Annotated in this window: 53 protein-coding genes, 1 tRNA gene and 3 pseudogenes (1 of these 57 running past the window's edge); 33 read left to right on the top strand and 24 right to left on the bottom strand. The window is 68.5% G+C overall.

Annotated elements, in window-relative coordinates; translation table 11 throughout:
• Both AWC02_RS15360 and AWC02_RS15355 read left to right on the top strand, forming a co-directional pair.
• Positions 1–2,160, top strand: the 3' portion of a protein-coding gene (locus AWC02_RS15360; RefSeq protein ID WP_085129623.1) for an MMPL/RND family transporter. Its footprint begins 873 nt before the window's first position; the window shows 2,160 of its 3,033 coding nt (coding positions 874–3,033); its start codon lies beyond the left edge, outside the window; it ends in the stop codon at positions 2,158–2,160.
• A gap of 340 nt (positions 2,161–2,500) precedes the next feature.
• Positions 2,501–2,794, top strand: a complete 294-nt coding sequence (locus AWC02_RS15355) for an Rv3488 family transcriptional regulator (RefSeq protein WP_085129622.1) — start codon at positions 2,501–2,503, stop codon at positions 2,792–2,794.
• A 13-nt stretch (positions 2,795–2,807) separates the two neighbouring features.
• Here AWC02_RS15355 and AWC02_RS15350 read toward each other — a convergent pair whose 3' ends face one another.
• The 12 genes and pseudogenes from AWC02_RS15350 to AWC02_RS15295 form a co-directional block, all read right to left on the bottom strand.
• The gene (locus tag AWC02_RS15350; protein WP_237160489.1) at positions 2,808–3,389 is read right to left on the bottom strand and encodes a DoxX family protein; all 582 of its coding nucleotides are present in this window, start codon (positions 3,387–3,389) and stop codon (positions 2,808–2,810) included.
• A complete protein-coding gene (locus tag AWC02_RS15345) occupies positions 3,355–4,659 on the bottom strand; it encodes an APC family permease (RefSeq protein WP_085129621.1) in 1,305 nt (434 codons plus the stop codon). The genes AWC02_RS15350 and AWC02_RS15345 overlap by 35 nt, the downstream gene beginning before the upstream one ends.
• Entirely contained in the window at positions 4,656–4,964 is a 309-nt protein-coding gene (locus tag AWC02_RS15340; RefSeq protein ID WP_085129602.1) for an Rv3488 family transcriptional regulator, read from the bottom strand. The genes AWC02_RS15345 and AWC02_RS15340 overlap by 4 nt, the downstream gene beginning before the upstream one ends.
• Positions 4,961–5,290 (bottom strand): iron transporter, encoded by a 330-nt coding sequence (locus AWC02_RS15335; protein WP_165757919.1) that lies wholly within the window; start codon positions 5,288–5,290, stop codon positions 4,961–4,963. Before AWC02_RS15335 ends, AWC02_RS15340 begins: the two co-directional genes overlap by 4 nt.
• Positions 5,291–5,415: 125 nt before the next feature.
• Entirely contained in the window at positions 5,416–6,165 is a 750-nt protein-coding gene (locus tag AWC02_RS15330; RefSeq protein ID WP_085129600.1) for a hemerythrin domain-containing protein, read from the bottom strand.
• Positions 6,152–6,292, bottom strand: a complete 141-nt coding sequence (locus AWC02_RS22005; RefSeq protein ID WP_165757918.1) for a hypothetical protein — start codon at positions 6,290–6,292, stop codon at positions 6,152–6,154. The genes AWC02_RS15330 and AWC02_RS22005 overlap by 14 nt, the downstream gene beginning before the upstream one ends.
• A 707-nt stretch (positions 6,293–6,999) precedes the next feature.
• Positions 7,000–9,227: pseudogene (locus AWC02_RS15320) on the bottom strand (tyrosine-type recombinase/integrase).
• Positions 9,211–9,987 (bottom strand): annotated as a pseudogene (locus AWC02_RS15315) (tyrosine-type recombinase/integrase); the annotation flags it as partial. The pseudogenes AWC02_RS15320 and AWC02_RS15315, both read right to left, overlap by 17 nt.
• A gap of 341 nt (positions 9,988–10,328) precedes the next feature.
• Complete coding sequence (locus tag AWC02_RS15310; protein ID WP_085129599.1) at positions 10,329–10,658, bottom strand: hypothetical protein; 330 nt, start codon at positions 10,656–10,658, stop codon at positions 10,329–10,331.
• A gap of 106 nt (positions 10,659–10,764) precedes the next feature.
• On the bottom strand, positions 10,765–11,031 hold the full coding sequence (locus tag AWC02_RS15305; RefSeq protein WP_085129598.1) for a hypothetical protein: 267 nt from the start codon (positions 11,029–11,031) through the stop codon (positions 10,765–10,767).
• 73 nt (positions 11,032–11,104) lie between these two features.
• Positions 11,105–12,610 carry an ATP-binding protein gene (locus tag AWC02_RS15300; protein ID WP_207568063.1) on the bottom strand — a complete coding sequence of 502 codons (1,506 nt, stop codon included), beginning with the start codon at positions 12,608–12,610 and terminating at the stop codon, positions 11,105–11,107.
• A 130-nt stretch (positions 12,611–12,740) separates the two neighbouring features.
• A complete protein-coding gene (locus AWC02_RS15295; RefSeq protein WP_085129619.1) occupies positions 12,741–12,938 on the bottom strand; it encodes a helix-turn-helix transcriptional regulator in 198 nt (65 codons plus the stop codon).
• A gap of 137 nt (positions 12,939–13,075) precedes the next feature.
• Between AWC02_RS15295 and AWC02_RS15290 the strand changes: the two genes are divergently transcribed.
• The 4 genes from AWC02_RS15290 to AWC02_RS15275 all read left to right on the top strand — a co-directional run bounded on the left by AWC02_RS15290 (position 13,076) and on the right by AWC02_RS15275 (position 15,613).
• A complete protein-coding gene (locus AWC02_RS15290; RefSeq protein ID WP_165757917.1) occupies positions 13,076–13,699 on the top strand; it encodes a helix-turn-helix domain-containing protein in 624 nt (207 codons plus the stop codon).
• Positions 13,700–13,784: 85 nt separating this feature from the next.
• Positions 13,785–14,999 (top strand): tyrosine-type recombinase/integrase, encoded by a 1,215-nt coding sequence (locus AWC02_RS15285; protein ID WP_085129596.1) that lies wholly within the window; start codon positions 13,785–13,787, stop codon positions 14,997–14,999.
• 16 nt (positions 15,000–15,015) lie between these two features.
• Positions 15,016–15,089: transfer RNA gene (locus AWC02_RS15280), tRNA-Leu, on the top strand.
• A gap of 128 nt (positions 15,090–15,217) precedes the next feature.
• On the top strand, positions 15,218–15,613 hold the full coding sequence (locus AWC02_RS15275; protein ID WP_085129595.1) for a nitroreductase family deazaflavin-dependent oxidoreductase: 396 nt from the start codon (positions 15,218–15,220) through the stop codon (positions 15,611–15,613).
• A 99-nt stretch (positions 15,614–15,712) separates the two neighbouring features.
• Here the strand turns inward: AWC02_RS15275 and AWC02_RS15270 are convergent, their stop codons facing one another.
• Positions 15,713–16,081 carry a hypothetical protein gene (locus AWC02_RS15270; RefSeq protein ID WP_085129594.1) on the bottom strand — a complete coding sequence of 123 codons (369 nt, stop codon included), beginning with the start codon at positions 16,079–16,081 and terminating at the stop codon, positions 15,713–15,715.
• Between the two features lie 135 nt (positions 16,082–16,216).
• Positions 16,217–16,933 (bottom strand): TetR/AcrR family transcriptional regulator, encoded by a 717-nt coding sequence (locus AWC02_RS15265; RefSeq protein WP_085129593.1) that lies wholly within the window; start codon positions 16,931–16,933, stop codon positions 16,217–16,219.
• A 92-nt stretch (positions 16,934–17,025) separates the two neighbouring features.
• Between AWC02_RS15265 and AWC02_RS15260 the strand changes: the two genes are divergently transcribed.
• The 6 genes from AWC02_RS15260 (at position 17,026) to AWC02_RS15235 (ending at position 24,375) form a co-directional block, all read left to right on the top strand.
• Positions 17,026–18,414 (top strand): NAD(P)/FAD-dependent oxidoreductase, encoded by a 1,389-nt coding sequence (locus AWC02_RS15260; protein ID WP_085129592.1) that lies wholly within the window; start codon positions 17,026–17,028, stop codon positions 18,412–18,414.
• 434 nt (positions 18,415–18,848) lie between these two features.
• Positions 18,849–19,934 carry a YncE family protein gene (locus tag AWC02_RS15255; protein WP_237160488.1) on the top strand — a complete coding sequence of 362 codons (1,086 nt, stop codon included), beginning with the start codon at positions 18,849–18,851 and terminating at the stop codon, positions 19,932–19,934.
• 41 nt (positions 19,935–19,975) lie between these two features.
• A complete protein-coding gene (locus AWC02_RS15250) occupies positions 19,976–21,607 on the top strand; it encodes a long-chain fatty acid--CoA ligase (RefSeq protein WP_085129590.1) in 1,632 nt (543 codons plus the stop codon).
• Entirely contained in the window at positions 21,607–22,665 is a 1,059-nt protein-coding gene (locus tag AWC02_RS15245) for an NAD(P)H-dependent amine dehydrogenase family protein (protein WP_085129589.1), read from the top strand. The genes AWC02_RS15250 and AWC02_RS15245 overlap by 1 nt, the downstream gene beginning before the upstream one ends.
• Positions 22,666–22,672: 7 nt before the next feature.
• Entirely contained in the window at positions 22,673–23,548 is an 876-nt protein-coding gene (locus AWC02_RS15240; protein ID WP_085129588.1) for a class II glutamine amidotransferase, read from the top strand.
• Entirely contained in the window at positions 23,545–24,375 is an 831-nt protein-coding gene (locus tag AWC02_RS15235; RefSeq protein WP_085129587.1) for a patatin-like phospholipase family protein, read from the top strand. Before AWC02_RS15240 ends, AWC02_RS15235 begins: the two co-directional genes overlap by 4 nt.
• Here the strand turns inward: AWC02_RS15235 and AWC02_RS15230 are convergent.
• The gene (locus AWC02_RS15230) at positions 24,372–25,328 is read right to left on the bottom strand and encodes a patatin-like phospholipase family protein (protein ID WP_085129586.1); all 957 of its coding nucleotides are present in this window, start codon (positions 25,326–25,328) and stop codon (positions 24,372–24,374) included. The genes AWC02_RS15235 and AWC02_RS15230 overlap by 4 nt on opposite strands.
• Before the next feature lie 316 nt (positions 25,329–25,644).
• On the opposite strand from AWC02_RS15230, the gene AWC02_RS15225 reads away from it, so the two are divergent.
• Together AWC02_RS15225 and AWC02_RS15220 are read left to right on the top strand one after the other, a co-directional pair.
• Positions 25,645–26,193: a cupin domain-containing protein gene (locus AWC02_RS15225; RefSeq protein ID WP_085129585.1), complete on the top strand. Its 549-nt coding sequence runs from the start codon at positions 25,645–25,647 to the stop codon at positions 26,191–26,193.
• On the top strand, positions 26,190–26,660 hold the full coding sequence (locus tag AWC02_RS15220; protein ID WP_085129584.1) for a rhodanese-like domain-containing protein: 471 nt from the start codon (positions 26,190–26,192) through the stop codon (positions 26,658–26,660). The genes AWC02_RS15225 and AWC02_RS15220 overlap by 4 nt, the downstream gene beginning before the upstream one ends.
• Here the strand turns inward: AWC02_RS15220 and AWC02_RS15215 are convergent.
• From AWC02_RS15215 to AWC02_RS15205, 3 genes are read right to left on the bottom strand one after another with little or no spacing between them, the layout of a single operon-like run.
• Positions 26,592–28,268, bottom strand: a complete 1,677-nt coding sequence (locus AWC02_RS15215) for an alpha/beta hydrolase (RefSeq protein WP_237160487.1) — start codon at positions 28,266–28,268, stop codon at positions 26,592–26,594. The two genes, AWC02_RS15220 and AWC02_RS15215, sit on opposite strands and share 69 nt — an antisense overlap.
• A 10-nt stretch (positions 28,269–28,278) precedes the next feature.
• A complete protein-coding gene (locus AWC02_RS15210; RefSeq protein WP_085129582.1) occupies positions 28,279–29,061 on the bottom strand; it encodes an enoyl-CoA hydratase in 783 nt (260 codons plus the stop codon).
• A gap of 22 nt (positions 29,062–29,083) precedes the next feature.
• On the bottom strand, positions 29,084–30,121 hold the full coding sequence (locus tag AWC02_RS15205; RefSeq protein WP_085129581.1) for an enoyl-CoA hydratase/isomerase family protein: 1,038 nt from the start codon (positions 30,119–30,121) through the stop codon (positions 29,084–29,086).
• 159 nt (positions 30,122–30,280) lie between these two features.
• Here AWC02_RS15205 and AWC02_RS15200 point away from each other — a divergent pair, with 159 nt between their 5' ends.
• Complete coding sequence (locus AWC02_RS15200; RefSeq protein WP_085129580.1) at positions 30,281–31,132, top strand: Bax inhibitor-1/YccA family protein; 852 nt, start codon at positions 30,281–30,283, stop codon at positions 31,130–31,132.
• A gap of 120 nt (positions 31,133–31,252) precedes the next feature.
• The gene (locus tag AWC02_RS15195) at positions 31,253–32,098 is read left to right on the top strand and encodes a hypothetical protein (protein WP_085129579.1); all 846 of its coding nucleotides are present in this window, start codon (positions 31,253–31,255) and stop codon (positions 32,096–32,098) included.
• A 67-nt stretch (positions 32,099–32,165) separates the two neighbouring features.
• On the opposite strand, the gene AWC02_RS15190 is transcribed toward AWC02_RS15195, so the two are convergent.
• Positions 32,166–33,383: an acetyl-CoA C-acetyltransferase gene (locus AWC02_RS15190; RefSeq protein ID WP_085129578.1), complete on the bottom strand. Its 1,218-nt coding sequence runs from the start codon at positions 33,381–33,383 to the stop codon at positions 32,166–32,168.
• Between the two features lie 36 nt (positions 33,384–33,419).
• A complete protein-coding gene (locus AWC02_RS15185; protein WP_085129577.1) occupies positions 33,420–34,268 on the bottom strand; it encodes an SGNH/GDSL hydrolase family protein in 849 nt (282 codons plus the stop codon).
• Positions 34,269–34,450: 182 nt separating this feature from the next.
• Here AWC02_RS15185 and AWC02_RS15180 point away from each other — a divergent pair, with 182 nt between their 5' ends.
• The 4 genes from AWC02_RS15180 (at position 34,451) to AWC02_RS15165 (ending at position 38,784) form a co-directional block, all read left to right on the top strand.
• Positions 34,451–35,503, top strand: a complete 1,053-nt coding sequence (locus AWC02_RS15180) for an alpha/beta hydrolase (protein WP_085129576.1) — start codon at positions 34,451–34,453, stop codon at positions 35,501–35,503.
• Positions 35,504–35,538: 35 nt separating this feature from the next.
• The gene (locus AWC02_RS15175; RefSeq protein ID WP_085129575.1) at positions 35,539–36,933 is read left to right on the top strand and encodes a cystathionine beta-synthase; all 1,395 of its coding nucleotides are present in this window, start codon (positions 35,539–35,541) and stop codon (positions 36,931–36,933) included.
• Between the two features lie 67 nt (positions 36,934–37,000).
• A complete protein-coding gene (locus AWC02_RS15170) occupies positions 37,001–37,627 on the top strand; it encodes an RDD family protein (RefSeq protein WP_085129574.1) in 627 nt (208 codons plus the stop codon).
• Positions 37,624–38,784, top strand: coding sequence for a cystathionine gamma-synthase (locus tag AWC02_RS15165; RefSeq protein WP_085129573.1), 1,161 nt, complete (start codon positions 37,624–37,626; stop codon positions 38,782–38,784). The genes AWC02_RS15170 and AWC02_RS15165 overlap by 4 nt, the downstream gene beginning before the upstream one ends.
• A gap of 18 nt (positions 38,785–38,802) precedes the next feature.
• On the opposite strand, the gene greA is transcribed toward AWC02_RS15165, so the two are convergent.
• The gene (gene greA, locus AWC02_RS15160) at positions 38,803–39,297 is read right to left on the bottom strand and encodes a transcription elongation factor GreA (protein ID WP_046320629.1); all 495 of its coding nucleotides are present in this window, start codon (positions 39,295–39,297) and stop codon (positions 38,803–38,805) included.
• Positions 39,298–39,425: 128 nt separating this feature from the next.
• Positions 39,426–39,848: a DUF4307 domain-containing protein gene (locus tag AWC02_RS15155; RefSeq protein WP_085129572.1), complete on the bottom strand. Its 423-nt coding sequence runs from the start codon at positions 39,846–39,848 to the stop codon at positions 39,426–39,428.
• A gap of 152 nt (positions 39,849–40,000) precedes the next feature.
• On the opposite strand from AWC02_RS15155, the gene mca reads away from it, so the two are divergent.
• Genes mca through AWC02_RS15135 form a run of 4 tightly spaced genes read left to right on the top strand, consistent with a single transcriptional unit; the run spans position 40,001 to position 43,580 of the window.
• Positions 40,001–40,873, top strand: a complete 873-nt coding sequence (mca, locus tag AWC02_RS15150; RefSeq protein ID WP_085129571.1) for a mycothiol conjugate amidase Mca — start codon at positions 40,001–40,003, stop codon at positions 40,871–40,873.
• Positions 40,870–41,127 (top strand): hypothetical protein, encoded by a 258-nt coding sequence (locus AWC02_RS15145; protein ID WP_085129570.1) that lies wholly within the window; start codon positions 40,870–40,872, stop codon positions 41,125–41,127. Before mca ends, AWC02_RS15145 begins: the two co-directional genes overlap by 4 nt.
• Positions 41,128–41,179: 52 nt before the next feature.
• Positions 41,180–43,183, top strand: a complete 2,004-nt coding sequence (locus AWC02_RS15140) for a thioredoxin domain-containing protein (protein ID WP_085129569.1) — start codon at positions 41,180–41,182, stop codon at positions 43,181–43,183.
• Positions 43,184–43,193: 10 nt separating this feature from the next.
• Complete coding sequence (locus AWC02_RS15135) at positions 43,194–43,580, top strand: nuclear transport factor 2 family protein (RefSeq protein WP_085129618.1); 387 nt, start codon at positions 43,194–43,196, stop codon at positions 43,578–43,580.
• A 21-nt stretch (positions 43,581–43,601) separates the two neighbouring features.
• Here AWC02_RS15135 and trhA read toward each other — a convergent pair whose 3' ends face one another.
• The gene (gene trhA, locus AWC02_RS15130) at positions 43,602–44,303 is read right to left on the bottom strand and encodes a PAQR family membrane homeostasis protein TrhA (RefSeq protein WP_085129568.1); all 702 of its coding nucleotides are present in this window, start codon (positions 44,301–44,303) and stop codon (positions 43,602–43,604) included.
• Positions 44,304–44,378: 75 nt separating this feature from the next.
• On the opposite strand from trhA, the gene AWC02_RS15125 reads away from it, so the two are divergent.
• On the top strand, positions 44,379–45,188 hold the full coding sequence (locus AWC02_RS15125; protein ID WP_085129567.1) for a (2Z,6E)-farnesyl diphosphate synthase: 810 nt from the start codon (positions 44,379–44,381) through the stop codon (positions 45,186–45,188).
• Positions 45,189–45,229: 41 nt separating this feature from the next.
• Complete coding sequence (locus AWC02_RS22915) at positions 45,230–45,790, top strand: DUF732 domain-containing protein (RefSeq protein ID WP_085129566.1); 561 nt, start codon at positions 45,230–45,232, stop codon at positions 45,788–45,790.
• Between the two features lie 2 nt (positions 45,791–45,792).
• Here AWC02_RS22915 and coaA read toward each other — a convergent pair whose 3' ends face one another.
• On the bottom strand, positions 45,793–46,731 hold the full coding sequence (coaA, locus tag AWC02_RS15115; RefSeq protein ID WP_085129617.1) for a type I pantothenate kinase: 939 nt from the start codon (positions 46,729–46,731) through the stop codon (positions 45,793–45,795).
• 45 nt (positions 46,732–46,776) lie between these two features.
• Here coaA and AWC02_RS15110 point away from each other — a divergent pair, with 45 nt between their 5' ends.
• From AWC02_RS15110 to AWC02_RS22195, 7 genes and pseudogenes are all read left to right on the top strand, one after another.
• The gene (locus AWC02_RS15110) at positions 46,777–48,006 is read left to right on the top strand and encodes a DUF885 domain-containing protein (protein WP_085129565.1); all 1,230 of its coding nucleotides are present in this window, start codon (positions 46,777–46,779) and stop codon (positions 48,004–48,006) included.
• Positions 48,007–48,083: 77 nt separating this feature from the next.
• On the top strand, positions 48,084–49,358 hold the full coding sequence (gene glyA / locus AWC02_RS15105) for a serine hydroxymethyltransferase (RefSeq protein WP_085129564.1): 1,275 nt from the start codon (positions 48,084–48,086) through the stop codon (positions 49,356–49,358).
• Between the two features lie 64 nt (positions 49,359–49,422).
• Positions 49,423–50,250: an acyl-ACP desaturase gene (locus AWC02_RS15100; protein WP_085129563.1), complete on the top strand. Its 828-nt coding sequence runs from the start codon at positions 49,423–49,425 to the stop codon at positions 50,248–50,250.
• A gap of 189 nt (positions 50,251–50,439) precedes the next feature.
• The gene (locus AWC02_RS15095; protein ID WP_085129562.1) at positions 50,440–51,747 is read left to right on the top strand and encodes a PhoH family protein; all 1,308 of its coding nucleotides are present in this window, start codon (positions 50,440–50,442) and stop codon (positions 51,745–51,747) included.
• Between the two features lie 217 nt (positions 51,748–51,964).
• Positions 51,965–55,882: a PGRS repeat-containing protein gene (locus AWC02_RS22910; protein WP_165757916.1), complete on the top strand. Its 3,918-nt coding sequence runs from the start codon at positions 51,965–51,967 to the stop codon at positions 55,880–55,882.
• A gap of 30 nt (positions 55,883–55,912) precedes the next feature.
• Positions 55,913–56,761, top strand: a complete 849-nt coding sequence (locus AWC02_RS15080; RefSeq protein WP_085129561.1) for a polysaccharide deacetylase family protein — start codon at positions 55,913–55,915, stop codon at positions 56,759–56,761.
• Positions 56,762–56,811: 50 nt separating this feature from the next.
• Positions 56,812–57,002, top strand: a pseudogene (locus tag AWC02_RS22195) (hypothetical protein); the annotation flags it as partial.

The raw sequence follows: 57,002 nt of genomic DNA, 5'->3' as shown, positions 1-57,002 counted from the left end.
CACGTCCCCGCCGATCAGGCCGTCATTCATGCCACCGCCAGCATCGGCCGCGTGATCCTGGCTTCGGCGGCCACCGTTGCGCTGGCCTTTTTTGCCATGGTTTTCGCTCGCCTCAGTGTCTTCGCTGGGCTCGGCCCGGCCTGCGCGGTCGCCGTGCTGGTCGGATTCCTGGCCACCGTCACCTTGTTGCCGCCGGTGCTGGCGCTGGCAGCCCGCCGTGGAATCGGCGAGCCGAAATCCGATCGAACCCGCCGCTACTGGAACAGTGTCGCTGTCGCGGTGGTCCGCCGGCCGGTGCCGCTGCTGGCCATGAGCCTGGTGATCCTGCTGGCCCTCTCTGCGGTCGCGACCACGATGAAGATCAGCTACGACGACCGCAAAGGCCAGCCTGCCACCACCGCCAGCAACCAGGGTTACCAACTGCTGGATCGCCACTTCCCCAAAGACGTCGTCATCACCGAATTTCTCGTCGTGGAAAACCCCGACGACATGCGCACCAGCAAAGGTCTGGCCGACCTCGACGAGATGGCCTCCCGGGTCGCCCAAGTACCCGGGGTCACCAAAGTCGTCGGCATAACCCGCCCCACCGGCACCCGCCTCGAACAAGCCCAACTGTCCTGGCAGAACAGGCAGATCGGCGACAAGATGGCCGACGCCGTCGCCGACGGCGACGCACGAAAAGGCGACCTCGCCCAACTCACCGACGGCGCCGATCAACTCGCCGGCGGCCTGGCCCAGCTCGATGCCGCCCTGCACGCGATCTTGACCCCGCTGTCGGGCGTACTGGCCCGAGCCCAATCCGGTGACACCCTGCTGTGGTCATCTCGACCGTTGCTGCAAGAACTTTCGGCCACCGCACCCACCGTCGACCAAGCCATCCAATCCGGCCCCGGACTGCGGTCTCGGGCGAATCAAGCCGAAACCGCCCTCGCTGTGCTGGCCCCCCTCATCGATGGCCTGAACACTTCCGAGTGGTGTGCCACCACGCCGCAATGCGCCCAGATCCGTGACCAGGTCCAGATCCTGGTGAGTTTGCGCGATAACGGATTCTTCACCGAAGTCGCCACCCTCGGCGATCGCTACAACCCTGACACCGACGCCACCATTGCCGGCACCCTTGCCGACATACAAGTCGCTGCCGCAGCACTCGACAAGGCCTTCGGAACCCAGGGTGATCCCGCGGACCCGGCCGGCAACATCGGCCGGCTCCAAGAGGGCATCGGCCAACTCGCTTCCGGGGCGCAAGCGCTGGCCGCCGGTGTGCACGCCCTGGCCGACAGCAACATCGAAATGCTGGCTCGGATGGGCCAGGTCGCGGCCCAACTGCAGAACTCGGCCCGCGCCAGCGCCGGCTCTGACGCAGCGAGCGGTTTCTACCTGCCCGCCAGTGCCTTCGATAACCGTCAATTCACCGACGTCGCCGAACAATTCCTCTCACCCGATGGCAAAACCGCCCGCTTTGTCGTCGAATCCAGCTACGACCCCTACAGCGCGCAGGCGATCACCCTCGCCCAGCAGATCGTCGAGACCGCCGACACCGCCCGCCCCAACACCACCTTGGCCAACGCCACCATCGCCGTTGCCGGGTTTCCCGCCGTCAACTCCGACATCCAGCGGCTGCTGTCGGCTGACTTCACTCAACTGGCCATCAGCACCCTGGTCATCGTCGGACTCATCCTCGTCCTGCTCTTGCGCGCTCTGCTCGCCCCGCTGTACCTGCTGGGGACGGTCGTGCTGAACTACCTGGCCTCACTGGGCATCGGAGTGCTGGTCTTCCAATGGGGACTCGGCTACGAAATCGCCTGGCCCGTCCCGTTGCTGGCTTTCATCATCCTGGTAGCCGTCGGCGCCGACTACAACATGCTGCTCGTCTCACGGCTGCGGGAGGAATCCAAACACAACATTCGCGTAGGGGTACTGCGCACCGTCGCCCGCACCGGCTCGGTCATCACCTCGGCCGGAATCATCTTCGCCGCCAGCATGTTCGGACTGATGTTCGGGTCCATCGCGATCATGATCCAAGTCGGCCTCATCATCGGCTGCGGACTCCTACTCGACACATTCCTCGTTCGCACCCTCACCGTCCCCGCCATCGCCACACTCCTGCGCGAAGCCAGCTGGTGGCCCAACACACCGCGTTTCACCCCACCTCCACCGTGAGGATCCCTGAATCGCCTGTAAGTATTTGTGGGGCTGGTGTGGTGCGGCTGACAGGATCGGTGTTGCCGTCCTGATTGGGTGTGACTCTTGAATCGCCTGGCCCCATGCAGGGTGTTCTTCGCGGGATCTGTCCACCTGGCCATGGGCGGCGGCCCGGCCGGGTCTTGCTTCGGTGGCTTGATGAGAGGCCTTCCCGACTCGTTGCCGCGAGTCTTGGCCGGATACGGGGTGTGCAACCCCTGGGAAAGTAAGGGCAGGTGGCGGCAGAGCCCATGGTGATCACCGATAAGATCGGATACCGATATCGGCTTTGTCACTGTGCTGGAAGGAGTTGCGGGTGATGCGTGAGTTTCAGCGCGGCGCGGTCAAGTTGCACATCCTGCATCATGCCGCTGAGCACGAGATCCACGGGGCGTGGATCACCCAAGAGCTGGCTCGCCACGGCTACGAGATCAGCCCCGGCACGTTGTATCCGACACTGCACCGCTTGGAGTCGGAGGGGCTGCTGACTTCTGAGCAGCAGCTGCTCGATGGCCGGATCCGGCGGGTGTACCGCGCTACGCCTGCGGGCAAGCGGGCCCTGCGCCAAGACCGCAAGGCATTGGAAGAGCTAGCCCGTGAGCTGCTCGGGTAGCACGGGTTGGGGCTTAGCGGCGTGGACGTCGCCGGGCGGCGAAGAGCAGGCGGGTATCGAGGGAGATGGCGCCGGCGCCGACGATGAGCAGAAAGGCGCTGCCGCACAGCTGGGCCAGATCGACGCGGGATTCGTGAATGAAGTCCCACCAGCCGCGCTGCGTGCAGAACAGCGTGGCCTGACCCCACAGGATCGGCACCTTGGTGATCAGTAGCGCCCCGAGCATGTCGATGACCATCGGGATGGCAGCCAGCCGCGTAAGCAACCCGGCCAGAATCAGTACACCGCAGGCGATTTCGAAGACGCCATCGAAAGAGGCAAAGAAGCCGGGCGCGGGGATACCGGCCCTGTCGAAGCGCCGGTTCCCAAGGCGTCCGGCCGCAGAAACTTCAGGATTCCCTCGCAGGCGAACACCAGCCCAACGTAGAGCCGGACGAGCAGCACCGCCGCGATCCCGCGGGTCGCGGTTAACCGGGTGAGCCAGGAACTCTGTCGGTCCATGAGCGTTTGCCTTTCGTCTCGTACACGGTCTCTGCGACCGCTGGCAACATCGCCCCGGCTTAATCTCCGCCTGCCAGCGGTGAAGGGCTGTCACCGGATTCGGCGCGACGTCGGTGGTCCGTGCCCCAAGCACGGCGCAGTCCGTAGGCCAGGATGCCGACACCAAGGACCGCAGCCCCGGCGATGACCGAGGTGCGCGGCAGCGCGGACGCCAGGACGACACACCCCATGACTCCGATCACCGGAATCAGACGGGGTGGGCGGCGTTCGTTGGCGGCCAGCGTCAAAGCTGAGACGTTAGCGATGGCGTAATAGATCAACACCGCGAACGAGGAAAAGCCGATGGCGCTGCGCACATCGGCGGTCGCTGCCAACAGCGCCACCACGGTGCCGACCAGCAGCTCAGCACGATGCGGCACCAAGGTTTTCGGATGAACGGCGGCCAACGGATGCGGCAAGTGGTGGTCTCGCGCCATGGCCAACGTGGTGCGCGACACTCCTAATAACAGCGCCAGTAGCGACCCCAGCGCCGCCGCCGCGGCGCCGACCCGTACCACGGGTGCCATCCAACCCGCCCCCGCATCACGTACGACCTCCGCCAGCGGTGCCGCGGCCTCGGCGAGTCGCCCCGGTCCCAAGACCGCCAGCGCCGCCACCGCGACAGACGCGTACACGGCCAGAGCGATGCCCAGTGCCAGTGGGATCGCGCGGGGGATGGTGCGGGCCGGGTCGCGCACTTCCTCGCCAAGGGTGGCGATGCGCGCATATCCGGCGAACGCGAAGAACAGCAGCCCGCCCGCCTGCAGCACCCCAGCAGCAGAGGCTCCGGTGAGGTCGAATTGGGGCGCCGGCGGCGCACCGGAGACAACCAGCGCTGCGACCACCACGGCGGCCAATACTGCGAGCACGAACGCCACGAGGGCCCGGGTCAGCCACGCCGATTTTTGCACGCCGGCGTAGTTGATAGCCGTCAGTGCCGCCACGGCCGCCGCGGCGACCGCGTGGGCGTGCGTGGGCCACACATAGGAGCCAACGGTGAGGGCCATCGCAACGCACGACGCAGTCTTGCCCACCACGAAGCCCCACCCCGCCAGATACCCCCAGAAATCACCCAGTCGCATCTGCCCATACACATAGGTGCCGCCGGAGGCCGGATACAGCGCCGCCAGGCGCGCTGAGGAGACTGCGTTGCAGTAGGCGATCACGGCCGCCACCGCCAGCCCGACCAACATGCCTGAACCCGCAGCGCGGGCGGCCGGGCCCAACGCGGCGAAGATCCCGGCGCCGATCATCGACCCGAGCCCGAGCACCACCGCGTCGGTGGTGCCCAGGCGGCGCGCCAGCGCGGGGTGCCCGGTGCTTATCGTCTCGCCTCGGGGCCGATGACCTCGCGGGCCAGCGCAGCCAGCGCGGCGCACTCCTGCTCCAACACCGCCCGCCCGCGCCGGGTGAGCGCATATACCCGGCGCGCGCGGGCGTCCACCATCTGCAGTTCGGGGGTCAACAGGTCGTCGGCGTGCATCCGGTACAGCATCGACGGCAATGCGTCGGGGCCGAGCTTGTGGCCGTGCCGGGCCAGTTCGGCAGCCATCCAGGCGCTCTGGATCGGTGCCGTCTCCGCGTGGTGCAAGATATGCAGCCGCATCGCGGCACGCACGAACTCGCTCATCGGGATGCTTGTCCGTCCAGGTCGAGGCGGAATGCACAGCGTTGGTCACGATCGGTCCCGGTCAGCGGCGACGCGGCGATAATGGCCACAACCTGGTAGCTGCCGGATGCATCGAGCGCGATGTTGTTGCCGTAGTGCAGGCCCGCCGCCCCCTTGTGGGGCCGCGCGGCCGACACCATCTCCACACCGGCGTACACCGCGGCGCTGTTGTGGCTCACGTCCGAGCGCACATCGAGATAGGGCACCGGGTTGCCCAGAATCAGCGTCGTGGATGTGCACATCCACGTTGAACCGCCGCGACGGGGAATCCGCGGGATCCGGCTCACTGGACAGGTTCTCATCAATCGCATCCTCTCGTCCCGCGAACACCGCCCCACCGCCAGTGTTGTGCGGCTCGCGCCAATTGCGGCCGCAAACATCCGGGCAGCCCAACCCGCCGACACCGATACTGTCAACCGGCCCACCCGCTGTTCGCCTGGGAACGCCCGCATCCACACCACCCCTTAATATCGAGTTGCGATATCGAGAAACGATACTCCTGGGCCGGGGTGGCGAACGAGGCATCCATATCGATATCCGATATCGCGTTACGATACTCTGAGCGCGGCGACGCGCCAGACGTTGCACGAATATCGATGGTCGCTTGTTTGAGAGGTACGGTGTCCTCGCGTGCCTCGTGCGGTTCGTACATCTGCGTGAACTGTCGCAGCAGGGTGCGGAGCTCGCCTGCGGATTCGGGCGCCCGCAATGTTTGTGGGGTGGCCAGATACCGAATCCGATCCGTCAGCCGCCGTCCCGCTTGGTGCTGAGAGCGGAGGACCTTTGTAAGATCGGTGAGCTGGCCGGCCTTCTCGAATCGAGGGAACAGGTAGTCCTCTTCCAGCTTCTCGTGATAGTCCTCGATAAACGTGCGGATGATGTCTGCGCTGTCAGCAACAGCGTCTGGGGGAAGGTCTTTTCCTGCATCGATGCGGCGCCCCGCCTCGTCGTAGATGAGCAGAACCCGTTTGAGGACGCCGTGCTCGCGCATCAGATCCTCACCCGGGGAAACCTCTTGCTCATCGTGATCTGCGTGACCATTGGCATCCGTTTCGGCGTCGCCGGCACACGCCGACGTCCACACGCCGATACCGGCCGCGCCCAGGCCTGCAACGAACAGACGTCGGTCGATCAGGCGCTTCGGTGCGTCATTGCCGGGCATCGGTCCCATCGAAGTCTTCGCCGAGTGCGCTGTACTCCTCACTTGAGACGATCGCGCGCAGCGCGGGAAACAGCATAGACATGCCCGCGACAGCATATCCGCAGGTCATAGTCGCTTCAGTTTCCATCTCCTCAAGATAACCTGCGGTCGCTGATTCCCTGCAACGACGAATGGAGGCTTCCGGTAGTGGTCGCGGCCCGCCGCGCCCTCGGCCCGGCCGAAGCGGACCACCAGCCACATGGTGCCGAGTCACTACTGGCACCGCGTGACATACGAACGAACCGATCGCCGACACCGGCCCCAAGGCACCTCGTCGGGCTAAGAGCCTGGGCGCGGGTGTGTGGTTTCGGCGCCACAATGGCTGGCATCGTAAGCGAAGTGCAGGCGGTGCCCCACACCGTTGTTGCGATGGCACCCGTTAGCTATTAGCCGCCGCCCCCTGCGCCGTTTCCGGTGTCGAGTTGTCCGTAGAGCAGTGCGATTGTCGATTCTTGCTCGGCAAGCTTGGTTCTCAGTGCGCGGATCTCACCGTCTTTGGCAACCAGTTGAGCACGTAGGGCGGCTATGACGGTGGTTTCGCGGCCCGTGGCGGCGTCGAGCGAAGGCGGCTGGCGTCGGTAGGCGTCGATGATGACGACGAGGTCGCGGTGCTTGTAGACGGTCTTGCGTTCTACGCCGGCGCGGGCAGCGACGGTGGATATGTTGATGATGGCGTTGGTCTTGCGTAGGTGTTTGATGGCCCGTTCGATATCCCGGCGCTTGGTCTGGGAGATGTTCTTGCGGTAGTCGGCCAGGGCGCGGCGGGCGTTATCCGAAGGGGGAGGGGGCGTTGCCTCATCCGGGTGCGTTGGGGTCGGCTTTGCGCAGAACCGATTCGTGGCTGCCGCGGGTCTTGACCTTCAACAGCGGCAACCGGTTTGAGGCACCAGCACCGCCCACACTGGCTCCGTTCGCGAGGCCCTCGGTGTCGGTGTGCAGACGCTCGATGATGGCGTCCAGAGAGGCGATCTCCCGGCGCCGTTCGTGGATCCACACGTTGTCGTCGGTGAGTTCCCGCCCGCTGCGTCGCCGGTACTGTTCGCGGCGGACCTCGATCAAGGTGACGGTCTTGGCGCGCTGCGCGATCAATTCGTCGAGATGAGTGGCGTCGGTGGCGAAATGCCCGCACGACAGACAAGCATTTCCTTTGTCACAGCTCTTCAGCGGAGGAAGCAGGCACACGCCGTTGGGAAGTACCCGATCCGTGCGGGCCGCCAGTTGAGTCATGTCATAAATATCGGATGGACTGATTGCGATATCGGTGCCGTGTGCGCCGACCTTCTTGTGCCGCAGGAATTCCGACTCAGCTGTTGCAGCAAGCGTCGCAGCGTAGCGCAGGGTCATCTCAGGGGATGCGTGCCCAATGTATCGCTGTACCACGTGAATAGGAACGCCGTCGTTTAGCAACTCGGTGGCCCGGGTATGGCGCAGCCGATGGGTCTGGCTGAACCGCAGCGGACGCCCGGCCGAGTCGGCCAGGCCGTGAACCTTGTCGAGTTTGTTCAGTGCCACACCGTAGGACTGGTAGGTGCGGGCCCGGTGGCCCTGATGCTGGTGGCGCAGTCCGAGGAACAGGTACTTCGGGCTCAGCCCAGGGTAGCGGCGGCGAACCCACTGTTGCTGTTCGGTGATCACGTTGACCACCGCCTTCTCAACCAGGATCGACGGCAGTACCCCGTCGACCTTGGTCTGCTGGTAGCGCAACTTGGAGACGAATGCGTCGGGGTCATCGGAATCTGTGGGGCGTTCCTGGCCGGGAATAGCGGTCAGAGGGTCGAAATCGAGCATCAGGATCTCCGAGGCTCGGCGTCCGGTCAGCGCCTGCAGCAGCCAGACTCGCGCGGCTTGCGGGTCTCCGAGGCCGGCGACAACCGAGATCGTTGCATCGGGGTGAGTGATGGCCACCGGCATACCTCGATCGGCCGCCAGCACATCGAGGTAGCACAACATCTGCTGCAATTCCGAAGTGGAGAACCACGTCAGTTCCCGCTGCCGGTTGGCGCGGCGGGTTCGAAACGCCGCACCCCACAGACGCGTGTAGGTGTCGGTGATCTGAGCCCACCGGGGTCGCCGGTCGCCGCAGCGGCTTCCTCGGCGTGATCAACCATGAAGGCGTAGAACACCTGGGCCTGCGACTGGGTCGAGTCCACCGCGGATGCTGACAACGGCCGGTCTGGTTTGAACTGTGCGGATGGGGATTTCAGGTAGTTAGAAAACTCGGTGAACAACAACCGCAGGGCGGCGCGGTCATCGGCCAACAGTGGGGTGCTGATGTTGCGGGCGGCCAAGAACGGGCCGAGGTGCCTGGCCATGTTGCGAGCACGATCGGCTACCGATGACCAGCGCAGCAATTTCGCGGTTATGGAGGTGCGCAGCCAGAACCGCACGCCCTCACGCAGCCACGGCGGGTGGATCGCGGCAAGTTTGACGACTTTGTCATGGCTGGGTTCATGTTCGCGCTGTGGGATGCGGGGATCAGCCCGTAGATCCCAGATGTCATGGGCCCACCACGGGGCATCGGTGCAGCGCACCGATACATAAAGATGCAGGTGCTCGATCAAGCCAACGACCTGGCGCCGAGCCCCCGCGGAGGGCAGGCGGGCGTTGCGGCGCTCAAAGCGCACCACGGCGTGACGTACGACATCCTCGGCCGCGAGGTCTGCAATGCCGACTAGAGGCCGGTGATACCGCTGCTGGTGCTCGGCGGCGGCGTCGGTCAGGGCGACGGCCGTCCACTTCAGCAGGAACGGCTCGATCTTGCGGATTCCTTCGTGACCGCACAACCACACCCACCACGCCATTTCTTGGCGAAAGCGTTCTGGGACATCGGCGGGGGTGAAGTCGTGGCCGTCGGGGTTGTTCAGGTAGCGCCGGTTGCGCACGAATACGGCGTCGAACGGTGCAGCGTCGATGCGGTAGTGCAAAGTTCGCCACGATTCAGGGACCTGCTGCCATTGCCGATCCCACACGGTGGCCGCCGCCGATCCTGCAGAATCGACGTGACTGTTATGGGGTTGAGTCATGGCTCACCTTCCAGCCGGCGACGAAGCTGTTCCACTGCGCGACCGTGCGCATCTCGGCGTCGGCGGTCACCCACCCGTAGATCGACAGCGTGGTCTGCACATCGGCATGGCCGAGACGGCGCATGACCACGTGTTCAGGCACCCCAGACAACAGCAGAGCGGTGGCGTGGGTGTGCCGCAGCCAGTGAGGAGTCCAATCCTGCGGCAACACATCAGCATGGGCGGCCGTGAGGGCGTCCACCTTGTCGTAGACGGTTTCCGGGCGCAACGGTGCATAGCGCTGGCCGCGCGCCAGATTGACGAACACGAAGTGCGACGCCAGGTCGGCAACCGCGACGTCGGCGGCCCACCCGATCAGCTGCCACACGTACTCGCTGTAGAGGGCTACCAGATCATCGCCGATGTAGATCCGGCGTGCACCGGACTTGGCTCGTACCCCATGGGGGTGATCGTCGCGGCCGGCCACCAGAATCGACGGAGTCTCACCCCCGGTGATATGGAAATCATTGTGGCGCAATGATAACGCTTCACCTATCCGCATTCCCGTCTCGGCCAGGACGGCGAAGAACAACCGGTCACGCAAACCCGCCTCGCTGCCGGTCCACTCACCCGACGGCGACTGCACACTGCAGCCATCCAGGATGGTGTTGACTTGATCGGGCAACAACACCGGCGTCTCGCTGCGATTGGGTGCACGCCGGCGGTGCACAGGCACCTCCTGATCACGTCGCGGTCCGACACCAGCCAGGGTGGGTGCGAACTGTATTTGAAGGACGCGATTCCCGCATACTGCCGGAGCCGCATGCGAAGATGACGCGGTGGTGCTCGAATAGCTCTGACGGTTCAGCCGAGAGGGCCAACTTGTTCGTTTCCCTCGACGAATACGCCGACCGCGTCGGAGGTGTTCGGGGTCTTCTCGCTGTAGTACATCGTGACGGCTTCGCCCAAACCGCTTGCGTCATAGAAGTACTTGTCGCCGGCCGCATTTACCACGACACATTGCATTGTTCAGACCCCCGGATTTGGCTTCCTGGTGGCAGTGTAGACAACCGCGCCGGATTGGGCGTGCCGTCAGCTTTCGGCCGGAACACAGCCGCCAAATCACGCGAAGCTGATGGCACGCGCCGAAGCGACGGCATCGAGCACTTCATGCGACCGCCCCCGACGAATGAGATCCGCCGGCCGACGGTCACCCAGTTCTGGGTTCAGCCCAACCAGCCAACGCTGAGCGGCCTCGATCGGAAAAAGCCGCAACAGGCTCGCCATGACGGCCTCCAAGAGATCCACCCGCGATGCGTTCGCCTCGTCGATCCCGTCGCCACGTCGCCACCTGACGAGTTGGGCTGGATCGACATCAAGCAGATAAGCCAGGCGCTCCGGTCCTAAGTCATGGATCAGTGCGGTAACCTTCTGCTCCGTCGGCACGGGCACGATCCCAAGTTACCGCTCGCGCCGGAGGAGAGCGACCGACCCGACAGCTCCCCTGTCCAGGCGCTGGCCGATCGCACCGGTGGTTTCACTGCCCTAAGGCCGTGCCCTAAACAAAGGTGCCTCGGAGTTGAACCCAAAGGGTATGGGTGCCATCGGCCTCGGCGCTGACCTGTGTCGAGAATCCCGCCACCACGCTTCGCTGCTGCTCGAGATCGCCAACGACGTCGAGCCTTCCGATACGACTTGCGTACGCCGAGGCGGCTTTCAACGCGGACAACAGCCGAAAGTGATGGTAGGCGACCTGGCCGGCGAGGACCGCACGCTTCCGGGAGATTTCGACGACATCCGTGCGTTTTCGCGTGTCGGTGTCCAAGCACCGAGCGCCCTCCGTGCGCGCTGGCCAATCGACGGTTTCAGCTGCCCTGCAATCACTCGGTTCCATCAGTTCACCCACCCTCGACCGGCGAAAGCGCGGAATGCGAGGCTTGCGAGCCAACAACACACGGTTGATCGGGCGGCTCTGGCGGTGCGATCGTCCATAGGACGACATTGCGGTGATTGTGCCCGCCGTCGTCTTCTACTTCCCAACCAAGGGCACGAAGGGCTGGTGCGTGCCGACGCAGGACGGACGTGACGTCGCGGCCGGATCGCGGCCAGTCTTTGGGGCGTCGCCACTGTTCACCTGGTGGCGTGGTGTCGGACAAGATTTCAGCGCCGGACATTCCGTTCAGCCGAGATGAGCGACGACGCAGGTACTCGATGAAGGAGTTCGAGGAGACACTGTCCTCGGAGAGCTGGTCGGACCGCAGCAAGTATCGGCCCAGGCCCTGGGTGCCCAGCGTGGTATCGACCGCAGCAAGGACACGAGCGAAATCGGCCATCCGCGGATTCGATTCCAGCTCGATGGAACCCAGCTTCCAATGCACGGAGGCCGCCAGATCGAGTAGTCCACCCCAGATCGCTGGACGAGCTGTGTGCCACTCAGCGGCCAGCTGGGACTCGGGACGGCGCCGCCTCGGGTTGATCCGCTTCAGATCCACCACTGCCAGGCGTTCGGCCAAATCTGGCCGGATGGCCCCGACATCGATCCCGTTGAGAATCACGCAGCGCCTGAAACGAACTATCGCCAAACCGGCGTCGGTATAGAGAGCGCGCTTGACGTTGCCGTCCCCGGTAGCAGCTCGGCAGATCGAGTCGGAAAGCCAGTGTGGAATCGCCGACAAATTGTCCAGCGCCACAACCCATGACCCAGATGCTGCGGTCACCCATGAATCGGGGTCGCGCGGTGCTTGGCGCACAGGTACCGGTGACGGATCGATCAGATCGACGAGCAGCCGGCTGGTCGTACTTTTCGCGCTTCCCTGCTCCCCGAACAAGCCCAGAACAGGGTGAGGAACGTCGTACTGGACGAGCGCCGCAACCAGTGCCGCGAGCAGTACCGGCTGGTCCTCGTCGGTTACGTTGACGAACCGCCAGAGATCAGCGACGTTCCCGCCCCGGGGAGGGAGCGGCATTTCGTCGGTCAACCTCGTCCGTAGGAATCTCACCGGGGCTGTGTCCGTAACAGTCCAGTGGCCGTTCGCGATGTGGATGACCTTCCCGTCGGTGCGGCCCATGTCGAGATAGATGCTGCCTTGATGCTCGGCGACGCGTAGGTGTAGCCGTTCAGTCGGCAGCGTGGAAGCAACTCCCTCGAGGATTAAAGCTGCGTCTGTAAGTGCCTGTGCGCCAGCAACTTTGCGTGTATTCGCAAAGTACTCGGCGGCAAGGCTGGCTCGAAGGCCGTTCCGGCCTCCTCTGAGCAGCATCGCAATATGCGGCTGGGTCCGGGCTGCGCCAAACGGCTCGCCGTCATCGGTAGATCCCAGGATGTAGCGGTCTTGTGCCATGTCGACCAGTTGAGCGGCAATGGAACGCTTTTCAGTTGACTCACGATCATCAGGCGAGGCCATCAGATCGTTATTCCATTGTTGAGAGTGAACGCATGAGTTATCGTCATCGGTGGAACTCCATTCGTACGATTCGGTGGATTCTGATGAGTGGCCTCGGATGGACCCCGGGGTCACTCACTTTTTGAAGGGCTCACGCCGCATCGCCGCCGCCGCGGCGAGTTGCAGCCTCCTGCTCGCGAATCCAGCGCAGAACCTCATCGCGGCGGTAGACAACGCGCCTGCCGAGAGTGAAGCTGGCCGGCCCGATGTCCGCATGGCGCCAATATCGAAGTGTCCCCACCGGCACACCTGTCAACGCGGACACCTGACGAGTGTCTACAAGCTCCATTGACATACTCCTAACGAATCATGCTGATTCAACATGATCAATTTTGTCACGATCGAGTCGCGCCCGTCAAGGATCTTCGGGCTGTTCAAACATAAAATATCGATGTGATGCGATTTTCACATGATATGCTGTTTTCTATGCATGATGAGTTGTTTCCGGACTTGGTCCGTGACGAGGACTTCGCGGCCTCAATCGGAGGGCGGTTGCGGAGAGAGAGGGAGAGTAGGAAGCTGAGTCAGCGGAAGCTGGCCGAAGAGCTGGTGAGGTTTGGCGTCAAGCTCGACCCCTCGGCGATCGCGCGAATCGAAAGCGGCGTTCGGGAGGTCAAGTTCCGCGAGGTCGCTGCGATGGCCCGTGCCATGCACATGGTCGTCGACGATCTCGTGCCGTCGAATCGTGAGGGTGAGCCGTTTGAGAGGTTTGACCGTACGTGTGCCGCTGCGATTGAGCATGCGTTCAAAGCCAGGCAGCACCTTGCAGAGATGGCTCAATATTTCCGGAGGGCGGCCCAGTTTGTCGAGGTATTCCCGGACATCACGGCCGAAATCGCAGCGCAAACCGGCGAGGATCGCGGTAGCACCCCGGAGGGCTTCTTGGCGAGCTACACCAAAGACTTCCCGGAGATTGAGCCAGACGCCGTCTTGGATGTGGACGTCACCACGCGAGACCTGCTGAACAAGATCGCGCTCGCTGCCGTTCAAGGCATTGTCGAGCGCAAGGCGGAATACGACCCAGAGACGCAATCGATGCGCAGCTGTTGAGGGCAGTTGGGGGTGGGCGAGCCTCCCGTGCGCCGCGCGTCGCAAAGCGGATCATTACCACGGATTTCTGCGGTACTTTTGAGCCGTGATCACCCGGAACGAAAGAGCGGGGATTGATGACCGCTGGCACAAGCGCGTCAAGGAATCGGACGGCACCATGCGCACGGAGCGGTCCGCGGTATACGGCAAGGTTTCGCGATGGCGTGTCAGATGGGTCGACAGCTCGGGCACTGAACGCACCAAGAGTTTTCAGCGCAAGCCGGATGCGCAGGCATACCTCAACGGGCTGACCGCTGACCTTCAGCGTGGTGAGTATGTCGATCCGCGTAAGGGTGCGGAGACGTTCGGATCGGTGGCCGAGCAGTGGTTCGCCACCAAACAGCACCGTAAGCCGAAAACTGTTGCAGGGTACCGCTCGTTGCTCGACACCGTGGTGTTGCCGAAGTGGGAAAGTGTTCCGCTCAAACGGCTCGACTACGAGTCCTATTCAACGTGGCTGGGGACGCTGTCGGTCGACGGTGGGCAACGCGGAGCCGGACTGTCGGCAAGTCGGATTACGCAGGCGCATCAGCTAGTGGGTGCTGTCCTCAAATACGCCCAACGCACCGGCCGGGTCGCGAAGAATGTGGCACTCGAGATCAAGCGGGATGAAGATCTTCCCGAACAAGCCGAGCGTGAGCGGCGCTACCTGAGCCATGCCGAGCTGCTGATGCTGGCCAAGGCTGCGGGCCGATTCGAGACGCTAACGTTGGTGCTGGGCTACTGCGGCCTCCGGTTCGGAGAGGCGGTTGCACTGAGGCGCCGGCATGTGGGGGATCGGGTGCTGACGGTGCGTTCGTCCGCAACCGCGGTAACCGGTAAGGGCATCGTGGAGTCGACGACCAAGACGAAGCGCGATCGTCACGTGCCAGTGCCTGAACCTGTCTGGAAGAAACTCAAGGTCGAGTTGCCCGCCGAGCCGAACGCGTTGGTGTTTCCCAGCCGGAAGGGCGGGTTCCTACCGCTCGGTGAGTACCGCTGGGCATTCGACAACGCATGCGAAGACGTCGGTATAGACGGGCTGGTACCTCACGGCCTGAGACACACCACGGCGTCACTGGCGATCAGTGCAGGCGCTAACGTCAAAGTCGTGCAGAGACTCCTAGGGCATGCAACGGCGGCCATGACGCTCGACCGTTATGGGCACCTGCTCAACGACGATTTGAGCGGTGTGGCAGATGCGCTGGGCAAGGCCATCGACAGCACTGCGGTATCACTGCGGTATTCGAAGCGTCAGAGAGGTCCGAAAAGGCCTAAATAGTGCTCTGAGCTGCGAAGCCCCCATAGCCCAATTGGCAGAGGCAGCGGACTTAAAATCCGCACAGTGTCGGTTCGAGTCCGACTGGGGGCACTGTGTTTGTTCTGGTCAGCTCCATCGGAGTGAGCTTGCCGAGGGCACCCAGCCGGTTAGCAATTCCAGTCGCGACCGCATTGTTCAACTCTTACAAGCCCACGTTGCCCAATCCCTACACTCCGAGAATGCGCATGCCCCGAGCAATGGCGAACTTCAACAAGCGGGTCACCAATCCGACGGCTCGCTCGCTCACGCCCTGGCTTCCCTTTCTCGGGACCCTCGAGCATGTCGGGCGGAAATCGGGCAACCGATATTTCACGCCGCTGTTGGTATTCGAGACCGACGACGGCTACGCCATCCTCATCGGCTACGGCCCCCAGACGGACTGGGTCAAGAACGTGCTGGCCGGAGGGCCGACGGTGCTGCACAAGCGTGGACGGGCCATCGCCCTCAGCGACCCGCGGATAGTGGGCAAAGATGAGGCGGCGGGTCTGGTCATCCCGCGTTCTCGGCTGCTCTACCGAGCGTTTCCGTACAACGAGGCGACCCTGCTGCTGACGAAAGTCGGCTCTGCGGGCTGACCTTTGTGCCGCACCGGACGGAATAAGAGGAAGCGGCACCGGGGGCGCCACTCGACCTTGCCCCGGTGCGCGGACGGCTGCGGGGCACTGCGGCGCGCCTCAGCCTCCGTCGCCCGCCTGCGCGGCGAGCGCGTCCCGGACCGGGCCCAGTGCATGGTCGAAGCGCCGATCAGGGTCCAGGTGGCCGTACTCGGCGGCCCCGGCGGGACCGAACACAACGACGATCTTGATCTCCTCGTCGAGCTGGACCCCGACGGTCCCGCGGACCAGGATCAGGTCCCCGGTTGGGGATCCGGGGCGCAGGAACCGGGTCTGCGGTCCCGGCAGCGCCGACACATCAGCCACGAACCGGCGGGTCGGGGCGGCGAGGCCGGCGAGGGCGGCGGCGGCCGGCTCCTCGAACCACGGGGACGAGTTGCGCGAGAGCCAGCCCGGCACCTGCTCGTCGGGGAGCTCGTGGGCGGTCACCCGGCTTCCGGCCGTGCGATGTCGCGCAGGACTTCCTCGGTGGAGCCCAGGAGCCGGAACATGGTCCGAGGCTACTCGAGTCCGGACGTACCTGAGCGCGCTGCCGGCCGGGAGTCCGGCTGGGGGCGTGGGCAGCTACGTCACGTGCGGCATCGGGACCCGGTCGCCCACTTCGCCGTTGGCGTCGCGAAGCGCGGGCGCAGCCAGCCCTTCGCGCAGCAGCCAGCGGGCGAGCTCGAGTGTCTGGGCGATCTCGTCGTCGGTGATGCGCAGGCCGTCGGGCTGCTGCCGCAGCGCGATCACGCCGTTCCAGGCCCCCCACAGATAGTGCGTCAGCCGCAGCGAGTCGACCGGTCGGGCCTCACCGGCGGCAATGGCGTTGTCGATCTGCGCGGCGTAGTTGTGCAGCAGGGCGCCGACCCGGTCGCGGATGCGGGCCTCGGTCTCGTCGTCGCCGGACAGCGGTTCTGCGCCCGGGCTGCGGTAGGCCAGGAACTGGAAGGCGCCGGGATGCTCGAGGTGAAAACGCAGGTAGGCGTCGCCGCCGGCCAGCACCCGCTGCAGCGGGGTCAGCGACGGGTCTTCGCTGCGGGCCATGTAGTCGGTGAACAGCTCCAGCGCGCGGTCGACCAGTTGCAGGTACAGCCCCCGCTTGCCGTTGAAGTGGCCGTAGATGGATCCGACCGAGACGTCGGCGAGCACCGCGATCTCCTCGATGCGGGCGGCGCCGTACCCCGATCGGCTGAACACCAGCTCGGCGGCGTCCAGGATGGCGCCCCGGGTGCGGGCCCGGCGCCGGTCTGCCCGCGCCGCGGCCGGCGGGGCAGAAGACGGAAGGGGGTCCTCAGGCATCGGCCCAGGATAGGCCACCGCCCCAAAATTTAAATGAAATTCAAAAACTGAAAACACTTACAAAATCGGCTGCGAGCTGGCATTCTCCTGCTATGCCTGAGCACACAGACGTGGTTATCGTCGGCAGTCGCTGCGCCGGTTCGGCCGCCGCCGTCGCGCTCGCCCGCCGGGGCCGTGCGGTGATCGCACTCGACAGTGCGGCCTTTCCCTCCGACACGCTGTCCACCCACCTGCTGTTCACCCACCACTGGGCCGAGGTGGAGCGCATCGGCGCCACGGAGCGGGTGCTCGAACTGGGCGCCCCGCTGCACACCCGCGCCGGACTCGGGGCGCCCGGTGTGGAGACCGTCGGCCCGTCGAGCACCTACGAGGGCTTCTCCGCCGGAGCGTGCATCCGCCGTCCCGGATTCGACCTGGCCCTGGTGGAGACCGCCCGCGCCGCCGGAGCCGAGGTCCGCGAGCACGTCCGGGTCACCGATCTGCTGCGCGATCCCAACGGGCGGGTCCACGGGGTGCGGTACAAGCAGCGCAACGGCGTCACCGGGGAGATCACCGCGAAACTGGTCATCGGCGCCGACGGGCGGCGGTCCACCGTCGCGCGCCTGGTCGGTACCCGCGAGCACCACAGCTGGGACAACCAGCGCATGATGGCCTTCGCCTACTTCGAGGACGCCCAGCCCGAGAACCGGCACGTGGCCATGCAGTGGCGCTCCGAGGACGACCTGGTGACCGTCTTCCCCTGCGACGGCGGGCAATTGGTGGCGCTGCAGATGCCCCCGGTGCGCCGCGCCGACGAGTACCGCGCGGACCGCTCGGCGGCCTTCGCGGCGACCATCGAACGCATTCCGCCCTATGCCGAGCGGCTGCGCGGCTGCGCCCAGGTCAGCAACGTCTACGTCTCCTACCACCATCCGTCCTACTTTCGGCACTCCCACGGTCCCGGCTGGGCGCTGGCCGGCGACGCGGGGCACTTCAAAGACCCGGTGACCGCGCAGGGCATCCGCGACGCGCTGCGCTTCGGGCGGCTGCTCGGCGAGGCCGCCGCGCCCTGCCTGGATGATCCCGCCAAGCTCGACGCGGCGCTGGCGCAGTGGGAGCTCGACCGGGACGCGCAATGTCTGGCTATGTATCAGTGGGCGAATTCGCTGGGGCGTGACGACGCCGTCTCGCCGATCGAGTTCGCCGCCTACCGCTGGTTCGCCGCCCGGCCGGACGGATTCACCGAAGTCGCCGATGTCTTCAACCGCATCGCCTCACCGCAGCAGGTGTTCTCGCCGGCCAACGTGGTGCGCTGGACCGCCGCGGCGGCCCGCGACCCGCACGTCGACAACCACGAACTGTGGCGAACGCTGCGCCGCGACCTGCGTCGCGAGGCCGAGCGCATGGTCGAGAAGCGCAAGTTCACCCACCGGCGCGCGGCGTCGGCGCGGCTACCTTTCACCCCCGCCGCATCCGGTGATCGCGACCCGGTTCAGGCCTAGCGACGGCGGCCTCCGATCGGCCGGCCGTGCCGCTCATCGACGGCGCTGGTGCAGGCCAGAGCGCCGCCCGAGCGGCCCCGGCGAACCGTGTACCCGTCCGGCTGAAAAATTGCAAGGGTTATGTGACTAGATCCGCCGAATTGATCGGCCGCAGCGTCTTAATTTCTTATTCAACCCTAATAGCTGCGCCGATCACAAGTTTGCCTTAAGGTGCTAAACACATGCTAGACGGCTATAACAAGAGTTGCTACAGTGCGGGCATCGGCACGTTTCACCGCCCTGACGTGGGGTTTGTGGGATTTCCCTGCGACCTCGCTCACAATAATTACGTCATTTTTCTGTAACTTCGATTTAACCGCTACCATCGACCAGACGCCCTGCCTCGGCAACCCGGTTCGTCCGGATCCGCTGCGACAGCCGCGGGGGTGTGAGCAGTGACGAGACGAACTGAGCGGATACGAACCGTGGTCGATTGGAGCGATGTGGACGACGTGCCGGCATATAGATTGGCCAACTCTGGATCCCGCTTCGCCAATGCCGTGAACCTGGACCGCGGCCCCATCGGCGGCCTCGCCGTCACCCCCGACGGCCGGCGCCTGCTGGCCACCAACTACAGCGACGACACCGTCTCGATCATCGACACCGCCAGCCGCCGCGTCGTGGGCACCGTTGCGCAGGCCGCCGAGGCGTACACGATCGCCGCCGGCCCGGCCGGCAGCGGCTGGGCCTACGTCACCGCCGGTTCCCTCGACCTGGACGCCGTACTGGTGATCGACATCGACACCGCGGAGATCACCGGGTGCTACCCGGTGGCCATGGACATCGGCGACCTGGTCGCCGACCCGACCAGCAGTCGCGTCTACCTGACCCGCACCGGCCCCGCCGGGGTCGACGTGCTGGCGCTTGACGCCGCCCTGCGCCCCGCCGGATCGGTTGGACTGTCCGGGCACCCCGCCGCGGCGCCGGTGGGCCTGCGGATCAGCGCCGACGGCCGGCGGCTCTATGCCGGGCTGCGGGCGCCCAGCGGCGACACCATCACCGTGCTGGACCAGGATCTGCGCGTCGTCGACACCATCCGGGTCGGCGCCAGCATCACCGACTTCGCCGTCAGCCCCGACGGGGCCCGCCTCTACGTGGCGACATCCGGGCCCGACGGGCGCGGCAGCATCCACCTCGTCGACGCCCGCACCCACGCGGTGTGCTCCAGCCGCGCCGCCGACGCCCGACTCATCCAGCTGGTCGCCAGCCGCGACGGCCAGCGGGTGTACCTGGTGACCGAGGACGCCGTGGTGGTGTTGTGTGCCCGCACCAACGAGACGCTTGGCAGGCTGACCGGCATCGCCGAGCCGTCCTGCGTCGCAGAGAGCCCGGACGGCACCCGGCTTTGGGTCGCCGGGTTCGACGGCAAGGTCCGCGCCGCGTCGCTGGCCGACCTGCCGGCACCGTCGGCGTTGCTGCACGAGCAGCTCGAACTCGACGACGCGGTCACCCGGATGCTGCAACTGGAACCCGCGCTGTAACCCACGCCGCATCCGGAATCGCGCCGTGATCGAATAGGCCGATGCGCAGCACCATGCAGCACTGGCCGCTGACGGTCGGTGCCATCTTGCACCACGTCACCACCGTCCACGGCGATCGCACCGTCACCAGCGTGACTGACGGCGGGTACCGCGTCACCACCTATCGCGAGCTGGGCCGGCAGGTGGCCCGGCTGGCCAACGCGCTGCGGCGGGTCGGTGTCACCGGCGACGAGCGGGTGGCCACCTTCATGTGGAACAACACCGAACACCTGGCCGCCTACCTGGCGGTCCCGGCCATGGGCGCCGTGCTGCACACGCTCAACATCCGGCTCTTCGCCGAGCAGATCGTCTTCGTCGCCGACGAAGCGCAAGACCGGGTGATCCTGGTCGATGCGTCCCTGGTGTCGCAGCTGGCGCCGGTGCTGCCGCAGCTGCCCAGTGTCCACACCGTGATCGTCATCGGCGACGGCGACACCGCAGCGCTGGCGGCCTCCGGCAAGACCGTGCTGGACTACCACGCGCTGCTGGCCGCCGAATCCGACGAATTCGACTGGCCGGTGCTCGACGAGAACTCGGCGGCCGCCATGTGCTACACCAGCGGCACCACCGGCAACCCCAAGGGCGTGGTGTACAGCCACCGGTCCAGCTACCTGCACGCCATGGCCGGGTGCACCACCAACAGCACCGCGATCGGCGCGATCGACTGCGTCCTGCCGATCGTGCCGATGTTCCACGCCAACGCCTGGGGGCTGCCGTATTCGGCACTGATGGCCGGCGCGGACCTGGTGATGCCCGACCGGCATCTGGACGCCGAGTCGCTGGTCGCCCTGATCGAGTCGCAGCGGGCCACGGTGGCCGGTGCGGTGCCGACGATCTGGAACGACATCATGCACTTCCTGGAGCGCGAACCCGACCACGACATCTCGTCGCTGCGGATGGTGGCCTGCGGGGGTTCGGCAGTGCCCGTCTCGCTGATGCAGGCCTTCGAGCAGCGCCACGGCGTGCAGATTCGGCAACTGTGGGGCATGACCGAGACCTCGCCGATGTGCACCATGGCGTGGCCGCCGCCGGCCACCCCACCCGAGCAGCACTGGGCGCTACGGGGCACCCAGGGCCGGCCGGTGTGCGGTGTGGAGACCCGCATCGTCGACGACGAGGACCGGGTGCTGCCGCACGACGGCGAGTCGGTCGGCGAACTGGAAGTGCGCGGGGCATGGATCACCGGCGCCTACTACCGCGGCCAGGGTGACGCCAAGTTCGCCTCGGGCTGGCTGCGCACCGGAGACGTGGGCCGTATCGACCCGCAGGGTTTCATCACGCTGACCGACCGGGCCAAGGACGTGATCAAATCCGGCGGCGAGTGGATCTCCTCGGTGGAACTGGAGAACGAACTGATCGCGCACCCCGACGTGGTCGAGGCCGCCGTGGTGGGGGTGCCCGACGAACGCTGGCAGGAGCGGCCACTGGCCGTCGTGGTGCGCCGCGACGGCACCGGGGTCAGTGGTGCCGACTTGCGAAAGTTCCTGACCGACAAAGTCGCTCGGTGGTGGCTGCCGGAGCGCTGGACGTTTGTCGAGGCGATCCCGCGGACCAGCGTCGGCAAGTACGACAAGAAGACCATTCGGGCCCGGTACGCCGAAGACCAATATCAGGTGAGCGAGGTGCGTGACTGATGAGCCTGCGTGTCATTCAATGGGCAACCGGAGGAGTCGGCGTCGCCGCGATCAAGGGCGTGCTCGAGCATCCCGACCTGGAGCTGGTCGGCTGCTGGGTGCACTCGGAGTCCAAGAGCGGCAGGGACGTCGGGGAGATCATCGGCACCGGACCGGTGGGGGTGACGGCCACCGACCGCGTCGACGACGTACTGGCCCTCGATGCCGACGCGGTGATCTACGCGCCGCTGCTGCCCAACCCCGATGAGGTTGCCGCACTGCTGCGTTCGGGAAAGAACGTCGTCACCCCGGTCGGCTGGTTCTACCCGACCGAGAAGGAGGCGGGCCCGCTGGAGGCCGCCGCACGGGAGGGCGACGTGACCCTGCACGGCGCCGGTATCGGGCCCGGCGCCGCCACCGAACTGTTCCCGCTGCTGCTGTCGGTGATGTCCACGGGCGTGACGTTCATTCGCGGCGAGGAGTATTCGGACCTGCGCACCTACGACGCCCCGGACGTGCTGCGGTATGTGATGGGCTTCGGCGGCACCCCCGACCAGGCCCTGAGCGGCCCGATGCAGAAGCTGCTCGACGGCGGGTTCCGCCAGTCGGTGCGGCTGTGCGTGGACCGGCTGGGATTCGCCGCCGACGAGCACATCCGCTCCTCGCAGGAGGTGGCGGTGGCCACCGCACCCATCGATTCGCCGATCGGGACCATCGAAGCCGGCCAGGTCGCCGGCCGCCGGTTCCACTGGGAGGCCACCGTCGGCGACCAGGTGGTGGCCCGGGTCACCGTCAACTGGCTGATGGGCGAAGAGCACCTCGACCCGCCATGGACTTTCGGGCCGGCGGGCGAGCGCTACGAGATGGAGGTGCGGGGCAATCCCGACACCTTCGTCACCGTCAAGGGCTGGCAGCCCGAGACCGTCGAAGCCGGCCTGGTCAGCAATCCGGGCATCGTGGCGACCGCGGCGCACTGCGTCAACGCCATCCCGGCGACCTGCGCGGCCCCGCCCGGCATCGCCGGGTTCTTCGACCTGCCGCCGCTGACCGGCCGAGCCGCACCGCACCTGGCCCGCTGAGCTCATCGTGTGTCGACTATTCGGGCTGCACGCCGGGACCGACGTCGTCACCGCCACGTTCTGGCTGCTCGACGCCCCCGACAATCTCGCCGCGCAGAGCCGGCGCAACCCGGACGGCACCGGCATCGGAGTCTTCGACGCCGACGCCGCACCGCATCTGTACAAGGAGCCGATAGCGGCATGGCAGGACGCCGCATTCTCCACCGAGGCGCACGAGCTGACCGGGACCACGTTCATCGCGCACGTGCGCTACGCCACCACCGGCGAGCTCGACGTCGCCAACACCCACCCGTTTCTGCAGGACGGCCGGATCTTCGCGCACAACGGCGTCCTGCATGGCCTCGAGACGGTCGAGGAGCGGCTTCGCGAACTCGGCACGGCGGATCTGGTTGCGGGACAAACCGATTCCGAGCGGGTCTTCGCGCTGATCACCGGCTACGTCCGCGCCCATGACGGCGACATCGGAGCGGGCCTGCGCGAGGCGGTCGGCTGGCTGGGGGCCAACGTGCCCATCTATGCGCTCAACATCCTGCTGAGCACGGCCACGCAGATGTGGGCGCTGCGCTACCCCGAGACCCATGAGCTGTACCTGCTGGACCGCCGCGAGCCGGCCGCACCGGCCGAACTGGACCTGCAGACCCACCGCATCCGGGCGCACTCCGAGCAGCTGCGCGGCCGCCCGGCGGTCGTCTTCGCCAGCGAGCCCATGGACGCCGACCCCCGCTGGCGGCTGATCGATCCCGGCGAGCTGATCCATGTCGATGCGGACCTGACCATCACCGCCGAGCTGGCCTTCCCCGATCCGCCCGCCCGGCAACTACGCCGGAAAGATCTGACTGTTGTCGCCGAGGAGGCCCAACACCCTTGGAAAACTGGGAAATGACCAACAAGCGTGCCCTGGTACTGGGCGGTGGGGGGCTGGCGGGCATCGCCTGGGAGACGGGTGTGCTGTGCGGCATCGCCGACGAGTCACCCGCCGCGGCCCGGGCCCTGCTGGAATCGGCGGTGCTGGTGGGCACCTCGGCCGGATCGGCGGTGGCCGCCCAGCTCGGCAGCGGGATGGCGCTGGAGGACCTGTTCGCCCGCCAACTGGCGCCCACCACCTCCGAGATCGATCCCGGCGTCGAGACCGACGCGCTGACCGAGCTGTTCATGGCGGCGATCACCGAACCCAACACCACCACCGAGCAGAAGCTGCAGGGCATCGGTGCGGTGGCCCTGGCGGCGCAGACCGTCGCCGCACCGGTGCGCCGGGCCATCATCGCCGACCGTCTGCCGTCACACCAGTGGCCGCAACGGGCGCTGCGGATCACCGCGATCGACATCGACACCGGGACGCTGACCGTCTTCGACCGTGACTCCGGGGTGGACCTCGTCGACGCGGTGGCGGCCAGTTGCGCGGTGCCGGGTGCCTGGCCCCCGGTGGTGCTCGGGACGCGCCGCTACATGGACGGCGGCGTGCGCAGCACGATCAACCTGGACGTGGCCGCCGACTGCGACGAAGCGGTGCTGCTGGTCCCGGCAGGCGGCGGCGTGGGCGCCGAGATCGCGGCGTTCGCCGGTCGCGTCTGCGCGGTGTTGGCCGACGACACCGCGGCGCGCGCCTTCGGCAACCCGCTCGATCCGGCGTGCCGGGCGCCCTCCGCGCAGGCCGGGCGTGAACAAGGCCGCCGCCAGGCCCAGGCCGTCGCCGAGTTCCTGGAGATTTAAAACGATTTCGTGCCGTCAAGCGCACCGGCCGCCAGTTGCCGGCCCACCTCGATCAGCTCGGCGGCGCGATGGAAGTCCAAGCTGCGGCAGGTCGTGCGGGGTACCTCGATGAGCAGGTCGGGCGGATGCGACGCCAGCTGATGCCGGGCCAGCGCGGCCTGGGCGATATCGATGGTCCGGTTCATCACCTCGAAGCTGCCGAGTTTGGGCACCTCGGTGCCGGCGTCCTCGCCGTCGTCGGGTTCGGCCTCGCCGCTGCTGAACCGGTCCAGCACCGCCCGTGCGGTCGGCCGGTCCAGCAAAGACCGCACCCCGGTGGTGTCCAGCAGCGCAGACGTGCTGCGCAGCACCCGCGTCAACCGGCCGGCGGGCGCGCCGCGCTCGGTCTCTTCGGCGGTCGGGGCGGCGACGGCCGGATCGCCCCCGCTGAGGCTCACCGCCAGCGTCAGATCGGCATTGACGGCGCTCAGCGGGGCGATCGGCAGCGGATCGAGGATGCCGCCGTCGGCCAGCAGGCGCCCGTCGACCACGTGCGGTGCTATCACCCCGGGGATCGCGATCGAGGCCCGGATGGCGGTGGCGACCGGGCCGCGCTGCAACCAGACGGATCGGCCGGTGATCAGATCGGTGGCCACCGCGGTATACGGAATCGGCAGGTCTTCGATCGCGATGTCGCCCAGGATGTCGCGGACCACCTCGAGAAACTTGCCGGCGCGCAGCACTCCCGCGGCGGTGAACGACGGATCCAGCAGGCGCAGCACCGCGCCCTGGGTCAGGGACGTGGCCCATTCGGTGAACTCGTCGAGGTGACCGGCTGCCTGCACGGCGCCCACCAGCGCGCCCATCGAGGACCCGGCGATGCCGATGATGTCGTAGCCGCGCTCCTGCAGCTCGGCGATCACCCCGATGTGGGCGTATCCGCGTGCGCCGCCGCTGCCCAGCACCAGAGCCACCCGGGGAGCTCGGCCCGCCCGGGAGTCCGCAGCAGGGGTCATGTGCACCATTCTGCGGGCAAAGCCGCCTCCGCGCTTTGCCTCAGTGCGATTGCAACCCGTAGGTGCCGGGAAAACATGCAGCTAGAGCCGGTATCAGGGACCGGGCGGGCGCCAAGCCGCGCCCACGGCATGCGACGGCCCGATGCGTGCCGCGCCGCGCCCGCCTAGCATGGCCGCTGTGATGGTGCACGGGGGATTCCAGGGCTGTTGTTGCCGCAGCTGATGCTGCCGGCCCCTGTCGTTGATCCACCCCATCCGTTTCTGGAGTACTCACATGGTTACCGCTGAACCCATCGCACTGCGGCGCCCGGCGGCCCCGTCGCGCTCGCTGCGCCTGCCGGACCTGCTGCAGACCACCGACCTGGCCGCCGACGCGGTGCTGCAAGGCCGCTACAACCACCTGCTGCCAGCCGCCGGGCTGCCCGAAGACCACCGCTGGTTCGCCCGCATCCACGGCGATGAGCGGCTCGACATCTGGCTGATCAGCTGGGTTCCGGGCCACGCCACGGAACTGCACGACCACGGCGACTCGCTCGGCGCGCTGACCGTGCTCTCCGGGGCGCTGGATGAATTCCACTGGGCCGGCGATAAGTTGGCGCAACGGCGGCTTGCCGCCGGAGACCAGGCGGCGTTCACCCGCGGCTGGGTGCACGACGTCGTCTGGGCGCCCCCGCCGCCGGCTCCGCTCGAGCCGGCCGCCCCGACGCTGAGCGTGCACGCCTACTCGCCGCCCCTGGTGCAGATGTCCTACTACGACGTCGCGCCCGACAACACCCTGCGCCGGCAGCGCACCGAACTCACCGAACACCCGGAAGCGTCATGAGCACCACCCAGGTGAGCAGTCGCATCGACCGCGTGCTCGAGGCCGCCCGCGCCCGGCTGCACCGGATCACCGCGGCCGAGGTGCCCGCCGAGCTGTGGGCCGGCGGCTACCTCGTCGACATCCGGCCGGCCGCGCAGCGCGCCCGGGAGGGTGAGGTGCCCGGCGCCCTGGTGATCGAACGCAACGTGCTGGAGTGGCGCTGCGACCCGACGAGCGATGCGCGGCTGCCGCAGGCGGTCGACGACGACGTGCGGTGGAACATCCTGTGCTCGCAGGGCTACACCTCGAGTCTGGCCGCGGCCGCATTACTGGATCTGGGCCTGCACCGTGCCACCGATGTCGTCGGCGGCTACCAGGCCCTGGCCGCCGCCGGGCAGTTGGTGCGGCCCGCCGACGAGTTAGGTATTGGCGCGCAGCAGGGGGCGGAGCCGTTCGGTTTTGTCGGGAGTCCACGCCGCTGGATGTAATATCGCCGCCCACGCATCGGCGATATCGGCGACATAGCTGTGCCCGTGCCCGGCGGGAACGTGGATAGCCACCGCCATATCGGCGGAGACCTGCAGAAACGTCACGATCGGGGTCCAGTGCACCTGCGGCAGCACGTCGTAGCCGCGGGGCTCTTTGAGCCAGTCCGGCCGTTTGTACAGCAGGTCGGGATGCCACCAGGCGATCGGGTCGGAGGCGTGCTGCAGATACACCACCCGCGGTGAATCCGTCGACCACGGTCCGGGCCGGTCCAGATCTTGCGGTCGAGCGACGAAGCGCACGGCCGCGCCGTCGTGGTAGATCGGCAGCCATTGCGGCGATCCCGCATCGCGGTTGACGGTCAGGTCCTTCCAGATGGTGTTCTGAAAGGTCGGCCCGGTGAACAGTGCGCCGTCGGTACGGGCCAGCACGTTGTTCAGGCTCATGAAGGAGGCCTCGGCGCCGAACGAGCCCAGGCTCTCGCCGAACACCACCAGCTTGGGCCGACGGTTCTCCGGCAGGGCCCGCACCTTCTTGTCGACGGCCTCGAACAGGGCCTGGCCGGCCTGACGGGCATTCTCCCGGTCCACCAGAAACGACAGCCAGCTGGGCAGGAACGAATACTGCATGCTCACCGTGGCGATGTCGCCGTTGTACATGTATTCCAGGGCAGTGGCCTGCGCTTCGTTGATCCAGCCGGTGCCGGTGGTGGTGGCCACCGCCACCACGGCGCGGGCCAGGCCGCCGGTGCGGGCCAGTTCGGCGGCCGCCAGCTCCGCGGTCGCCTTGATCCCGTCGGCGGAGTTCAGGCCGGCGTACGCCCGGATCGGTTCGGCGGCCGGTGCACCGTTGAACGCGCTGAGCTGGGCCACGGTCGGCCCACTGGCCACGAAGATGCGGCCCTGATGGCCCAGCGACTCCCAGGACACCAGCGACTCCGGCCCGCCGGAGCGCAACCGCGTCGACGGCGCCGCCCGGTCCGGGCTGGTCTCCTCGTTGACCGCCCCGAAGGTGCTGTTCATGGCGTTCATTGCCGCTTTGACCACCACGCCGTTGAGCACCGCCAAGAACAGTGCCATCAGCAACGACACCGCGACCACCGCCGAAACCCGGGGCGGCGCGACGCGCTCGAGCTGGCGCATCAGAAAGCGGATCAGCATTCTGACCAGCTGGCCGATCTCGACCAGAACGAACAGCGTCACCACCGCTATCGCGCCGGCCTGCGGGTAGTTGTACCAGGTCAGCCGCGGCACACCCATCAGGTCGCGCATCTGGTCCTGCCAGCCGTGGATCGTCCACACCACCCAGATGTGCACGACCGTGGCGGTGGGCACCAGCACCAGCCAGGCCCACCGCGGCGGCGGGGGACTGGTGTCCTTGGAGGCCATGAAGCGCACCAACCAGACACTGAAGACCCCCAGCGCGTAGCCGACAGCGCCTGAGCCGCCGCTGACCAGACCCTGGAAGAGCGGCCCGCGGGGCAGCAGCGACGGCGTCAGCGACAACCACAGGAAGACCAGGCCGACGACGGTGCCGGTGAACGTGTAATGCCGGGCCCACCACGGCGGGCGCGCCGGCACTACCGCGGTCGTGGTGGCCGGCGCGCTCATCGCAGAATTATCAGCGGTGGGTGAAGTTCGGCGGGCGCTTCTCGGTGAACGCCGCCATGCCCTCGGTCTGGTCATCGGTGGCGAACGCCGAGTGGAACAGCCTGCGCTCGTAGAGCAGCCCCTCGGCCAGGGTGGACTCGAAGGCCCGGTTCACCGCTTCCTTGGCCATCCGGGCGGCCGACAGGCTCATCCCGGCGATGGTGGCGGCGACCTTGCCCGCCTCGGCCAGCAGGTCGTCGGCCGGCACGACGCGTGACACCAGCCCGGAGCGTTCGGCTTCGGCGGCGTCGATGGTGCGGCCGGTCAGGATCAGATCCATCGCCTTGGCCTTGCCGATGGCCCGGGTCAGTCGCTGCGAGCCGCCCATGCCGGGCAGCACACCCAGCTTGATCTCCGGCTGGCCGAACTTCGCGGTGTCCGCGGCGATCACCAGGTCGCACATCATCGCCAGTTCGCAGCCGCCGCCCAGGGCGTGCCCGGCCACCGCGGCGATGGTGGGGGTGCGCACCGCGGCCAGCTTGGACCAGGCCGCGAAGAAGTCGGCGGCGAACACGTCGGCGAAGCTCAGGTCGGCCATCTCTTTGATGTCCGCGCCGGCGGCGAACGCCTTGGCGCTGCCGGTGATGATGATCGCCCCGATGCCCGGGTCGGCGTCGAAAGCCGCGGCGGCGGTGGTGACTTCATGCATCACCTGGCTGTTGAGGGCGTTGAGCGCCTGCGGCCGGTTCAAGGTGATGGTCCCGACGCGGCCGTCGCGGTCGACGAGGATGGTCTCGTAGGTCTGCGCTGTCACGGTGGCTCCTTACAGGGGTGGGTTAGAAGGTCAGGTCGGGGTCGGCGGAGACGAAGTAGGCGTCGATGTCGGCGGCGGTCACCTCGGCCAGGGTGGCCGGTGCCCACTGCGGATTGCGGTCCTTGTCGACCAGCTGGGCGCGGATGCCCTCCACCAGGTCGTGGGTGCGCAGCGACGCGCACGACACCCGGAACTCCTGGATCAGCACCTCTTCCAGGCTGGCGAGCCGGCCCGCCCGGCGCACCGCCTCCAGCGTCACCGCGCACGCCACCGGAGACCGGGTTCCGATCAGCTCGGCGGCGGCGTTGGCGTCGGGGCTGGCGTGGCCGGCCAGTGCTTCCACGATCTCGGCGACGGTGTCGTGGGCGTAGCACTCGTCGATCCAGTCGCGCTGCGCGGCAAGCTGACTGGCCGGTGGCTCGATGGCGTATGCGGCCAGGGCGCTGTCCACCCCGTCGGCGACGATCGCCGCGGTGAAGGACTCCAGCTGCGCATGGGGCACATAGTGGTCGGCGAAGCCCAGGGCGATGGCGTCCGGCCCGGAAAACGGCGCCCCGGTCAGCGCAGCGTGCAGGCCGAGCAGGCCGGGAGCACGCGAGAGCAGATAGGTGCCGCCGACGTCCGGGATGAATCCGATACCGACTTCGGGCATCGCCAACTTGGTGGTGTCGGTGACGATCCGGGTGTTGGCGTGTGCCCCGACGCCGACGCCGCCGCCCATCACGATGCCGTCCATGATCGATACGTACGGCTTGGGGAAGCTGCCGATCTGCGCGTTGAGCAGGTACTCGTCGTACCAGAACTTCCGCGCCTGGGCGCCGTCGGCTTTGGCGCTGTGGTAGATCGCCACCACATCGCCGCCGGCACACAGACCGCGCTCGCCGGCCCCGCTGAGCACCACCGCGGTCACCTCGGGATCATCGGCCCACGCGGTCAGTGCCGTGGTCATCGCGGTCACCATCGGCAGCGTCAGGGAGTTGATCGCCTTCGGGCGGTTGAGCGTCAGCAGACCGACGCCGTTGTCGACCCGGGTCAGGACCTCGTCAGATTCGCCTGTCACGCCTTCGCAATGTAGATCCCTAGGCGCGGCCGCTGCTGCGCGGGTAAGGTTTGGCCTGAGAACGGCTGGTTAGTCCGTTCGGGAACCCCAGCGGGTCGGGAAACGTTGACTCAGTATTCGTAACCCTTCGCTTTACAGCATGAAGAGAGGATCGGGACGGTGCGGGAGACCAGCAACCCGGTATTTCGTTCGTTGCCCAAACAACAGGGCGGCTACGCGCAGTTCGGCACCGGTATGGCCGGTGCCACCCAGCAGATGGGCCAGACCTACCAGGTCGACCCGTCGCTGGCCTACCAGCGGGAAGTCGTCACTCGCCCGCTGACCATCGACGATGTCGTCACCAAGACCGGCATCACGCTCGGCGTGCTGAGCCTGTCGGCCATCGTCTCATTCTTCCTGGTGGCCTCCAACCAGGCGCTGGCCGGCCCGCTGACCTTCGTCGGCGCCTTCGGTGGTCTGGCCATGGTCATGATCGCCATGTTCGCCCGCAAGCAGGACAGCAAGGCCCTGGTGCTGAGCTACGCGGTGCTCGAGGGCATGTTCCTGGGCGCCATCTCCTTCGTGCTGACCGCGGTCACCGTCGGAACCAGTAACGCCGGCTCGTTGATCGGCCAGGCCGTGATGGGCACGCTCGGCGTGTTCGGCGGCATGCTCGTGGTCTACAAGACCGGCGCCATTCGGGTCACCCCGAAGTTCACCCGGATGATGGTGGGCGCCATCTTCGGCGTGCTGGCCCTGATGATCGGCAACCTGGTGCTGTCGCTGTTCGGCGTCGGCGGCGGTGAGGGCCTGGGCCTGCGCAGCGGCGGAACCCTGTCCATCGTGTTCTCCCTGGTCTGCATCGGTATCGCGGCGTTCAGCTTCCTGATCGACTTCGACGCGGCCGACCAACTGATTCGCGCCGGCGCGCCGGAGAAGGCCGCGTGGGGTATCGCCCTGGGCCTGACCGTCACCCTGGTGTGGCTGTACCTGGAGATCCTGCGGCTGCTCAGCTACTTCCAGAGCGAGTGACCCTCTAGCTCCACCCGTTGACTCTGCGCTGACCAGGCAAGCTACTCGCACTTTTGCCTGGTACGCGCAGAGTCAACTGCTATCTGGGGACCTGTCGGAGCGCGCTGGCAGCATGCCGGCATGGCAGGCGAACCATTCCTCGGCAGCGAGGCACTGGCCGCCGGTGCGGTCACCTGGCATGAGCTCGCCACGTACTACACGGCGCTCATGCCGAACGTGTACCTGGACAAACACGTCACGCCCACGCTGCGCAGACGTACCCGCGCCGCATGGCTGTGGACCCATCGACAGGGCGTCGTCAGCGGTCTGGCCGCATCGGCGCTACACGGCTCCGGCTGGATCGACGAGCAGGCACCGGTTGAACTGATCTGGTGCAACGCCAGGGCGCCGAGCGGCGTCAAGACCCGGGCAGACCTGCTCCTGGCCGGCGAGACGCAGTTGTGCGACGGGCTGCCGGTCACCACGGTGGAGCGCACCGCGTTCGATCTGGGCCGGCGCGGGCCCCTGCGTCAGGCGGTCGCCAGACTCGACGCGCTGGCCCATGCCACGCATTTCAAGACCGACGACGTGGCCCGGCTGGCGGCGCGGCATCGTCATACCCGAGGCCTGCGCCAACTGGAAGCCGCCCTCTACCTCGCCGACGCCGGGGCGCAGTCACCGAAAGAGACCTGGCTGCGGCTGCTGCTCGTCGACGCCGGGTTCCCGCGGCCGGTGACCCAGATCCCCGTCTTCGAGGACGGCTATCCGCGGTACTTCCTCGACATGGGGTGGGAGGACATCATGCTCGCGGTCGAATACGACGGCGACCAGCACCGCACCAGCCGCCCGCAGTTCGTCAAGGACGTCGAGCGCCTGGAAAACCTCCGCGACGCCGGCTGGACCCACATCACGGTGCTCGCCGAACACCGGAGTCACGACGTGATCCGCCGGGTCAGAAGTGCCTGGGATGCCCTACAACGCCGTTGACTCTGCGCTCACCAGGCGAGCTACTCGCACTTTTGCCTGGTAGGCGCAGAGTCAACGGGAAAACGGGTCAGGAGAGGCGCTCGACCACCATGGCCATGCCCTGGCCGCCGCCCACACACATGGTCTCCACGCCGAACTGCTTGTCGTGGGTGGCGAGGTTGTTCAGCAGGGTGGCGGTGATCCGGGCGCCGGTCATACCGAACGGGTGGCCCAGGGCGATCGCCCCGCCGGACACGTTCAGCTTGTCCTCGTCGATGCCCAGCTCGCGGGCCGAGCCGAGCACCTGCACCGCGAACGCCTCGTTGATCTCGAACAGGTCGATGTCGGAGATCGACAACTTGGCGTTCGCCAGTGCCTTCTTGACGGCCTCGATCGGGCCCAGACCCATGATCTCCGGCGACAGACCCGACACCCCGGTGGACACGATCCGGGCCAGCGGCTTCAGCCCCAGCTCCTTGGCCTTGGTGTCGCTGGTGATGATCACGGCGGCCGCACCGTCGTTCAGCGGGCACGCGTTGCCGGCGGTGATCGTGCCATTCGGCCGGAACACCGGCTTGAGCTGGCTGATCTTCTCGTAGGTGGTGCCGGCGCGCGGGCCGTCATCCGTGCTCACCACGGTGCCGTCGGGCAGGGTGACCGGCGAGATCTCGCGGGCGAAGAAGCCACTCTTGATGGCCTCCTCGGCGCGGTTCTGACTGCGCACACCCCAGTGGTCCTGGTCCTCACGGCTGATCCCGGTGTGCAGCACCACGTTCTCGGCGGTCTGGCCCATCGCGATGTAGACGTCGGGCAGCAGGCCGTCGTTCCGCGGGTCGTGCCACTCGGTGGCACCGGCCGCGGCGGCCTCCGAGCGGGCCTGGGCGTCGGCGAACAGCGGGTTCTTGCTGTTGGGGGCGCCGTCGGCGGCACCGATGGGGAACTGCGAAACGGTCTCGACACCGGCGGAGATGAACGCGTCGCCCTCGCCGGCCTTGATCGCGTGGAACGCCATCCGGGTGGTCTGCAGCGACGACGAGCAGTACCGGTTCACCGTGGTGCCCGGCAGGAAGTCGTAGCCGAGCAGCACCGAGACGACGCGGCCGATGTTGTAGCCGGAGGCGCCGCCGGGCTGGCCGCAGCCCATCATCAGGTCGTCGATCTCGCGCGGGTCCAGGGCGGGCACCTTGTCCAGGGCGGCGCGCACCATCTGGGCGGCCAGGTCGTCGGGCCGCATGGTGACCAGGGAGCCCTTACCGGCCCGGCCGATGGGCGAACGCGCAGTGGAGACGATGACAGCTTCGGGCACGGGGACTCCTTGAGATCGGGTTTTCAACAGCCGAATCTAGTCCGAGGAGGCCACCGCGCGGGAGTCGGGCCGGTACAGGGCGCCGCACAGTGCGGGGATCATCTGTGTGGCGGCCAGCGCGTATCCGGCTGCCGACGGGTGGTACTGATCGCGGGCGAACAGCGGCTCGCGAGCCTGGCGGAACTCCCGGAGATCGACGAAAGGCACCGTGATGCCGCCGGCGGCCTTGACCGCGTGGGCCTGAGCCCGCGCCAGCCGCCGGGCCCGGGTATGGGCGACCCAGCGCAACGGCTGGGGGATCGCACTGACCACACCGAGGTCCGGACAGGTGGCGACGATCACCGCCGCACCGCTGGCGCGCAGCCGCTTGACCACCGCGTGCAGCCGCTGCGCCGAGCCGCCGATGCCGTGCAGGGCGGTGACGTCGTTGGCCCCGATCATGATCACGGCCGCGTCCGGTGGCGGACCCGCGACGAACATCGCGTCGACCTGGCCGCCCAGCCCCTTGGTGGTGGCACCGACAATCGCCTTGGTGCTCAACCGGATTCGCGATCCGGTGTGTTCTGCCAAGGCTCTGGCGATCAGCGCTCCGGGAACCTCGTCCGCTGACAGGCAGCCGTAGCCGGTGGCGGTCGAGTCGCCGAAGATCATCAGGTGCAGATCCACGCTCATGCCGCGCTGGAACCGCTCGGCCGGCCCACCGCCGGCGGCGTAGACGCCGTCCGCGTAGGGCGGGATGCCCCAGGCCCGGGGAATGATCTGGCGCGCCCGGTCGGCCTGCCCGGCCAGGAGTCCGCGCACGCCCAGGTACAGCGTGCCGCTGGAGGCGATAGCGCCGGCGGTCACCAGCGTGACCGCCGAGCGACGCGGTGCCCGGAACTGCATGCCCGCAATTTTAGGGAGCCGGCGCGCCGATTGCCCCTGAGCAGCAAACAAGAGATGGTCACGAAGCGGACCCGATGCCGTATCGGAACGAATCCTAAGATTTCTTCACAATTTTTGGCGTGTGACGATACTTGCAACCGCGTTGGCCGAGCCGGCCCGGCCGGCTGGAGGGAGTGTCCGCCATGACCGCACCCGAGATAATCCCCAGCTCGCCCCGTCTTCGCTCCCGCCTGTACCCCGGCCCGCGGCGCCCCCGGTACGGCCGCCATGACGGGCTGCCCGTCGAGGTGGTCGAGGAGTCCACCAGTGTCGAAGGCCGCCTGGCGTGGCTGGCCGCCCGCGCCACCATTCGCCCGGTCCTCTCGGTCGGCAGCTACCTCCCGGGGATGCCGTGGCCGTTCGGGTTGCTCGACGTCGCCGCCAAGGCGGTGCTGCCCGTGCCGGGCACCGTCCGCGCCGCCATCCGGCTGCCGCGCTGCAAAGCCCAACTGGTGCGGGCCGCCGGCGTGCTGCCGGCCGACGGCACCCGCCGGGTGGTGCTCTACATGCACGGCGGCGCCTTCCTGACCTGTGGCGCCAACACGCACGGCCGGCTGGTCACCAAGCTGTCGGAGTACGCCGACAGTCCGGTCCTGGTGGTGGAGTACCGGATGATTCCCAAGCACTCCATCGCCGACGCGGTCGACGACTGCTACGACGGCTACCGCTGGTTGCGCCGTCAGGGTTACGAACCGGACCAGATCGTGCTGGCCGGCGACTCGGCCGGGGGCTATCTGTCGCTGGCGCTGGCCCTGCGACTGCTCGACGAGGACGACGACGAAGTCCCGGCCGCCATCGTCGCGATGTCGCCGCTGCTGGAGATCGCCAAGGAGGCCAAGAAGGCGCACCCCAACATTCACACCGGTGCGATGTTCCCGCCCAAGGCATTTGACGCTCTGGTGGAACTGGTCGAGGCCGCGGCGCGGCGTGACCGCGTGCACGGCAGCGACGTGCTCGAGCCGCTGCAACACGTCCGGCCCGGACTTCCGCGCACCCTGATTCACGTCTCCGGTTCGGAGGTACTGCTGCACGACGCCCAGTTGGGTGCCAAGGTGCTCGCGGCCGCCGGTATCCCGGTGGAGTTGCGGATCTGGCCGGGTCAGATCCACGTCTTCCAGATCGCCGCGCCCTTCGTACCCGAGGCCACCCGCTCGTTGCGGCAGATCGGTGAATACATCCGCGAGGCCACCGGCTGACCCGTCCGGCCGGAGAACCTGAGACGATGGCAGGTATGCGGATAGCGCGCCACATCAGTGAACTCATCGGCAACACCCCGCTGGTCGAGCTGAATTCGATCGTCCCCGAGGGGGCCGGCCGAATAGTGGCCAAGGTCGAGTACCTCAACCCGGGAGCCAGCTCCAAGGACCGCATCGCGGTCAAGATGATCGACGCCGCCGAGGCCAGCGGTGCGCTCAAACCGGGCGGCACCATCGTCGAGCCGACATCGGGCAACACCGGTGTGGGCCTGGCGCTGGTCGCCCAGCGCCGCGGCTACAAGTGCGTGTTCGTCTGCCCGGACAAGGTCAGCGAGGACAAACAGAATGTGTTGCGCGCCTACGGCGCCGAGGTGGTGGTGTGTCCGACGGCGGTGCCGCCGGACGACCCGGCCAGCTATTACAGCGTGTCCAACCGGCTCGTCGAGGAGATCGACGGCGCCTGGAAACCGGACCAGTACTCCAACCCGGCCGGGCCCGCCAGCCACTACGAGACCACCGGCCCGGAGATCTGGGCCGACACCGATGGCCAGGTCACCCATTTCGTCGCCGGAATCGGGACCGGCGGCACCATCACCGGCACCGGCAGCTACCTCAAAGAGGTCTCGGGCGGCCGGGTACAGGTGATCGGCGCAGACCCGGAAGGCTCGGTCTACTCCGGCGGTACGGGCCGGCCGTATCTGGTCGAAGGAGTGGGGGAGGACTTCTGGCCGGCCGCCTACGACCCGAGCATTCCGGACCGGATCATCGCGGTGTCCGACGCGGACTCGTTCGACATGACCCGGCGCCTGGCCCGGGAGGAGGCGTTGCTGGTCGGCGGCTCCTGCGGCATGGCCGTGGTGGCCGCGGTGGAGACCGCCGTCAAGGCCGGCCCGGAGTCCCTGGTGGTCGTTCTGCTGCCGGACGGCGGACGCGGGTACATGTCCAAGCTGTTCAACGACGCCTGGATGTCCTCCTACGGATTCCTGCGGTCCCGGCTGGACGGTTCGACCGTGCAGCCCACCGTCGCCGACGTGCTGCGGGCCAAGGCGGGGGTGCTGCCGGACCTGGTGCACACCCACCCGTCGGAGACGCTGCGCGACGCGATCGGCATCCTGCGCGAGTACGGCGTTTCGCAGATGCCCGTGGTGGGCGCCGAACCGCCGGTGATGGCCGGTGAGGTGGCCGGCAGCGTGTCCGAACGTGACTTGCTGTCGGCGGTGTTCGAGGGCCGCGCGAAGCTGGCCGACGCGGTGTCCAAGCACATGGGCCCGCCCCTGCCGCTGATCGGATCCGGCGAGGTCGTCGGTACCGCCGCCGCCATGCTCGCCGAAGTCGACGCGGTGATGGTGGTGCAGGACGGCAAGCCCGTGGGCGTTATAACACGCCACGATCTGCTGGGCTTCATGTCCGACGGGCCACGCCGCAGATAACGGCGTTGCGAACCCTGTCCTGCGGTAGCGTTTTACCCATTCACCGCCACGACCCGAGAGGGTAGAGATGACCGAATTCCCGCCGTCCCAGCCGGGCAACTACCCGCCCCCGTCCGGTGATGTCCCGCCGCCCGGCAACTACCCGCCGCCACCTCCGGGGAACTACCCCCCGCCGCCGCCCGGCTACGGCGCCTATTCGGGCGCGCCCGGCAACGCGGTCGGCCAGCTGCCGCAGGAGGCCTACACGTCCTGGCTGACCCGCGTGGGCGCCTACCTCATCGACTTTCTGCCGGTGCTGGTGCTCTACGGCATCCCGTCGATGATCGCCGAGACCACAGCAGACCGTGAATGCGTCAGCAGCTCCACGGGATTCGAGTGCACGGTCACGCCCTCGGGCACCGGTGCAACGCTGATGTTCCTGGGCTGGCTGGCGGCGCTCATCTTCGGCATCTGGAACTTCGGCTATCGGCAGGGCACCACCGGGTCGAGCATCGGCAAGTCGGTGCTGAAGTTCAAGGTGGTCTCCGAATCCACCGGTCAGCCGATCGGGTTCGGCATGTCACTGGTGCGCCAGTTGGCCCACGTGGTCGACAGCATCACCTTGGGGATCGGCTACCTGTTCCCGCTGTGGGATGGCAAGCGCCAGACCATCGCCGACAAGATCATGTCCACCGTCTGCCTGCCGATCCGGTGAACCCGAACAACCCACACTGCACTGCGGGCCTGTCCACCACGGCCGTCCACTCCGGATTCCGCCCCGACCCGGCGACCGGGGCGGTCAACGTACCGATCTACGCCAGCAGCACCTTCGCCCAGGACGGCGTGGGGGGCCTGCGCGGCGGGTTCGAGTACGCGCGCACCGGCAACCCGACCCGCGCCGCCCTGGAGACTGCGCTGGCCGCGGTGGAGCAGGGCCGGTTCGGCCGGGCGTTCGGTTCCGGGATGGCCGCCACGGACTGCGCGCTGCGCGCGATGCTGCGCCCCGGCGATCACCTGATCATTCCCGACGACGCCTACGGTGGCACCTTCCGGCTGATCGACAAGGTCTTCACCCAGTGGGGGGTGGCCTACACCCCGGTCGCCCTGTCGGATCTGGATGCGGTGCGGGCCGCGGTCACCGGCACCACCCGGCTCATCTGGGTGGAGACGCCCACCAATCCGCTGTTGTCGATCGCCGACATCGCCGGTATCGCCGCGATCGGCAAGGAAGCCGGCGCACGGGTCCTGGTGGACAACACCTTCGCCTCGCCGGCGTTGCAGCAGCCGCTGACCCTGGGCGCCGACGTGGTGCTGCACTCGACCACCAAGTACATCGGCGGGCACTCCGACGTGGTGGGCGGTGCGCTGGTCACCAGTGACGAAGAGCTCGACACGGCCTTCGCGTTCCTGCAGAACGGGGCGGGGGCCGTACCGGGTCCCTTCGACGCCTACCTGACCCTGCGCGGCCTGAAGACCCTGGTGCTGCGGATGCAGCGGCACAGCGAGAACGCCGCGGCGATCGCCGAATTCCTCAGCGGGCATCCCGCGGTGAGCCAGGTGCGCTACCCCGGACTGGCCGAGCACCCCGGCCACCGGGTCGCCGCGGCGCAGATGCGCGCTTTCGGGGGCATGGTGTCGGTCCGGATGCGCGGCGGCCGGGCGGCCGCCGAGAAGCTGTGCGCCGGAACCGAGATCTTCATCCTGGCCGAATCACTCGGCGGGGTGGAGTCGCTGATCGAACTGCCCGGCGCAATGACGCACGCGTCGACGGCAGGTTCGCAGCTGGAGGTTCCCGAAGACCTGGTGCGCCTGTCGGTGGGCATCGAGGACATCGACGACCTGATCGGCGACCTCAAGCAGGCGCTGGACTGACCCCGGTGCCGCCCGGGCTCAGGAGTGGTAGGGCTCCGCGCTGACCAAGGTCACCGTGACGGTCTTACCGCTGGGCACCGTGTAGCTGCGCTCCTCGCCCTCCTTGGCGCCCAGCAGGGCGTGCCCGAGCGGCGAGTTCGGCGAGTAGACCTCGAGCTTGTCGTCGCCGACACCCTCCTGGCGGGTGGCGATCAGGAAGGTCTCGGTGTCGCTCTTGTCGCCGTCGTAGTAGACCGTGACCACCGAGCCCGGCAGTGCCACACCGGATTGGGTGGGGGCCTCCCCGACCTTGGCGTTGTTGAGCAGCTCCTGCAACTGCCGGATACGGGCTTCCTGCTGGCCCTGCTCTTCACGCGCTGCGTGATAGCCGCCGTTCTCGCGCAGGTCCCCCTCTTCGCGGCGGTCGTTGATCTCCGCTGCGATCACCGGACGGTTCGCAATCAGCTGGTCGAGCTCCGCCTTGAGCCGATCGTGTGACTCCTGCGTCAGCCAGGTCACCTGAGTGTCCGTCATCTCACTGTGCTCCTTGTGTCGTCCGCGCCGATGGGCAGTGGGGCGACATCGTTGTCATGCAGCCTTCTAATGCAGCAATACACGGCTCCAGCTGGAACCGTGTATCCGAATAGGATACCACCGCAGCCTCAGGGCAAACGTAAATAATCAGGGACGTCGCTGCCGCAACCGTAGACGTCGCCCATGACAGGCGGCTGGGAAGATTTCACCGTCGTCGTCACCTGGACGGTCGCCGACTGCGACGGGGGAATGAGAATTTCGCGCCGGCCGGTCTCGCTGCCGTCGCTGGACCGGACCCGCACGATGCACGCCGCGGGCTGCGACGGGTCGGATCGAGTCACGCTGAACTTAACCGAGACGGTTTGGTCGTCGAGCACTTCATAGCCGTACAGGTCGCCCTTGACCTCGGCGGTGGCGAAGCGCTGGTAGCCCACCACGGCCAGGGCCGCGGCGGTCGCGATCGCCAGCGCACCGAGGGTAATCGCCAGCAGCCTGCGGGGCAGCGCGCTGCGCTGGGTATCCCGATAGCGGTCCGGCTTGGTGTCGGTCATCGTGAGGTAGGTCCCATGGTCGCCGATGGAGTCGGGAGTGGTTACCGCGCCCGCCTCCGGTGGTGGAACGATGGGGGCAGAAACCATCTGGAACTATAGGCGTCCGGTCTGGGCTTCCGGCAGGAGGAACCTGGAGGAAACGGGGAGTGCGCATGAGTGGACTGCGGCTGATGGCGGTGCACGCCCACCCCGACGACGAGTCCAGCAAAGGCGCGGCCACCCTGGCCCGCTACGCAGCCGCCGGGCACCGGGTGATGGTGGTGACGCTGACCGGCGGCGAGCGCGGCGACATCCTCAACCCCGCCATGGACCTGCCCGACGTGCACGGCCACATCGCCGAGATCCGGCGCGACGAGATGGCCAAGGCCGCCGAGATCCTCGGGGTGGAGCACCACTGGCTGGGTTTCGTCGACTCCGGCCTGCCCAAGGGCGACCCGCTGCCGCCCCTGCCCGAAGACTGCTTCGCGCTGGTCCCGTTGGAGGTCTCCACCGAAGCCCTGGTGCGTGCGGTGCGGCAGTTCCGCCCGCATGTGATGACGACCTACGACGAGAACGGCGGCTACCCGCACCCCGACCACATCCGGTGCCACCAGGTGTCGGTGGCCGCGTTCGAGGCCGCCGCGGACTACCGGCGCTACCCGCAGGCCGGTGATCCCTGGTCGGTGTCCAAGCTGTACTACAACCACGGGTTCCTGCGGCAGCGGATGCAGCTGCTGCAGGACGAGTTCGCCCGAAACGGCGAGGTCGGTCCGTTCGCCAAGTGGCTCAAGCACTGGCAGCCCGACCACGACGTGTTCGCCGAACGGGTGACCACCCGCGTCGAATGCGCCGACTACTTCGGTCAGCGTGACGACGCGCTGCGCGCGCACGCCACCCAGATCGACCCCAACGGCGACTTCTTCGCCGCTCCGATCGAGTGGCAGCAGCGACTGTGGCCCACGGAGGAGTTCGAGCTGGCCCGTTCCCGGGTGCCGGTTACGCTGCCGGAGACGGACCTGTTCGCCGGGATCGAGGACAACGGATGAACCACGCTGTGCTGACTGTGCTGTGGATTGTGGCCGAGGAGGCGCCCCGCGATACCGGGCCCGACTTCGGCAAGGCCAGCCCGTTCGGTCTGCTGGTCATCGTGCTGCTGATGCTCGGCACCTTCGGGCTGGTGTGGTCGATGAACCGGCAGCTCAAGAAGCTGCCCGAGTCCTTCGACCCCGAGCACCCGGACCCCGACCAGGCCGCCGACGAGGGGACCGTCGGCTCCGCGCCCTCCGGCGACGACACCTAAGCGCCGCCTCGACAAGGCTGCCCGGCGCCGGAGCCGGGATTAGCGTGGAGTCATGGCCAACCGTCTCGCCGGGTCCACCAGCCCCTACCTGCGTCAACACGCCGACAACCCGGTGGACTGGTGGGAGTGGACGCCCGAGGCGCTGGCGCAGGCCGCCGAACGCGACGTGCCGATTCTGCTGTCGGTCGGCTATGCGGCCTGCCACTGGTGTCACGTGATGGCGCACGGGTGCTTCGAGGACGCCGAGGTGGCCGCCGCGATGAACGCGGGTTTTGTGTGCATCAAGGTCGACCGCGAGGAACGCCCGGACATCGACGCGATCTACATGGCCGCCACCCAGGCGTTGACCGGCGCCGGCGGTTGGCCGATGACGTGTTTCCTGACTGCCGACGGCAGGCCGTTCTTCTGCGGCACGTACTACCCCAAAGATGCTTTCCTGAACCTGCTTTCGGCGGTCACCGCCACCTGGAACGAGCGCCGTGACGAAGTCGAGCAGGCCTCGACGAGCATCGCCGCCGAATTGCGCGCCATGGCAGCCCGGCTGCCCAGCGACGGCCCGCCCGTCGACGAGTCGCTGTGCGACGCCGCGGTGGGGACGCTGCTGCGCACCGAGGACACCGCGCACGGTGGATTCGGCGGCGCGCCGAAGTTCCCGCCGTCGGCGCTGCTGGAGTTCCTGCTGCGGCACTACGAGCGGACCGCGAGCCGGACTGCCCTCGAAGCGGTGGTCCGCGCCGGAACGGGGATGGCCCGCGGCGGGATCTATGACCAGCTGGCCGGCGGCTTCGCCCGCTACAGCGTCGACAACGCCTGGGTGGTACCGCATTTCGAGAAGATGCTGTACGACAACGCCTTGCTGCTGCGGGTCTACGCGCACTGGGCCCGGCGCACCGGCGACCCGCTGGCCATCCGGGTGACCGCGCAGACGGCCCAGTTCCTGCTCGAGGAACTGTCGCAGGACGCCATGTTCATCTCATCGTTGGACGCCGACGCCGCCGGCCAGGAGGGCCTGACCTATGTGTGGACCCCCGAGCAGCTGACCGAGGTCCTCGGCGCCGCTGACGGCCGGTGGGCGGCGGAGGTCTTCGGGGTCACACCGGACGGCACGTTCGAGGCCGGCACCTCCGTGCTGCGCCTGCCGGTAGACCCCGAGGACGGGCCGCGCGTCGACCGGGTGCGCCGCGAGCTGCTGGCCGCCCGGAGCACGCGGCCCCAACCCGGCCGGGACGGCAAGGTGGTCACCGCCTGGAACGGCCTGGCGATCACCGCCCTGACCGAGGCGGCGGTGGCGCTCGACGATCCGCGGCTGGTCGGTGCCGCCGGGGAATGCGCGGGCCGGCTGCTCGAGCTTCATCTGGTGGACGGCCGGCTGCGCCGGGCCAGTCTGGGCGGCCGGGTGGGGGACAGCCCCGCGATCCTGGAGGACTACGGCGCGCTGGCCGCCGGACTGCTCAGCGTCTACCAGTTCAGCGGTGCGCAGAACCTGCGCGATGCCGCACTCGGCCTGCTGGACACGGCGCTGGACCACTTCGCCGATCCGGAGTCGCCTGGGCGGTGGTTCGACACCGCCGATGACGCCGAAGCGCTCGTCGTGCGCCCCAGCGATCCGCTGGACGGGGCCACCCCGTCGGGTGCGGCGCTGGTCACCGAGGCGTTGCTGACCGCGTCCCTGGTAGCGGGCAGCCGCGCGCAGCGCTACGGCCAGGCCGCCGTCGACGCCCTGGCGGCGCACGGGGCACTGCTGGCGCGGGCACCGCGGGCAGCGGGCCACTGGCTGGCCGTGGCCGAGGCCTACCTGCGCGGTCCGTTGCAGATCGCGGTGGCGTGCCAGGGCCCGGACTCCGCGCTGCTGGCGCAGGCCCGCCGGCTGGCGCCCGGCGGTTCGGTGGTGGTCGGCGGCGCGGCCGGCTCCGGCGAGCTGCTGGTCGGGCGGGACCGGATCAACGGCGTCGACGCCGCCTATGTCTGTCGGGGCCCGGTGTGTGATCTGCCGGTGGTCAGCGCGGCGGAGTTGGCCGCGGCCCTTGCGGTTCCGTCGCATCCGGCATCCGTGTAACGTGCGGCACATGACGAGCGCACCGGACCGAACGCAGGCCATCACCGAGACCGTCCACCGCTACATCGAGCTGGTCGGCGGCGGCGGCGACGCCGATGCGCTGGTGGAGCTGTACGCGGCCGATGCCACCGTTGAGGACCCGGTGGGCGGCGAGGTGCACATCGGGCACCAGGCCATCCGCAACTTCTACTCGGCCATCACCGGGCTGCAGCGCGAGAGCGAGCTGGTCTCGCTGCGGGTCGCCGGTAACGAGGCCGCCTTCCACTTCGCGCTGACCATCACCAACGGCGACCACCGGATGCGCATCGAGCCCATCGACGTGATGGTGTTCGACGCCGACGGCAAGGTTTCCGGGATGAAGGCCTACTGGTCGGCGGAGAACATCACCCACCTGTAGCGGGGTTCGCCCCGTAACCGGTCAGTGCAGGGCCGCGAACCAGATCGCGATGTACTGGCACAGCGCGGCCACCGCGGTGCAGGCATGGAAGAACTCGTGGTAGCCGAACGTCTCGGGCCAGGGGTCCGGCCACTTCAGCGCATACATGATCGCGCCGATGCTGTAGAGCGCGCCGCCGACGGCCAGCAGCACCATGGCCGCGACACCGGCGTTTTCCATGATCGTCGCGATGAAGAACGCCGACACCCACCCCAGTAACAGGTAGAGCGGCACCCCGACCCACTTCGGGGCGGTCGGCCAGCACAGCTTGAGCACCACGCCGGCCAGCGCCCCGCCCCACACGATCGTCATCACCAGCCGTTCCTGGGCGCCGTGGTCCATGGCCAGCATCGCGAACGGGGTGTAGGTGCCGGCGATGAAGATGAAGATCATCGCGTGGTCGAGCCGCTTCATCCGGATCCGGGCGGCGACGGACTTCCAGGTCACCCGGTGATAGGTGGCGCTGACGGCGAACATGCCCACCACGGAGATGGAGTAGGCCAGCGAGGCCAGACCGGCCTCGGGCCCGGCCAGCGGCCAGGTCACTCCGATCAGCGCGATACCGGCGATCAGCGCCACGATGGCTGACACGAGGTGAATCCAGCCGCGGGCGCGCGGCTTGGCGCGCGGCGCGGGCAACCCGGCCGGACTCGGCTCGGCGATGGTGTCGGTGTGGGTGCTCATGGGCCTTCCTGAACTCCACGCGGATCCCGGACTGATTCCCGTCAATGCTTGCCGATAACAGTAGTCTGGGTTTTTGTGGCGATCATCCCGGCGCGCTTGAAGGAGCCGCTGTACCGGATTTACGAGCTGCGCCTGCGGCAGGGCCTGGCGGCGTCTCGGGCGAATCTGCCCCGCCACATCGCCGTTCTCTGCGACGGTAACCGGCGCTGGGCGCGCGACGCCGGCTACGACGACGTCAGCTACGGCTACCGGATGGGTGCGGCCAAGATCGCCGAGATGCTGCGCTGGTGCGCCGACGCCGGCATCGAGATGGCCACCGTCTATCTGCTGTCCACCGAGAACCTGCAGCGCGATCCCGCCGAACTGGCCGCCCTGATCGAGATCATCACCGACGTGGTGGAGGAGATCTGCGCGCCGGCGAACCAGTGGAGCGTGCGCACCGTCGGGGATCTGGGTCTGCTGGGCGAGGAGCCGGCGCGCCGGCTGCGGGAGGCCGTGGAGAGCACCGCGAGCGCGGCGACCGCCGACGGTGGGGCCTGCCGTTTGCATGTCAACGTCGCGGTCGGCTACGGCGGCCGCCAGGAGATCGTCGACGCGGTGCGGGGCCTGCTCGGCAAGCAGCTGGCCAACGGCGCCACCGCGGAGGAACTCGTCGACGCGGTGACCGTCGAGGGCATCTCGGAGAACCTCTACACCTCGGGCCAGCCCGACCCCGACCTGGTGATCCGGACCTCGGGGGAGCAGCGGTTGTCCGGCTTCCTGCTGTGGCAGAGCGCCTACTCGGAGATGTGGTTCACCGAGGCGCACTGGCCGGCGTTTCGCCGGGTCGACTTCCTGCGGGCGCTGCGCGACTACAGCGTGCGACACCGCAGGTTCGGGCGGTAGCAGCAGGCGCGCTCAGGCGGCACCGTCTACAGTTTTCTCCCATGAAGTGGCGGCTGGCGGCGTTGACGCTGATCCCTGGAACCCTGATCTTCGGCGCCGCACCGGCGCAGGCCGACGAGAAGAGCTACCTCAGCTACCTGGAGTCGCACGGGTTCAAGTACCAGAACAGCCCCGGTCTGACCACGCCGGCCGGGGCGGTGCAATTCGGCGGGATCATCTGCCAGAACCTGCGCCGGGGCCGCCCCGCCAAGGACCGCTTCGGCACGAAGGTCGCCGACGGCGTCACCAAGGTCATGATCGACGCCGCGCAAAAGGAGCTGTGCCCGGACACCCTGGCGCCCGCTGCCACCACGACACCGGCGGTGCCGCCACCGGATGGCGTCGAACCGGCCCCGCCGGCCCCCGAGCTGGCGCCCCTGCCGGACGGCGCGCCGCCTCCGGGCTTCCCGCCGCCTCCGGAGCTGGTGCCCGCGCCCGCGCCCGCGGCCGAATTCCCGCCGCCGCCGATATGGCCGCCCGCACCCGAGCCGGCGGCACCGCCCGCGGATGAGCCGGCGCCCCCGGCGCCCACGCCGCAGCCGGGCACGGCAACCCAGCCCTAGCCCTAGAGCTTGCGCAGACGCAGCCGGTTGATGGAGTGATCGGCGTCTTTGCGCAGCACCAGGGTGGCCCGCGGACGCGTGGGCAAGATGTTCTCGATCAGGTTGGGCCGGTTGATCGAGCGCCAGATGTCGCGCGCGGCGGCGACGGCCTGCTGGTCGCCCAACGCCGCGTAGTGGTGGAAATGCGAGTCGGGGTCGGCGAACGAGGTGGAGCGCATCGCCAGGAACCGCGAGACGTACCAGTGCTCGATGTCTTCGACCCGGGCGTCGACATACAGCGAGAAGTCGAACAGGTCGGAGATCATCAGCGTCGGCCCCGTCTGCAACACGTTGAGGCCTTCGAGGATCAAGATGTCGGGGTGGCGGACCACCTGCTTGGCGTTGGGAACGATGTCGTAGCTCAGGTGTGAATACACCGGCGCGCATACGTAGTCCGCGCCGGACTTCACCGAGGTGACGAAGCGCATCAGCGCCCGCCGGTTGTAGCTTTCCGGAAAGCCTTTGCGGTGCATCAGGTTCCGGCGCTGCAACTCGTGGTTGGGGTAAAGGAACCCGTCGGTGGTGACCAGGTCCACCCGCGGGTGGTGATCCCAGCGGGCCAGCAGCGCCTGCAGCACGCGGGCGGTGGTGGACTTGCCGACCGCCACACTGCCGGCCACCCCGATGACGAACGGCACCGGCCGGTCGGGGCTCTGGTCGTTCTCGCCGAGGAATTCCGCGGTGGCGGCGAACAGCTGCTGGCGCGCGGCGACCTGCAGGTGCAACAGTCGGGCCAGCGGCAGATAGACCTCTTCGACCTCCAGCAGGTCGACCTGCTCACCGAGGCCGCGCAGGGCCACAACTTCGGCTTCGCTGAGCGGCATCGGCGTCGACATACGCAGTGTCCGCCATTGACGTCGGTCGAACTCCACATAGGGACTCGGCTCGCTAAGCCGCCGCATGACCATACAGTCTTGCAGGCACCTCGACCGTTAGCCTGATCGGGTATGGAGCCCGACGTCTTGATCCGTGAGTACCTGTTGCTCGGTCTGCGCTTCGACCGCATCGAACAGGGGTATGTCGACGCCTTCACCGGCGATCCCGCGCTGCGGCGTGTGGTCGCCGACGAGCCGGCGCCCGACCCGGCCGCACTGGCCCGCCAGGCCGAGAAACTGGCCGCGGAGCTGCCGGGCGGACTCGACGCCGAGCGCGCGGAATATCTGCGGGCACACCTGCGGGCCCTGGCCTGCGCCGGGCGCAAGTTCGCCGGCGAGCAGGTCGGCTTCGTCGAAGAGGTGCGCGACTACTTCGACGTCGAGATCGCCAAGGCCGACACCGACCGCTACCGCCAGGCCCACGCCCGGCTCGACGAGGCGCTGGGCGGGACCGGCCCGCTGGCCGAGCGCATGATCGCCTACCGCCGCGCCGAGGAGATTCCGCCGGAGCGCCTCGAAGCCGCCATCCACGCGTTCTCCTCGGCGCTGCGTGACCGGGTGCGGGTGAGCTTCCCGCTGCCCGAGACCGAGACCATCACCTACGAGGTGGTGACCGACAAGCCGTGGTCGGGTTTCAACTACTACCGCGGCGACTACCACTCCACGGTGGCGGTCAACGCCGACCTCAAACAGCTGATGTCGAACCTGCCACGGCTGGTGGCCCACGAGTCCTACCCGGGACATCACACCGAGCACTGCCGCAAGGAAGCCGGGCTGGTGGCCAAGCGGGGCCAGGCCGAACAGACCATCTTCCTGGTCAACACGCCGCAGTGCCTGATGGCCGAGGGGCTGGCCGACCTGGCGTTGCACGCCGCGGTGGGGCCGGGCTGGGGCGCCTGGGCGGCCGAGATCTACGCCGATCTGGGTTTGACGTTCGACGGCCAGCGGGCCGAAGCGGTGTCCGAGGCCGCCGCGGCGCTGGCCGACGTGCGGCAGGACGCGGCGCTGATGCTGCACGACGAGGGCCGCGACGCCGACGAGGTGGTGGCCTACCTGCGCCGGTGGCTGCTGGTCCCCGAGGACCGGGCCCGCCAGGCGCTGCGGTTCCTGGCCTCGCCGCTGTGGCGGGCCTACACCTCGACCTACGTGGAGGGCTACCGGCTGCTGCGCGCCTGGCTGGACGCTCCGGCGCCAGATCCCGGCGACCCGGCCGCGGCCGGGGGGCGGCTCACCGAGCGTTTCCGGCGGCTGCTCGACGAGCCGCTGACGCCGTCGCGCCTGCGTGCCGAGCTGGGTGGATAGCACGTCGGGCGGGTGCGCACCGACTCTATAGACTTGCGCGCGTGACTGCCGCACCGAACACTCGCCCCGCATCCACCATGTCGGCCCCGCTGGCTGAACTCGACCCCGACATCGCCGAGCTGCTCGGCAAGGAGCTGGGGCGTCAGCGCGACACGCTGGAGATGATCGCGTCGGAGAACTTCGTGCCGCGAGCGGTGCTGCAGGCGCACGGCAGCGTGCTGACCAACAAGTACGCCGAGGGCCTGCCGGGCCGGCGTTACTACGGCGGCTGCGAGCACGTCGACGTGGTGGAGAACATCGCCCGCGACCGCGCCAAGGAACTGTTCGGAGCGGATTTCGCCAACGTCCAGCCGCACTCGGGCGCCCAGGCCAACGCGGCGGTGCTGCAGGCGCTGATGGAGCCCGGTGACCGGCTGCTGGGGCTGGACCTGGCCAACGGGGGTCACCTGACCCACGGGATGCGGCTGAACTTCTCCGGCAAGCTCTACGAGAACGCCTTCTACGGTGTGGACCCGGTCACTCACCGCGTCGACATGGACGTGGTGCGCGCCCAGGCGCTGGAGTTCAAGCCGAAGGTGATCATCGCCGGGTGGTCGGCCTACCCGCGCATCCTGGACTTCGCGGCGTTCCGGTCCATCGCCGACGAGGTCGGCGCGACGCTGTGGGTCGACATGGCGCACTTCGCCGGCCTGGTCGCCACCGGCCTGCACCCCTCGCCGGTACCGCACGCGCAGGTGGTGTCCACCACGGTGCACAAGACGCTGGGCGGACCGCGCTCCGGGATGATCATCGGCCAGAAGGAGTTCGCCAAGCAGATCAACTCGGCGGTCTTCCCGGGCCAGCAGGGCGGCCCGCTGATGCACGTGATCGCCGCCAAGGCCGTCGCGCTGAAGATCGCCGGCACGGCCGAGTTCGCCGAGCGCCAGCAGCGGGTGCTCTCCGGCGCCAAGATCATCGCCGAGCGACTGCTGGCCGCCGACGTCGCCAAGGCCGGGGTGTCGGTGGTCAGCGGCGGTACCGACGTGCACCTGGTGCTGGTCGACCTGCGTGACTCGCCGCTGGACGGCCAGATGGCCGAGGACCTGCTGCACGAGGTCGGCATCACCGTCAACCGCAACGCCGTCCCCAACGACCCGCGGCCGCCGATGGTCACCTCCGGGCTTCGGGTCGGCACTCCGGCGCTGGCCACCCGTGGTTTCGGCGACGCCGAGTTCACCGAGGTCGCCGACATCATCGCCACCGCGCTGGCGGCCGGTTCGGCCGCCGACGTGCCGGCGCTGCGGGCCCGGGTCACCAAGCTGGCGCAGGCGTTTCCGCTCTACGACGGGCTCGAGGACTGGAAGCTGGCCTAGCCGGCCGGGACACGCCGCACCCCGAGTTGACAGGATAGTGTGAATTCGGGTTACAGTTACTTTCATGGCTGAACGTCCCGTTGCTAATGCACTGATCCTCGAGCTGGAGCCGGTGGTCGACGCGAACCTGGCCCGGCACATCGACACGGTCGACCCGTGGTACGCCCACGACTATGTGCCGTTCGAGCAGGGCGAGAACTTCGCCTTCCTCGGTGGCAAGGACTGGGACCCGTCACAGGTCACGCTGCCCAAGGTGATCACCGACGCCTGCGAGATCCTGCTGATCGAGAAGGACAGCCTGGCCGGCTACCACCGCGAACTGGTCGAGCACTTCATCCTCGAGGACAAGTGGGGCCGCTGGATCGGCCGCTGGACCGCCGAGGAGCACCTGCACGCCATCGCGCTGCGCGAGTACCTGATGGTCACCCGCGAGATCGACCCGGACGCCAACGAGCGCGTGCGCATGGAGCACGTCCAGAAGGGCTACCGCGCCGACCGCTACAGCCAGGTCGAGACGCTGGTGTTCATGGCCTTCTACGAGCGCGCCTGCGCCGAATACTGCCGCAACCTGGCCGACCAGATCGAGGAGCCCGTGCTCAAGGGTCTGATCGGCCGGATCGCCGGCGACGAGGAACGCCACGAGGAGTTCTTCGCCAACCTGATCGCGCACTGCCTGGACTACGTGCACGACGAGACGGTGGCCGCCATCGCCGCGCGGGCCGCCGAACTCAAGATCGTCGGCGCCGACATCGACGCCTACGCCGACCGGCAGCCCGGAATCGCCGAAGCCGGCATCTTCGGGCCCGACCAGTTGCGCCGGGTGATCTCCGACCGGATCAGCGCCTGGGGCCTGGCCGCGCACCCCGATCTGAAGCAGTTTGTGATCGGCTGACACTCCGGCGCGCCTGCGCTGCGGGCACGCATCGGCGGGGGTACCGTCGCAATCGATGGCTAGCCACACGCTTCGCTGTCTCATCGGCACCACCGGTCGTGATTACGACAGGACCGGCCCCGTTCCTGTGCCGCCCCCCGTCGGATTGTTCGCGCGGGGTCGCGCGTGCCCTCACCGCTGGAGCGCTTAGTGCCTGATATCCGGACGTACGTGCTCGACACCTCCGTACTGCTGTCGGACCCCTGGGCTTGCACCCGGTTCGCCGAACACGAAGTTGTCGTCCCACTGGTGGTCATCAGCGAGCTGGAGGCCAAACGCCACCACCACGAGCTGGGCTGGTTCGCCCGCCAGGCGCTGCGCATCTTCGACGACATGCGCCTGCAGTATGGGCGGCTTGATCAGCCCATTCCCGTTGGGACGCAGGGCGGCACGCTGCACGTCGAGCTCAACCACAGCGACCCCGCGGTGCTGCCCACCGGATTCCGCACCGACAGCAACGACTCGCGCATCCTGACCTGCGCGGCCAACCTGGCCGCCGAGGGCCGCCGAGTGACGTTGGTGAGCAAGGACATTCCGCTGCGTGTCAAGGCCGCGGCGCTCGGATTGGCCGCTGACGAGTACCACGCGCAGGACGTCATCGTCTCCGGCTGGACCGGAATGGACGAGGTCGAGGCGTCGGTGGAGGACATCGACGCCCTGTTCGACGAGGGCGAGATCGACCTGGCGGCGGCCCGGGATCTGCCGTGCCACACCGGAATCCGGCTGCTCGGCGGGACCTCGCATGCATTGGGCCGGGTCAACGCCGCCAAACGGGTGCAGCTGGTCCGCGGTGACCGGGAGGCGTTCGGGCTGCGGGGCCGGTCTGCCGAACAGCGGGTGGCGCTGGACCTGCTGCTCGACGAATCGGTGGGAATCGTCTCGCTGGGCGGCAAGGCCGGCACCGGCAAGTCGGCGCTGGCATTGTGCGCCGGCCTGGAAGCGGTCCTGGAGCGGCGCACCCAGCGCAAGGTGGTGGTGTTCCGTCCGCTCTACGCGGTCGGCGGCCAGGAACTGGGTTATCTGCCCGGCAGTGAGAACGAGAAGATGGGGCCGTGGGCCCAGGCGGTGTTCGACACCCTGGAAGGCCTGGCCAGCCCCGCGGTGCTCGAGGAGGTGCAGTCGCGCGGCATGCTCGAGGTGCTGCCGCTGACCCACATCCGGGGCCGCTCGCTGCACGACTCGTTCGTGATCGTCGACGAAGCGCAGTCGTTGGAGCGCAACGTGCTGCTGACGGTGCTCTCCCGGCTGGGCACCGGGTCGCGGGTGGTGCTCACCCACGATGTCGCGCAGCGCGACAACCTGCGGGTCGGCCGGCACGACGGTATCGCCGCGGTGATCGAGAAGCTCAAGGGGCACCCCCTGTTCGCACACATCACCCTGCTGCGCAGTGAGCGCTCGCCGATCGCCGCCTTGGTCACCGAGATGCTGGAGGAGATCAACGGACCCGACCTGGGCTGAAATCCCAGGCCGCCAGTGGCCCCGTCGGGTGCCAACGCCTTGGCAGGCTAAGAAAAAGCCAACAAGGAAATGATCGAACTCTGAATGTTTAGGTAAGCTTCCTTGTGTGGACGGCTGGGCAGCGCAGGATACCCGTAGCAGGCGGCAACGCCCTCACCGCCTCACCGGAACGGTTCCCAGACGGGTCGTCGGCGCGACATCGCTGGTAGGAGCCTTTTTGGCCGTCGGGATGTCGCCGGCTTCCACCGCCCCCGCGGCGGCCGACATCGACGATTTTCTGGCCCCGCTCTGGGACGCGATCAGCACCGCGCAGGTAGAACCGGATCTTTTCGCGGCATTCGGTGTGGAGTCACCCTTCGCCGCGGCGGCCGAGAACCCGGCCTGGGAGGCCCTCTACGACGGCCTGAGCGACTACGTGGACAGCAACGGCTGGTTGCTTGACCTGATCAACGCTCCGTTCGTCACGATGTTCGGGCGGACGCTGATCGGCGACGGGATCGACTTCTACACCGGCACCAACGATTCCTGGTTCGGCTGGTTGCCCGGTATCGGCGATCTGGGCGACGGCGGGTTCTTGTTCGGCGATGGCGGCACCGGCGCCGATGGGACGGCCGATCACCTGGCGGGCTACGCCGGCGGCTTCGCCGGAATGTGGGGCAACGGCGGCGACGGCGGCGCCGGATTCGACGGGGGAGCCGGGGGCGACGGCGGCGACGGCGGCTGGCTGGCCGGCAACGGCGGGGCCGGTGGTGTCGGCGGTGCGGGCGCCGACGGCGGTGACGGTGGTGCCGCCAACTGGCTGGCCGGCGACGGCGGGGCGGGCGGCGCCGGTGGCGCGGGATTCGCCGCCGTCGGGGCCGGGGAAGCCGGCGGGGATGGCGGCAACGGTGGCGCCGGTGGTCGCGCCGGTCTTTTCTTCGGCAGCGGTGGGGTCGGCGGTACCGGCGGCCCGGGCGCCGACGGCGCGGTCGGGGCGGTGGGCATCGCTGACTTCGGCTTCGGCGCTGGAGGCGCTGGCGGAACCGGCGGTGCCGGTGGCGCCGGTGGCAGCGGCGGCGCCGGCAACCTGTTCTCGCAGTGGTGGGGTGCCTGGACCGGCCGGGCCGGTGCACTCGGCGACGGCGGCGCCGGCGGAAACGGCGGGGCGGGCGGCGCGGGAGCTGAGGGTGCCGACGGCGCCACACCGGGCGCCGCCGGCGAACACGGCGGTGCCGGTGGCGCCGGCGGCGACGGCGGTATCGGTGGTGGCGGCGCCAGCGCGGGCGCGCACGGTACCGGCGGTACCGGCGGTGCCGGCGGCAACGGTGGCCGGGGCGCGGCCGGCGCCGCCGGAGCCGACGGCACGGCCGCACGGGTGGACGGATTGGCCGGACAGGCCGGTGGCGCCGGGGGCAATGCCGGCGCCGGCGGAGCAGGCGGTGCCTCGGGAGCGGGCACCTTCGCGGCCGGCGGTCTGCACGGCGCCGCGGGCGTCGGTGGTGACGGCGGCGCCGGTGGGGCGGGCTTTGACGGCCTGAACGGCACCGCCGAACGCATCGACGGCACCAACGGTGGCGCCGGGGGCGCCGGCGGAGCCGGCGGTGCCGGGGGAGTCGAGGTCGGCGGCGGCCGGGCACTGCAGGGCGACGGCGGCAACGGTGGTGCCGGCGGCGCGGGAGGCGCTGGTTACAACGGCCGGGACGGCGCTGCGGCGACGACGCCGGGTGCTACCGGCGGTACCGGCGAGAACGGCGGCGCGGGGGGTCACGGCGGGGACGGCGGGCAGGGCGGTACGGGCGCCAATGCCGGCGTTCAGGGTGTCGGCGGCGCCGGCGGCGACGGTGGTTCGGGCGGCCGCGGTGGCGCCGGGGCCAGCGGAGTGGACGGCACCGCCGCACACGTCGAAGGCCACCACGGCGGTGCCGGCGGTACCGGGGGCAACGGCGGGGTCGCGGGTAATGGGGGACGCGGGTCGCTGGGCGGCTCCGGCGGCACCGGAGGTAACGCCGGAAGTGGCGGTGCCGGCGGCGCCGGCGGGAACGGTTCCGGTGGCGGCACCAGCGCGGCCGCGGGCAATGGAGGCGACGGCGGTGTCGGCGGTCAGGCCGGCGGGCGCGGCGCCGGCGGTCGGGGCGGCCTGCACGGCGACGGCATCACCCAGGCGGACGACGGCGCTGACGGCGCCGCGGCCGCCTCCGGTGACGGCGGTGTGGGCGGCAACGGTGGCAATGGCGATCCGTCGGCCGGCGGAGCGCTCGGCCAATACGGCGGCCTGGGCGGCGCCGGCGGCAGCGGTGGTGCCGCCAACGGCGGGGCGGCCGGAAACGGTGGCGCCGGCGGAGCCGGTGGTGCCGGGTCCGCGATCGGCCTGGGTGCGGTCGGTGGTGGCGGCGGCGCCGGTGGGGCCGGCGGGACCGCAGACGGGACGCGCGCCGGACAGGGCGGCGGGGGCGGCGGTGGCGGTGGCGTCGCCTCGGTCACCGGCGACGGCTCGGCCAGCGGCACCACGGTGAGCGGCGGCCGCGGCAGCGACGGGGGCGCCGGCAGCGCCGACACCGTGGGACAGGGCGGCCGTACCGGTGGCCGGGCGGTTGCCGTGATCGACGGCAGCAGCTCCGATGTGACGGTCCGCGGCGGCAACGCCACCTCCCGTGCCGACGGCGCCGACGCAGCTCTGACCGTCGGGGTGGGCAGCAGCGTCGAGGGCAGCCGCATCACCGGTGGCACGGTCGGCTCCGGTGGCGCCGGAGGTGGGGCGTCGCTGAGGGCCACCGATGGCGGGACCGTCTCCGGCAGCGAGGTCACCGGCGGGGCCGGCACCGACGACACCGGAAACGGCGGTGACGCCGCGATCACCGCCGACGGTACGGGCAGCTCGGTGCTCGACAGCGTGGCCGTCGGCGGCGATGGCGCGGGCGGTGGCGCAGGCGGTGCCGGTGGTGCCGCGGAGGTGTCCGCATCGTCAGGCGGCACCGTCACCGGCAGTTCGGTCATCGGTGGTGCCGGCGGTGCCGGCGTCGACGGCGGTGCCGGAGGTATGGGCGGCGCGGCTGTGGTCAGCGCCGGCTCGGGTGGCGTCGTCACCGCGCAGGCCACCGGCGGTGCCGGCGGTGAGGGTGCCGGCGTCGGCAGCCTCGGTGGTGCCGGCGGCGCCGCTGAGGCGGGCGGCGGAATCATGGGGCAAGGGGGCACCGTCACCGGCACCGCCACCGGCGGAGCCGGCGGTGCGGCCACCGGTGGGGGACGTGGCGGCGACGGCGGCAGCGGCGGGATCTACGCCTACCTCGGCGGTCAGGCCGAGGACAGTAGCGCCACCGGCGGTGCGGGCGGCGCCGGCCTGGCCGGCGGCACCGGCGGTAAGGGCGGCTATGGGGACGTCTATTCCGTCGGCGAGGTGAACGGCGCCGTCGTCACCGGCGGCGCCGGGGGTGACGGCATCTCCGGCGGCGTGGGCGGCGCCGGCGGCTTCAGCTTCATTCAGAGCGGCGTCGACAGTGGTGACGCCTCCAGCGCCACCGGTGTCTCCGTGGGCGGTGCCGGCGGAATCGGCGGTGCCGGGGGAATCGGCGGGACCGGCGGGTTCGCCACGATCTTCACCGCGACCGCGTCCTCGGTGAGCGGCACCGTCTTCGGCGGGGCGGCCGGTGATGCCCTCGCCGGCGGCCTCGGCGGGCACGGCGGCCACGCGACCATCGCGACGCTGGAGGACAACGTCGTGGTCAACGGCACGGCGATCGGAGGCGACGGCGGTGCTGCCGGTGCCGCAGGCCTCGGCGGCGAGGGCGGCGCGGGTGGTGATGGCGGCATCGGCCGGATCGACCTGGTGGTCGAGCCCGGCCAGTTGATCGTCGACGGCACCTCCGCCGGCGGGGCCGGCGGGAACGGCGGGGCGGGCGGCGTCGATGCCGACGGCGGCGACGGCGGCGACGGTGGTGACTCCTTCACCATCGCCGGCGGCACCGACAGCGCCGGCGGATACGGTGGTGACGGCGGCAACGGCGGGGCGATCGGCGTCAACGGCGACGGTCGCGGCGGAAACGGCGGTGCCGGCGGCACCGGCTACAACGCCGTCGGCGGCAACGGCCAACACGGCGGTAACGGACAGGCCGACGGCACCCCCGGTGCCGACGGTGCCCCCGGAGCCGACAACCCGTAGCGCCGTCCGGCGTCCCGGTAGGCTGCCGGGGTGGTGAAACCCTGGCGCGTCGGTGTTGTCGCGACGGTTGTTGCGGTGCTCGCCGCCTGCACCAGTCAGGTGCACGAGGCCACTGCGGACCCGGTGGACTGTGCGGTGGTCAAGTGTGTGGCCCTGACGTTCGATGACGGGCCCTCGCCGTACACCGATCGGCTGCTGCGGGTGTTAAACGATGCCGGGGCGCGCTCCACGTTCTTCCTGATCGGCAACAAGGTGGCAGCAAACCCCTTGGCGGCCAAGCGAATCGCCGAAGCCGGTATGGAGATCGGCAGTCACACCTGGGAACACCCGAACATGACCACGATTCCCGCGGCGAACGTGCCGGCCCAGTTCGCCCGCGCCAACGACGCCATCCGGTCGGCCACCGGGCACACGCCGACCTTGTGGCGGCCGCCCGGGGGACTCACCGATGATGCGGTCAATGCGCAGGCCGCCCAGTTCGGCCTGGCGGGGATTCTGTGGGATGTCATCCCCTTCGACTGGATCAACGACGCCGACACCGCCGCCACCCGCTACATGTTGATGACGCAGATCCGGCCCGGTTCGGTGGTGCTGTTCCACGACACCTACTCCTCGACCGTCGACCTGGTGTATCAGTTCCTGCCCGTGCTCAAAGCCAACGGCTACCACCTGGTCACGGTCAGCGAGCTGCTCGGGCCGCGCGCACCGGGCAGCGTGTACGGCGGACGCGAGAACGGTCCGCCGGCCAACGAGCTGCATGACATCCCCACCGCGGACATCCCGGCGCTGCCGGCCACACCGTCGCCGCCGCCGATGCCCAACTTCCCGATCACCGATATCGCCGGGGCCAATTCGGGGGGACCCAACAACGGCGCCTGATGGCCGCGGATCGGGACGTGTTGTCAGTAGCAGCTGCTAAAATCGAACGTATGTTCGAACAATCGTCACGGGTTCCGTCTCCGGAGGCGATTGCGCGGCTCAGTGAGCGCTTTGAGCGGCGGTATCCCTCGATGACGGCGGAGTCGGCTGCGTTGGTGGAGCGGATCTGTGCAACGGCGCGGGCGGAGAATCGGGCCGCGGCGGCGCAGTTGGCCGCGATTGGGGAGTTGTTCGCGCTGCG

Origin of the sequence: Mycolicibacter engbaekii, from assembly GCF_002101585.1 — a bacterium.
GTDB lineage: Bacteria > Actinomycetota > Actinomycetes > Mycobacteriales > Mycobacteriaceae > Mycobacterium > Mycobacterium engbaekii.
This window is presented reverse-complemented; position numbering and strand designations above follow the sequence as displayed.

Bases quoted from the DNA above. Each gene is read 5' to 3' on its own strand.
- AWC02_RS15355 (WP_085129622.1), top strand. From the start codon at position 2,501: ATGCGTGAGTTTCAGCGCGGCGCGGTCAAGTTGCACATCCTGCATCAT.
- AWC02_RS15340 (WP_085129602.1), bottom strand. From the start codon at position 4,964: ATGAGCGAGTTCGTGCGTGCCGCGATGCGGCTGCATATCTTGCACCAC.
- AWC02_RS15330 (WP_085129600.1), bottom strand. From the start codon at position 6,165: ATGCCCGGCAATGACGCACCGAAGCGCCTGATCGACCGACGTCTGTTC.
- AWC02_RS22005 (WP_165757918.1), bottom strand. From the start codon at position 6,292: ATGGAAACTGAAGCGACTATGACCTGCGGATATGCTGTCGCGGGCATG.
- AWC02_RS15300 (WP_207568063.1), bottom strand. From the start codon at position 12,610: ATGGCCTCGCCTGATGATCGTGAGTCAACTGAAAAGCGTTCCATTGCC.
- AWC02_RS15295 (WP_085129619.1), bottom strand. From the start codon at position 12,938: ATGGAGCTTGTAGACACTCGTCAGGTGTCCGCGTTGACAGGTGTGCCG.
- AWC02_RS15290 (WP_165757917.1), top strand. From the start codon at position 13,076: ATGCATGATGAGTTGTTTCCGGACTTGGTCCGTGACGAGGACTTCGCG.
- AWC02_RS15275 (WP_085129595.1), top strand. From the start codon at position 15,218: ATGCGCATGCCCCGAGCAATGGCGAACTTCAACAAGCGGGTCACCAAT.
- AWC02_RS15265 (WP_085129593.1), bottom strand. From the start codon at position 16,933: ATGCCTGAGGACCCCCTTCCGTCTTCTGCCCCGCCGGCCGCGGCGCGG.
- AWC02_RS15260 (WP_085129592.1), top strand. From the start codon at position 17,026: ATGCCTGAGCACACAGACGTGGTTATCGTCGGCAGTCGCTGCGCCGGT.
- AWC02_RS15250 (WP_085129590.1), top strand. From the start codon at position 19,976: ATGCGCAGCACCATGCAGCACTGGCCGCTGACGGTCGGTGCCATCTTG.
- AWC02_RS15245 (WP_085129589.1), top strand. From the start codon at position 21,607: ATGAGCCTGCGTGTCATTCAATGGGCAACCGGAGGAGTCGGCGTCGCC.
- AWC02_RS15235 (WP_085129587.1), top strand. From the start codon at position 23,545: ATGACCAACAAGCGTGCCCTGGTACTGGGCGGTGGGGGGCTGGCGGGC.
- AWC02_RS15225 (WP_085129585.1), top strand. From the start codon at position 25,645: ATGGTTACCGCTGAACCCATCGCACTGCGGCGCCCGGCGGCCCCGTCG.
- AWC02_RS15220 (WP_085129584.1), top strand. From the start codon at position 26,190: ATGAGCACCACCCAGGTGAGCAGTCGCATCGACCGCGTGCTCGAGGCC.
- AWC02_RS15215 (WP_237160487.1), bottom strand. From the start codon at position 28,268: ATGAGCGCGCCGGCCACCACGACCGCGGTAGTGCCGGCGCGCCCGCCG.
- AWC02_RS15195 (WP_085129579.1), top strand. From the start codon at position 31,253: ATGGCAGGCGAACCATTCCTCGGCAGCGAGGCACTGGCCGCCGGTGCG.
- AWC02_RS15185 (WP_085129577.1), bottom strand. From the start codon at position 34,268: ATGCAGTTCCGGGCACCGCGTCGCTCGGCGGTCACGCTGGTGACCGCC.
- AWC02_RS15180 (WP_085129576.1), top strand. From the start codon at position 34,451: ATGACCGCACCCGAGATAATCCCCAGCTCGCCCCGTCTTCGCTCCCGC.
- AWC02_RS15175 (WP_085129575.1), top strand. From the start codon at position 35,539: ATGCGGATAGCGCGCCACATCAGTGAACTCATCGGCAACACCCCGCTG.
- AWC02_RS15170 (WP_085129574.1), top strand. From the start codon at position 37,001: ATGACCGAATTCCCGCCGTCCCAGCCGGGCAACTACCCGCCCCCGTCC.
- greA (WP_046320629.1), bottom strand. From the start codon at position 39,297: ATGACGGACACTCAGGTGACCTGGCTGACGCAGGAGTCACACGATCGG.
- AWC02_RS15155 (WP_085129572.1), bottom strand. From the start codon at position 39,848: ATGACCGACACCAAGCCGGACCGCTATCGGGATACCCAGCGCAGCGCG.
- mca (WP_085129571.1), top strand. From the start codon at position 40,001: ATGAGTGGACTGCGGCTGATGGCGGTGCACGCCCACCCCGACGACGAG.
- AWC02_RS15145 (WP_085129570.1), top strand. From the start codon at position 40,870: ATGAACCACGCTGTGCTGACTGTGCTGTGGATTGTGGCCGAGGAGGCG.
- AWC02_RS15140 (WP_085129569.1), top strand. From the start codon at position 41,180: ATGGCCAACCGTCTCGCCGGGTCCACCAGCCCCTACCTGCGTCAACAC.
- AWC02_RS15135 (WP_085129618.1), top strand. From the start codon at position 43,194: ATGACGAGCGCACCGGACCGAACGCAGGCCATCACCGAGACCGTCCAC.
- trhA (WP_085129568.1), bottom strand. From the start codon at position 44,303: ATGAGCACCCACACCGACACCATCGCCGAGCCGAGTCCGGCCGGGTTG.
- AWC02_RS22915 (WP_085129566.1), top strand. From the start codon at position 45,230: ATGAAGTGGCGGCTGGCGGCGTTGACGCTGATCCCTGGAACCCTGATC.
- coaA (WP_085129617.1), bottom strand. From the start codon at position 46,731: ATGCGGCGGCTTAGCGAGCCGAGTCCCTATGTGGAGTTCGACCGACGT.
- AWC02_RS15110 (WP_085129565.1), top strand. From the start codon at position 46,777: ATGGAGCCCGACGTCTTGATCCGTGAGTACCTGTTGCTCGGTCTGCGC.
- glyA (WP_085129564.1), top strand. From the start codon at position 48,084: ATGTCGGCCCCGCTGGCTGAACTCGACCCCGACATCGCCGAGCTGCTC.
- AWC02_RS15100 (WP_085129563.1), top strand. From the start codon at position 49,423: ATGGCTGAACGTCCCGTTGCTAATGCACTGATCCTCGAGCTGGAGCCG.